This window comes from Leptolyngbya sp. UWPOB_LEPTO1, from assembly GCF_017302695.1.
Lineage (GTDB): Bacteria > Cyanobacteriota > Cyanobacteriia > Leptolyngbyales > Leptolyngbyaceae > Leptolyngbya > Leptolyngbya boryana.
Map to the genome: position 1 here is coordinate 115,343 of NZ_JAFLCJ010000014.1, position 56,101 is coordinate 171,443.

Consider the following 56,101-nt stretch of genomic DNA (forward strand, 5'->3'; position numbering starts at 1 on the left):
CGGATATTACGCTTTCAGTTGTGCCGATGGATGAGGCACGCGCTTCTGATTTTGGTTTGATGAAGATCGATGATTCTGGACGAGTTGTAGACTTTAGCGAGAAGCCGAAAGGCGATGCGTTGAAAGCCATGCAGGTTGATACGACCGTTTTAGGATTGTCGCCTGAAGAAGCAAAACAAAGCCCCTACATTGCTTCAATGGGGATCTATGTCTTCAAGAAAGAAGTTCTCGAAAAATTATTGAGAGAAGCCCCGAATCAAACTGATTTTGGAAAGGAAATCATCCCCAGTTCGGCAAGTACTTACAACGTTCAAGCCTACCTGTTTAACGACTATTGGGAAGACATCGGAACGATTCAAGCGTTCTACGAATCGAATTTGGCGTTAACCCAACAACCCTATCCGCCTTTCAGTTTCTACGACGAGACGGCTCCGATCTATACTCGTCAACGCTTCTTGCCACCGAGCAAATTCCTCGATTCTCAAATTACCGAATCGATCGTGGGTGAAGGCTGCATCCTGAAAAATTGCCGAGTGCATCATTCGGTGTTGGGTGTGCGATCGAGAATTGAAGCAGGCTCGATCATCGAAGATTCGCTAATTATGGGTGCGGACTTCTACCAAGGTAATACTGAGCGCAAATCGGGCGCGGATTGTGATAGTCCGAATGTACCGCTAGGAATTGGTTCAGACACGATTATTCGTCGTGCCATTATCGATAAGAATGCTCACATTGGATGTAATGTCCAAATCGTGAACAAAGACCATGTGCAGGAAGCCGATCGAGAAAATCTCGGTTTCTATATTCGCAGTGGGATTGTTGTGACGTTGAAAAATGCGGTGATTCCCGACGGAACGATTATCTAAACCGATTCGATTAGTGCTAATGATTGGACTGCCAGGGAGCGGGAAATCGACTCTGGCAGATTCTTTGTTGGCAGATGAATCGTTGCCTTCCGAATTGTTGTGCTCTCGCGAATGGAATTTTCAGGACACTCATACAAGAAGGTTAATCTCCACCGATGCTATTCGCGCTCAACTGTTCGGAGATGAGGCGATTCAAGGCAGTTGGCTAAAAATCTGGCTCGAAGTGCGATCGCAATTTCAACAAGCAGGAAGTGCGATCGCAGCCGACGAACTCGAATTTGCGATCTACGATGCCACCAATGCTGTGCGGAAACAACGCCGAGCCGCGATCGCACTCGCACGAAAAGCTGGATTCACACACATCACTGGAATTTGGGTCAATCCAACGATCGAGATTTGTCTAGAGCGAAATCGACTGCGATCGCGCCAAGTTCCAGAAGAAGTCATTCACCGCATGGCTCGCCGATTATACGGAGCACCACCATCCGTAGAAGAAGGATTAGATTGTTTGATTGAAACTGAAAGCCAGACTACTCCCCACCCCCTACTCCCCACTTTTTCTGATCCCGAAAGTAACTTTCCAAGTCATAATGAACAGAGCGTTAACTCACCGCACGCAACATAATGGACGCTTTTGAACCGACTCCGCCGACTTGGACAACTTCGGCAGTTCATTCTTTCTCTTTTGCTTGTCCAACCTGTCATAAGTCTTCCAAGGAAGCGAATGGAGTTTGGATCAATCGTCGCGCTCCGGTATTCACCGAAGACTATCGCAAAAAATGGCAGGAATTCTATCATTGCCAATGCGGTCAAGTTTGGTGGGCATGGAGTAGCGATCGCCCACCGAGCGAACTTGGAGAACGCGAACGGGATGAACCTCGCCGCCGCCGTTTTGATTCGTTTAACCCTTTTGACGACTTCTAGGCATTAAGCTTTTAATCTCACGTAATAACGGAATCGATTGTCGAGTCGTCGATCGCGGTTGTGTGAGAACTCCATGTCGAGGACTCAATAGAAACGCCAGAAAAAACAATGCCGATGTGACCATCACGATCGCGGCTCCCGATGGCAAATTGTAGAAATAGCTCAAATACATGCCGCTGATACTGGAGAAAATCCCGATCGCGGCTCCAACGATCATGACGTGGTGCAATCGCTTGACTAACAAATAGGCAGTTGCACCTGGAGTAATGAGCAACGATAAAACCAGAATGACACCTACAGCTTTCATGCTGGCAACGATCGTTAATGCAATCAAGACCATCAAACCCAAATTCAGCAAATTGGTCGGAAGCCCTGCTGCTTGTGCGCCTAAGGCATCAAAAGTATAGAAAAGAAGTTCTTTATAAAAGAGCACCACGATCGCTAAAATCACCGCAGCAATAATCGCAGTGTCTCGCACATCGCCTGTTGTCACACCCAAAATATTGCCAAATAGAAAATGATTCAAATCGATTTTGTTATCTTTTTGAATCACCGTAATTAACGTAATTCCAAGTGCAAAAAACGCACTGAAGACAATGCCCATGGCGGCATCTTCTTTAATCGGCGATCGCGTGCGAATCCAAGCAATAATCAAGGTACTGAGAACGCCTGCGATGAATGCGCCCACAAAAATATTGAATCCAAACAGAAATGCGATCGCGAGTCCTGGCAGAACCGAGTGGCTAATTGCATCACCTAAGAGGGCTAAGCGTTGAACAATCAAATAGCTCCCGACGATCGCGCAAATCAACCCGACTAAGATGGCGATGATTAGGGATCGCTGCATGAATCCATATTGCAAAGGCTCAATGAGGGCTTCCATAGTTCGATGGTGGATGAAATGACTCTGAATGTTTGCCTAGCGAATAGAACTCACAGCGACGACAAAGTTCGCCTGACGTAGACTACCCGCCATGCTTGTAATCCACCCTATGCGAGTTTTGTCTGGATTACCATGAATTAAATCGCTGAGTGAATCGAATTCACGATCCTAAGCAGCATCCGAGAAGAATACAACCTTCCCACCATAAGCCTGCTGCAAATTCTCTTGAGTCAAGACTTTCTGCCGAGATCCACTTGCAACTAGCGATTTATTCAGCAAAATCAACTCATCAAAATTGACGATCGATTCACCCAAATCGTGATTCACCACCAGCACCAATTTATTCTCGCGCGTCAACTCCTTAAACACATCGAACATAATTGTCTGGGTTTTCTGATCAATTCCGACAAACGGTTCATCAAAGCAAAATACATCCGCTTGCTGTGCCAATGCCCGCGCCAAAAAGACTCGTTGTTGCTGCCCACCGGACAAATCCGAGATTGCGCGATCGCGAAACTCCAACATTCCCACCCGCTCTAAAGCCTGGGTTACTAACCTGCGACTGATCGAAGAATATCGCTGAAACCAGCCCGTTTTCTTCGTCCGCCCCATCATTACAACATCCCAAACGGTGACAGGATACGACCAATCAATCTGCGATCGCTGCGGCACATACGCGACTCGATCCAACTGATCCACCAGTGCTTTTCCTTCGTACTGCACCGCACCGCTCACCGCCGGAATCAATCCGAGCATTGCTTTAATGAGCGTACTTTTTCCGGCTCCATTCGGCCCGAAAATTCCTACCAACCGACCGGATTGAAGCGAGAAGCTAACATCCGTCAGTGCCTCGATCGCTCGATACTTCACACTAAGATTTTCGACTGTCAGATTTGGCGAAATATCCAGTGCTTGGGTATGAACAGTCAATCGGGGATAAGAATTCTCAAAGAATGGAGTCGATTGCATATCAGTGTCCCTGGTCAATAATGAAAGAATAATGAAAAGTTTGAATACTCTAAAGTATGACAGAAAATGAAAGAAAAATGAAAATCTCTTAGCTTCCTAGTTTAGGCAAAGTCAAATTGAGTTGAATCAGCTTTATGGAAGACAATCGCAATCTCATCCCCTCGCCCTTATGATGGAATCTTGCGTTTGTTTCGGAATCCCAAGTCTTGAATCAATTCTCTTACCAGTGCCAAGCTCGTTGCACTCATACCCACGCCCGCGCTGGAGTCTTCCATACTCCTCACGGCATTGTCGAAACGCCTCGCTTCATGCCCGTCGGCACACTCGCCAATGTCAAAACCATTACGCCTGATCAACTCGAAGCCACAGGCGCACAGATGGTTTTGTCGAATACGTATCATCTGCATTTGCAGCCTGGAGAAGACATCGTAGAGCGAGCCGGAGGCGTACATCGATTTATGGGTTGGTCAAAGCCAATGCTGACCGATTCAGGCGGCTTCCAGGTCTTTAGCTTAAGTGAGATGAGAACGATCACCGATGAAGGCGTAACCTTCCGCTCGCCTCGCGATGGGCAAATGATCAAAATCACACCAGAGAAATCGATCCAGATTCAAAATGCTCTGGGTGCAGATGTGATCATGGCATTCGATGAATGTCCTCCACCGGGAGTCGGACGAGACGCGACTGAGAAAGCAACCGCTCGAACCTACGATTGGCTAAAACGCTGTATTGAGGCACATGGGAGATCAGATCAAGCTTTATTTGGGATTGTGCAAGGGGGAGAATTCCTAGATCTCAGAGCCGAAGCCGTTCGACAATTGGCAGATTTAGATTTGCCAGGATATGCGATCGGAGGTGTCAGTGTTGGTGAAGCACCTGAGATTATCGATCGCGTTGTTCAAGCCACAACTCCTTTACTTCCCGACAATAAACCTCGCTATTTAATGGGTGTGGGAACCTATCGCGAAATCGCACGTGCGATCGCGGCTGGCATGGATTTATTCGATTGTGTGATTCCAACTCGACTGGCACGACACGGAGCTGCTTTAGTCCAAGGAGATCGCTGGAATTTGAAAAATGCGAAGTTCCGAGAGGACTTTCAGCCGATCGATGAAACTTGCCCGTGTTACACCTGCCAGAATTTCAGTCGGGCATATATCAGCCATTTGCTGCGGTCACAAGAACTGCTGGCTTACACCCTAATTTCGATTCACAATATTACTGAACTGATCCGATTCACCACCCAAATTCGGGCGGCGATTTTCAACGGCACGTTTCACACCGAATTCGCAAAATGGCTTACTCCTCTCTAGGGCATCAGCACTATGGAACTCTACGATCGCGACTTCTTCCAATGGACACAGCAGCAAGCTGACTCCTTGAAAAAAGGGCGTTGGGCAGAATTAGATATCGAAAATTTGATCGAGGAATTAGAAGCTTTGGGACGCAGTGAACAACGAGAGCTTGGCAGCTACTTGCAGGTTCTCATTTTGCATTTGCTCAAATATCAATATCAACCAGAACGAAGAACCAAAAGCTGGGAAACGACGATCATCAATTGCCGAGATCACATCCAAGATTGTCTAGAGGATACGCCTAGTTTGAGGCGGTTTCTTGAAGATCCAAGCTGGATTGAGAAGTACTATCGACGAGGATGCAGAGAAGCTGTGAAGGAAACCCGCTTACCCAGTGCAACCTTTCCTCCTGAATGTCCTTACTCGATCGCAGAAATTCTTGATCCCAACTTTCTGCCTTAAAGACGACCCTCGAATCATGTTAAAATCCGTATCAATTATGAGTCCTGTGTTGGAGAGGTCATCGAGTCATGGAAGCAGCAATGCTACTTGCAAAATTGCCCGAAGCTTATTCGATTTTTGATCCGCTGGTTGATATCTTGCCTGTAATCCCTGTTTTCTTTCTGTTGCTGGCATTTGTATGGCAAGCAGCCGTCGGTTTCAAATAAGTTAATCGATCAAAACGATAAAAAAAAGAGGGGTCAACACTGCCCCCTTTTTTTGTTGTACGATGCTCGACCTTTGTTGCATTTATTTCCGACCGCCGATCGATTTTTGAAATGCCGGACGTGCTGTGATTCGCTGCATATAGCTCACCACATTCGGATATTCACTCAAATCCAGTTTTAACATCAACGGAATATAAGCAAGCAAGGAACCAACTGCCACGTCTGAAACCGTAAACTGATCGCCTGCAATAAATTTACGCTTGCCAAAAATTTCATCGAGAGGCTGCATCAGTCGCGGCATTTCTCGCTCTCGATTCGTCTCTACGAAGATCCCAGGGCCCAACGTGGCATTGGCAAACAGCACCCATTGAGCCGCAATTGCACGTTGATTAACATCCGCATTATCATAGCGATCGAGCAAATAGAGCAAGATCGCACCCGACTCCCAAAGTTTCAAATCCCCATCCACGATCGCAGGAACCTTGCCGAATGGATTGATCTCGCAGAATTCAGGCTGCCGATGTTCCCCAGTTTGCATATCAAGCAGGTCAAACTCATAAGGGATCTCTAATTCTTCGAGATACCACTGCACAATCGATGCTCGACTGCGCGCACCCCCAAACAGTTTCAACATAAAATTTTCTACAGAACCTTGTGCGTATATTCGTGTTGTTTCACATTATCCTCAGTCTTCACAATTCGCTGAGAATTTAACACTCGTTTCCGCTCGGTTGAGAAATTGAAATCCTCGCGTGTTGTACCTGTTGGAATGTGAGATTGAGCAATCGATCGCGCTTTATAGGTTCGAGCCGATGCCGTAGCGCGGAAAACAAAATCATCACAGAATTGCGCGTCTGATGGAAAACACTCTGGGAGACGTAACGCTTCACCAGGGATCACAGAGCCGATCGTCGTCGCAGTTGCAACTTTATAAGAAGTTGGGATGCCTTTGACGATCGCTTCTAATGCCGCAGAAGGGATTGGCTCAACCACATTCACTTCATGGACCCCGTCATCGTCTTTGATAAAGCAAGTCGCCAACCCAACGACGAGATAATCATCGCTAGCAAGATCAGTTGTGTGAGGATAGCAAATCGTTGTCGTCATAATTTTTGCATTTGAAGAGATATGCATTGAATGCGATCGTATCAAGTGCCTAGAACGCAAGTTTCAGAATGACTCAATTCTTAATCTGAATAAAAAAGGATCGTCTTAAACGATCCTTTTTCAAACTTGATCAAGTTCGCCTATTCACGATTGGCTGGCGCGGATTGCGAGGCTTGTTGTGCATTCGGTTTCAGCAGTGCCGTCCGTTGCAGCGTATTCAACGCTTGAGCGTACTGCGGATCTTGAATCGTTCCAATCAGTTTCGGATTGGTTGCCAAGAATTTCTGCTGAGCATCAGACAAATCAACCTTCACATCGGGTGAAATTCCCTTGTGGCTAATGTCTGTTCCGTTGGGCGTGTAGTAATGCGCGATCGTCACCGCCAGTCCCGATCCGTCAGACAGCGAATGCACCGATTGCACTAATGCCTTGCCAAAGGTCTGACTGCCAATCACCATTGCCCGCTTATTGTCTTTCAGCGCGCCTGTGAGAATCTCGCTCGAGCTTGCCGATCGACCATCGACCAAGACCACTAGCGGCAACTTCGTCAATTGTCTACCCGTCGCATAAGCCGTATCACTGCCGCCTTGACGATTCACCGTCTTGACGATCGCACCTTTATCTAACCACATGCGGCTGATATCAATACTGGCTTGCAACAGCCCGCCTGGATTGCCGCGTAAATCAAGCACAAAGGCATCCACTTTCTGATCGCTCAATTTCTTGATCGCTCGCTCCATTTGTTCAGCAGCATGGCTGCTAAATTCAGCGAGGCGAATGTAGCCAATCTTGTTTTTGCCTTCTTGCCGGACATCTGCACGAACGGTTTGCAGTTCGATGCGTGCACGGGTCAGGGGTAGATTAAAGGCAGTCGCTCCATCTCGCCCGACTTGGAGCGTCACTTTTGTTCCGACTTCCCCTCGAATCAAATTGGATGCGTCTTCAACCGTCATGCCTTTGGTCGATTTGCCGTTGATCGCCAGAATGCGATCGCCTGACTTGATCCCCGCTCTTATCGCTGGAGAATTTTCTAACGGCTCAACCACAGTCAACACTTTAGTTTTTTCATTCTGCTCCAAGCGAATCCCAACCCCTGAAAGTTCTCCAGACGTTTGACTACTCAATGCCTCAAACTGCTTTTGATCCATAAAGCGGGTATAGGGATCATCGAGTTTTTTCAGAGCATCTCGAAGCGCTGTATACGCCTGCTGACGAGAGCTATAGTCTCGACTCAAAAGAGATTGCCGGACAGCACGCCAGTCATTTTTGTTAAACGTACCGTCTACATATTCGCGGTTCACAATCTGCCAAGCTTCGTCCAAAACAGATTTGGGGCTGTCTTGAAGTGCTGCCCGAACCGAGCGATCAGATCCAAATACGGATACAGCAGCGGTAGCTGCAACGACACCACTACAGAGAGCGACTTGAAGCAGCGATACACGGCGAGTGGGTTGGTTCATTGAGTATTGAGGAGGCGAGAAGTGGACAGTTAATAATTTACACCGGTCACTTAGGGTGACATTGGTCGAATTCGATCAACGAAATTTAATTAAGTTCAGGATTCAGGTGAAGAGTGGGGATCAGAATTACCCCAAAGACTAGATACAACGTATACGGAGCAATTCCGGTCAGTCTGACAGTTTTAGGACAGTTAATTAAGTGTCTCTGGGTTGAAAACGTGCCTTAATATGGCTCAGACAAGGTAACGATGAATGCAATCTTTATGACAATCTAACGGAATTTGGGCAAATTGTTGTAAGAATTTCTTGCGAGTTTTGTAAACCTTTCTTAATGAGGTTCTCTGTTGTGGTGTTAAGCGTGCGTCAAACTTGGAAGTCTTGTAGCGGGATCATTGCCCATGTGACGATCGCAGCAGTCGCGATCGCGGGAGTGATAACAATTCAGTACGATCGACTCAAACAACCTTCGATTACGTTAGAAACGCCTGAGCAAGCAGAGCAACAGGAACGAGTCCGCCTCACTTTGCTCAGCAAAATGCCAAGTTTTGGGTTTGACAATATGGTGGCGAACTGGACATTCCTCAATTTTGTTCAGTATTACGGCGATGCACCTGCTCGGAAAGTCACTGGATTCTCGCTTGCTCCCCAGTATTTTGATATCGTGACGCGTCACGATCCTCGTTTTGTCGATAGCTACTTGTTTATTTCTGGCAGTATTTCGCATCAATTGGGTCAGCCAGAATTAGCGCTGAAATTGATGAAGCGAGGAACCGATGCGCTTACGCCTCAAATGCATCCCAAGGCTTTCTCAGTCTGGCGATTTGCGGGGTTAGATCAAATTTTATTGCTCGGGGATCTGCCAGGAGCAGCAAAATCGTTTGAAATGACTGCGAAATGGGCAGCGGAAAGCGAAGAGTACAAGCAGTTTGCACCGAACTTCCAGGAGACTGCCAATTTTCTCAAAACCAAGCCCAATATTGAAGCAGTGCAGTTTCAAGCTTGGCAAGTGGTTTATCAGGATGCCCTTGAAGTTGGGGATCAGCAATCGGTCGATCGCGCCAGACGCGAACTTTTAAAACTCGGTGCAATTGAGCGAAAAAACGAGCAAGGCGAGACGGTGTTTATCATGCCAACCGCGTTGCAGGAGAAAGCGCCGCCTCGTCAAAGGTGACGCTTTAGACAGATCCGAGGCAACGGCAACAATTCGAGTGGTGCAATCTGCATTGTTGCCTCGAATGAACAGCTTAAAGAATTAACTGATCAATCATGCGATTCGCTTGTGATTCGTAGCCGCCGCCAAACAAATTAAAGTGATTCAGAATGTGATACAGGTTGTAGAGCTTTTTTCGCTGGTGATAACCTGCATCGATCGCAAAAATTTCGTCATATCCTCGATAAAATTCGGCAGGAAAGCCCCCAAACAGTTCGGTCATTGCCAAATCCACTTCTCGATCGCCCCAATAGGTTGCTGGATCAAAAATGACAGGCTCCCCAGATTGGGTTACTGCTGCATTTCCTGACCACAAATCTCCATGCACGATCGACGGTTTTGGAGTGTGATTTGCAAGTAATTCTGGAATCTGTTCGAGGAGGCGATCGCCATTGCGAAATCGTCCGCCGTTTTGATGTCCTAATTCAAGCTGATATCCAATCCGATATTGGGTGAAAAAGTCTACCCAATTCGCTGTCCAAGGATTCTTCTGAGGCGTTGAGCCGATCGTATTATCGCGCTCCCACCCAAACGCGGTCGATTTTTGAAATTGATGCATTCGAGCGAGATTGCGCCCCAATTCTGCCCAAGCTTGAGAACTCCCGCGACCGAGTTCCAGCCACTCCAAGACAATATAGGCAGAATTTCCAGCAACCCCAACGCACATGGGCTTCGGAACGCGAATGGCTTGCGCTTCTGCCATCTGTTTGAGTCCGAGCGCTTCGGCTGTAAACATCTCCAGTTGATCAGCCTGATTGAGCTTAACGAAGAAGGTGAGATTGCCATCGCTCACCTGATAGCCCTGATTGATGCAACCTCCACCCACAGAACGTCGATCGCGACTTTCAAACGGGTGGGAAATTGCTTGACTAATCTGAGCATCGATCTGCGTCCACATAGTCTATATTTCTCAGGTCTATTTTCCCGGCTTCACGACAACACAACCATACGCCTGAGTTGGCAAATAAGTTTGTGCTGCATTTTGCAGGTCTACAGCAGATAGAGATTGAATATAAGTCGGATAGTTGAATGCTGGCTCTAAATCGCCGACTAAAGCTTGATAATAGCCATACAAACCAGAGCGATCGCTGGGTGTTTCATTGCCAAACGTGAAATGATTTGCAACTTGAGTCCGTACCCGATCGAGTTCGGCAGCAGTTGCAAAATCAGTTTGCAGAGTTTGAATATGCTCTAAAAGCGCTGCTTCAACCGCTTCAATATTTTCGACTGGCAACTGAGCAGACAAACAGAAAATGCCTTGGTGACGATAGTTCATATTGCTCGCCGACACACTGGACACTAAGCCGCGATTCTCACGCAAGTCTTTGACCAGTCTTGCTGTTCTGCCATGTCCGAGAATGCTTGCGATTCCGTCTAGAGCATAAGTTTGCTTGAGATTGTCTAATCCGGGAACCCGCCATAACAGCATTAATCGCGCTTGAGTCAGACTGGGATCTACATGTTCTTGTCGAACAATCTCGGTAAACGGCTGTTCTGCAAACAGGCGATCGCGTTCCGGTGCAGCCGTGGGCAAAGCGTGAGAAACACTGTCTTCGACAATTTGAATCAGTTGATCAACTGGGAGATTTCCAACTGCAACCGCCGTCATCGATCGAGGTTGATACCAAGCGGCATGAAAATCTCGCATTTGTTGAGCGCTGAGATGTTCAATCACGGAAGCTGGCCCTAAAACTTGCCGTCGATAAGGCAGAGTTTCAAACGCCATTTCTGACATATGTTGATAGGTGCGACGACGAGGATTGTCTTGCGATCGCCGGATTTCTTCCAACACTACAAATCGCTCGCGTTCAAATCCATCTTCTGGAATCCGAGCATTCAGCACCACGTCCATTTGCAAGGGTGCTAAAGCTGCGAAATCTTTGGGAGCGGTCGTAATGTAGTAATGCGTGTAATCTTGGCTGGTTGCGGCATTTGTGACTGCACCACAGCGTTCGATCTGTTGCTCAAATTCGCCGCTTTTCAACCGATCGGTTCCTTTGAACACCATATGCTCTAAAAAGTGAGCCATTCCGTTAATCGCATCTGATTCGATCGCACTTCCGACATCTAGCCAAACATTGAGATTGACTGCATCGACGGGAATTTGTTCTGCAATTATCGTCAACCCATTCGAGAGGCGATGGATCGTGGGCGCGTTCAGCTTCGGAGATTTAATCAACGTTGAAGTCATGGCTTACCTGTAGCGTCGCTTTACTTATCTTAGTCTTCCGAAAGTGGCAATTGACACTCTAAATCTTTAGATTTCAAGCAAAAGCTTGCACCAATGGATTGTGCACGATGCTCTGCAATTCTTTACAATGAAGTCAGAAAGTTAAGTTTTTTTAAGCAGTATAGAAAGATGCCCCAGAAAGTTGTCGTTGTCGGTGCTGGAATCGGTGGATTAACTGCGGCTGCCCTTCTCGCTCATCGCGGGTATGAAGTCTTGGTTTTAGATCAAGCCCTTGTTCCAGGCGGATGCGCTTCAACGTTCAAACGGCAAGGCTTTACCTTCGATGTGGGTGCGACTCAGGTTGCAGGATTAGAACCGGGGGGAATTCATCACCGAATTTTTTCTGAGCTTGAGATTGACTTACCCCCTGCGACATTTTGCGATCCAGCCTGTGCAGTTTATCTTCCAAGTGAAACTGAGCCGATTCAGGTTTGGCGAGATCCCGATCGCTGGAAAGCGGAACGCCAAAAACAATTTCCCGGCAGCGAACCTTTTTGGCAATTGCTGAATGATTTATTCCGCTACAGTTGGCAGTTTCAATCCCGCGATCCAGTGCTTCCGCCTCGAAATGTCTGGGATTTGTGGCAACTGACAAAAGCAGTTCGACCGAATACACTGCTGACGTTGCCGCATACTTTCTCGACGGTCGGTGATGCCTTGCGGGGATACGGGTTAAACGATCGCCGACTTCGCACGTTTCTCGATCTGCAATTGAAACTCTATTCTCAAGTGAGTGCCGAGGAAACTGCGTTGCTTTATGCTGCAACGGCTTTAAGTGTTTCTCAAGCGCCCCAAGGCTTGTTTCATTTGCAAGGCAGTATGCAGGTTTTGAGCGATCGCTTAGTCGAAGCTTTGGAGCGCGATCGCGGCAAACTTTTAATGCGGCACAGCGTTGAGCAAATCCACACGCAAGCGGGACGCACGACAGGGGTGACGATTCGGAATCAGAAAACGAATGAATCTTGGTTCGAGTCTGCGGATCACGTGGTTGCAAACGTGACGGTTCAGAATTTAGTCGAACTTTTAGGAAAAGATGCGCCTCAAGGGTATCAGCGTCGGGTCGAGAAATTGCCGCCTGCTTCGGGCGCGTTTGTGATTTATTTAGGAGTCGATCGGGCTGCAATTCCTGACGATTGCCCGCCTCATTTACAATTTCTCTACGATTACGAAGGCGCGATCGGTGAAAATAATTCCCTGTTCGTTTCAGTCAGTCACGAAGGCGATGGTCGCGCTCCAGCCGGAAAAGCAACGATCATCGCGTCTTCTTTCACCGATACAGGCGCTTGGAAAAATAGTGGTGATTATGAGGCGATGAAACAGCACTATGCAGAAACAGCGATCGCGAAATTAGGGCAGTATTTCAAACTCGATCCATCAACGATCGTGTATCAAGAATCTGCGACTCCCAGAACGTTCCAGCGATTTACAGGACGTGCAGATGGAATTGTGGGGGGAATTGGGCAGCGCATCCCGACATTTGGGCCTTTTGGATTTGCAAATCGAACGCCAATTCAGCAGCTTTGGCTGGTCGGAGATTCGACCCATCCCGGAGAAGGAACCGCAGGCGTGAGCTATTCTGCATTAACGGTTGTGCGCCAAATCGAAGCTTTAGCCTTGCCACGTGCCTGAAAAAATACTTTTGACGGCGATCGCAATTCGGTCTAAATCCTCATTCAATAGCGGTGGACAATCGCGACTTTTGCCTAACCCATTATTAAATAAGCGTCTTGCTTCATTAGAAATCGAAAATAATGCAGCAGCCAATGTGCGATCGAGGGTGGTTTGATCTTTCAACGCATCAAATACGACTCTCAATGCCAGCAAAATTGAAGTGACTTGACCCGGAACAGGCGGTTTTCCTTGACCCAACCGTCCCAGGAAGGTATCGCTGGCAGTCGAATTCGTTTGGTCAATTAAGAGCTGACGTGCAGTTTCGTAATCCACGATCGAGCGATCCGAGCGAAATGAACTGTACCACTTTAGCGTGAATTCACAACTTTGCTTCATACATAAAAAATCGGGGAGAGAGTTGTATCCTCTTTCCCCGATTTACCAGAGTTTGAATTGTTTTGTCCGTCTTGGAGTTTCTTGCGTAGGACTTGATTGCGTTTCTTGAGTTGTCTTTGTCTCGCCGCTCCACCTTTTCCTTTATCGTTTCGCCCTTCTCGTCTGGGCGATTCCCAACGTTTCATCATCGCCATTTTTAATCTCCTTTATCTCAGTAATGGCTTGATACAACCAATTTAGCTCAAATTCCGGTTCACTCAAATTCGAAGTTAATGCCCTTAAACTCTATTTAGAACTACCGTACAGATTCCAATTAAACTAGAACCTTGAAAGAGAAATTATAGATGGGCGGAGAGAGAATCGAACTCTCATACCTTTCGGTGCCACATTTTGAGTGTGGTGCGTCTACCAGTTTCGCCATCCGCCCTTGGATGTCTTAATCAATATAATCTGTTTTGTCACTTTAACGCAAGCATCTAAAAAATCGTATTTTCCGAACCAAAAAAGATTGGTTGGAATCTCGCAAAGCGCTTTATTCTTAGATTAAGAGTCTCTGCAACGTTTTGTAGAGTTTTGTTTGTCCGCGATCGCCCCTCAACACGAATCATGGCTTTCTTTCGTCAATACATCGCTCCGTTGATCGTTGTTCTCGTATTTTTGTTTTCCCTAGTCGTTGTTAGTGCTCGAATTTTTCTACCGAGTGACATGGCAGCACCTGCACCTATTGAAGAAGTCACTCCTCGTGGTGATAAGGCACAATCTCCTGATGTCGATGCAGTTGCAGGTTTACCGCCCGCACTTGCACCGTTTATTCAGGGCTTGCCGAATGATCCGACTCAGCTTTAAACGATCGTGTCGGAATTCCTGCCAGGATATGTGCTTGAACGCGGCTCAGGTAGCGGACGCGATCGCGATCGACTGCTAACGTTTATGCAGAATACCTATACAGAACTATTTCCTGGGCGCAATTTTCCTCAGCTTGAGTCTGCGATCGCGCGGTTTTTCTCTGCTGAAACACCTTTGCAGTGGGTTCAGTGTTCAAATCGTTCCGGTTGGAATCCAATTGCCGGATTATGGCTTGGAAGCGCAATTGAGCAAGGCACAGGCGAACGACAGACCCATATTTTGTTGCTATATGTCATGCCTGAACATCGACGCAAGGGGATCGGAGCGGCACTCGTGCGTTACGCTGAAACATGGGCAAAAATGCGCGGCGATCGCCAGATCGGGCTGCAAGTTTTTGAAACAAATTTGCCTGCACTGTCACTCTATCAAGCCCTAGGGTATGGCACCCAATCCCGCTGGATGACAAAATCGATCGATTAGCAGAATAAAATAAATCCCATGTATAGCAATGATGATTTAAAGGTTTTAGACCTAGAAGAGGATTTAGCCGATCCGTTGGATGAACTGCCGACGGTCGAGGATGAGGTTGCTGCCAAACCTGATCCAGAGGCGATGCTGCCTTTATTGGATGCTGCCGATATTCAGCAACGCATGTTAGCAGCACGAGCTTTCTGTGATGTGCAAGACGATCGTGCCATTCCAAAACTGATTGCACTGTTGAGCGATCCTTGTCCGTTGGTGCGGGTGAGTGCAGCGTATGCGTTAGGAAGAAATCCTAGCCCGGAAGCGGTGGAGTCATTAGTCGATCGCTATCAGCAAGATTGGAATGGCTATGTCCGCAAAGGAGTCGTTTGGGCACTGGGGAATTGTCGCGATCGACGATCGCTTAATACCTTAACCGAGGCGGTCAAAACTGATATTTCAGCCGTTCGCTTATGGGCAGCAAGTTCTCTTGCCCAGATGGCAACCCTCGGATACGACGTAATCGTTGCCGCCGTTCCACCTTTAATTGAAGGATTAAGACGTGATCCGGTTGCAGCCATTCGGAGCAATTGCGCTTGGGCATTGGGTGAGTTGTGTCGAGAGATGCCATCGAATGTCGTTTATGCAACTGCGATCGATGCCTTGATCGAGGCGTTTGCAGAAGACGAAGATTCTGGCGTGCGAGAAGATGCCAAAGCTGCAATGCTCAAAGTTGGAGACGCACGCGGCTTACAAGTGATTGAAACGTTGGAACAAGAAGATTGGTTCTAAAGGAAAGCCGGAGTGTTGTAACGCCCCGGCTTTTGAAGGTCTAAACGTCGTAGATTCGGCACTCTGGCGCATCTGGATTATCGTCACAGAAAACAGTCAGCGAAGTTTTCACCGCCGATCGGCGATGTGAGATTTCAGCTTGAACTTCTTCAACCGCATCCCACGCCGCCGCACAATCATCGGAAATTGTTCCATTGGTACTGCACACATCGTGAGCGGATTCGATCAGAGTATTGAGGCGCTGTTCGATCGTCACATTGCCTGTTGCTTGAGCCATAACTTTAACCCTTGGTGTAGTGAGAACTGGGTGACTTCTTTTAGTGTGCAACCGAATTCCAAAACTGGGCAGAGTCTTATCTTTAATTTAACGATTCAGAAAACTCGAATGTCGCAGGCGCTTTAGTCAGATCTGCTGAGTTGACTGAATTGCGATCGCCCTGTTCGTCATCTGCTCCATCCATCTGATAGATGCAAGGTAAGGCAGAATTCCCGATGGTAGGAAAAGTGCCAAAGTTCGCCTTAAACTCATTGCAGAGCAGAATCATGGAAGCCTTTGATAATACATTGCTGAGCAGCTATATCCAAACGGTTCAGCAGCGGACACAAGTTCTATATAAAAATACAAAAGACTCTAAGCAATCTTCTGCAAGCATAGAAGATTGTTTAGAGGAATTATTCTCAGCCTTAGAAGAACTGAGTATTGCAGAAGAAGAATTACGACAACAAAATGAAATGTTAATCGCAGCTCAGTCTGAGATTGAAGCAGAGCGACAGCGTTATCAAGAGTTGTTTGAATTTGCGCCGGATGCGTACTTAATTACGGATCTATATGGAATCATTCGAGAGGCAAATCGGGTCGCACTTCAACAATTTAATATTGCTCATCGGCATTTGATCCAGAAACCGTTAATCAGCTTTATTCCTGAACATCAGCGTCAGGCATTTCGATCGATTCTGAATCAATTACCGACGATTTATCGAGTCCAAGAATGGGAAGTGATGGTTTGTGGACGCAAGCGTGAGCCTTTCATCGCAGCAATTACAGTTGAAGCAGTACTTGATCAACAAGGAAAAGCAACTGCACTGCGCTGGCTGATTCGCGACATTACGAATCGCAAACGCACTGAGGCACAACTTCAAGACACTCAACTTCAAAATCTGGAACTGATCGAAATCGATCGACTCAAAGACCAGTTCATGGCAACGATTTCTCACGAACTGCGAACGCCAATGAATGCAATTTTGGGATTTTCTCGGCTGATTGGCGATCGCGTTGCGCTTTTGGGTGATGGTAGGTTGAACCAAATGGTGGATCATGTCGTTCGCAATAGTCATCATCTGTTAGCCATGATCGAAGAACTGCTCGACTTTTCTAAGCTCAAATCTCGAAAGCTTGAACTTCGACCCGCAGGATTTGATCTGGTTCAGATTGCTTCTGAAACGATTCAGGATCTTCGCTGTTTAGCAGAGCAAAAAGGCTTAGCGTTAGAGCTTGATTGTTCGCAGGACAGTTTACCGATCGTCAATGATCCGGGTCGAATTCGCCAAATTTTAGTGAATCTGATTTCTAATGCCGTCAAATTTACGGATTCAGGTCTTGTTACTGTCGGCTTCTGGGAAGCTCCAGAAGGACGGATTTTAATTGTGGTTCAAGATACCGGAATTGGTATTGATGTCGCCGATCAAGAGAATATTTTTCAAGAATTTTGGCAAGTGAATCAATCGCGCACTCGACAAGTCGGCGGCACAGGCTTGGGACTCGCGATCGTTCATGCTCTGGTAGAATTAATGGACGGATCAATCTCAATCCACAGCAAAGTCGATCAGGGCACAACGATTCGGGTCGAGCTTCCTCGCCGCATTGCACCGCTCTAAACCCGCGTTTTCATTGCCTCCACGATTTCATTGCCCTGAACGAAGTTGAAGACCCCACCTAGTTGTCATACATCTCTGAAGCGATTGTATACCTGAGCAATTGGCTAAGCTCAGCAGTCCTTAATAGGGGAATTTGCAGAGTTAACACCGGACTTTGAAGCTAGTGCGGGACAGAATTGAATTTCTAAACAATCCGCGATCGCATCTCTCTTGATCACTGATCAGAAGGAGCTATGACTAAACATAATATTATTGCGATCGGGGCTTCCGCAGGTGGAGTCGAAACGCTGTCGAACTTAGTGAGTCAACTCCCGAGCGATTTAGATGCAGCGATCTTTGTGGCGATCCATTTTCCTCCTCGTGCAACCAGTGTTCTTCCCCAAATTCTCAATCGCCTCAAGACGCTTCCTGCACAGCATCCAGCAGAAGGAGACGCGATCGTACCCGGACAAATTTACATTGCACCTCCTGACCATCATTTATTCGTTCGGCAGGGTCGCATTCATCTCGATCACGGTGCGCGGGAAAATGGACATCGCCCTGCGATCGATACATTGTTTCGCTCGATCGCGTATGCTTACGGTCGGCAGGCAATTGGAGTCATCTTAACTGGAACGCTAGACGATGGGACGGCTGGACTGTTGACCATTAAAGCTCGTGGCGGCATTGCGATCGTGCAAGATCCAAATGAAGCCTTATTTGCTGGAATGCCGCTCAGCGCAATCAATGCGGTAGAAGTAGACGAAATTTTGAGGGTCAGAGACATTGCAAAACGATTAATCGAGCTTTCCCTCACACCTATCCATGAGCAAAAGCCGATGACTGACGAAATTTCGCATGAAGGGGAGTGGGTGGCACAAGAAAAAGCTGCGATCGAGCAAGGAGAGCGCACAGGCTTAGCATCCACTTTTACCTGTCCTGACTGTGGGGGTGTGCTGTGGGAGTTGCATGATCAAAATTTGATGCGATATCGCTGTCATGTGGGTCATGCTTATTCGATCGATAGCTTGCTCTCGGAAAAAGACAACAGTTTAGAACGAGCGCTTTGGACAGCCCATCGTGCCTTAGAAGAAAAAGCGGCACTGGCACGGCGCATGGCAGCACAAGCGAAGCGATCGAATTACTCCATGTCAGAAGCACAATTTCTGGAACGAGCAGCAGAAGCGGAAAATCATGCGGCAGTGTTGAAACAGGTCTTGTCTCAGCAGATTGAGTTGCAGCCTCACCCAGAGGAAATCGATTAGGCTCAGCAGATCTTGCACCCTCAAGACCATGTTTGAGCATTTCGTTTCTGATGTCATCCTGCCCGTGAATAGAATTCACAATCTATACAGCGCGAAGTCCCTTGAGCGAGAGTGACAGCCAGATTGAGAACTTTAATCTTTATTCAAAGGGGTTCGCGCACCGTTCAATCCGGATTCAAATTCCAGTGCGGACAGAATCGATCTCAAAAAAAACTTTCAAATGCAAGTCTAGCAACGTTAACGTTATGACCCACAAAAACGCCGCAGGCGTACAAGGACAAATCAAGTGGAAGACCATCAAACTAATATTGAACTCGAAGCACTGCTGGACTACATCAAACAGAGCCGTGGCTTTGACTTTACAGGCTACAAGCGCCCCAGCTTAGTGCGTCGCATTCACAAAGCAATGCAGACAGTCGGAGTCGAAGGATATAGTAACTATTTAGATTATCTCGAAGTTCATCCTGAAGAGTTCGAGCAATTATTTAATACACTGCTGATCAATGTCACTTGCTTTTTCCGCGATCGACCTGCTTGGGATTGCATTCGCAGCGAGATTGTTCCGCAAATTCTGGCTCAGAAAGATCCAACTGACCCCATTCGTATTTGGACAGCGGGCTGTGCCTCGGGTCAGGAAGCCTACACGATCGCAATTTTGCTGGCAGAAGTTTTAGGCATTAAACCGTTTCGCGATCGCGTCAAAATTTACGCGACAGATGTTGATGAAGACGCGCTCAATCAAGCACGTCAGGCTAGCTATTCTGATAGTGAACTGACTGAATTGACTCCTGAACAGATCGAGCACTTCTTTGAGCAGTCCGATGCTCTCTATGTCTTTCGCAAAGACTTACGGCAATCTGTGATTTTTGGACGACATGATCTGATTCATGACGCGCCCATTTCCAGAATTGATTTGCTCATCTGTCGGAATACGTTGATGTATCTCAATGCCGAAACTCAGGCGAAGATTCTGACTCGATTTCACTTTTCTCTGCGAGAGAGTGGCTTTCTGTTTTTGGGTAAAGCTGAAATGCTGCTGTCTCATACGAGCACGTTTGCCCCAGTTCAGTTGAAACATCGCATCTTCTCAAAAGTGCCCAGAGCAACTTTTGCACATCGACCTGTAGCTACCAGTCAAATGGCTCAAGATGAAGCGTTCAGCTTCTTACCGAGCTACACACGACTTCGTGAATCCGTCTTTGAAACTGCGCCACTTGCGAGACTGGTGATCGACTCGTCTGGTTTTCTAGCCTTGGTGAATGAACGCGCTCGATCGCTGTTTGGCATTAGTCTGCGAGATATCGATCGCCCGATCCAGGACTTAGAAATTTCCTACCGTCCGGTCGAACTTCGATCGTGTATCGAGCAAGTTTATATCGATCGTCGATCGGTGACTCTTTGCAATGTCGAATGGCAAACCACTCGTGAACTGATCTATCTAGACGTGCAAATCACGCCTTTAATTGATCCGTCGGACAATATTCTTGGTGTCAGTGTCAGCTTTACTGATGTGACGCGATACAAACGGTTGCAGGAAGAACTCGAACACTCGAATCAAGAATTGGAGACGGCGTACGAAGAACTGCAATCGACCAATGAGGAATTAGAAACGACAAATGAAGAACTGCAATCGAGCAATGAAGAATTAGAAACAACCAACGAAGAACTGCAATCGACCAACGAAGAACTCGAAACGATGAACGAGGAGCTTCAATCAACCAATGAAGAACTCCAAACCGTCAACAAAGAACTTCAACGTCGCAGCGAAGAACTAAATCAAAGCCATGCCTTTCTAGAATCAATCCTCAAAAGCTTGAAAGGTGGAGTGGTTGTCGTCGATCAAGACTTGCGTGTTCAGATCTGGAATCACAAAGCCGAGGATCTCTGGGGCATGCGCCCTGAAGAAGCGATCGGGCAGAATTTTCTCAATCTCGATATTGGGCTGCCTGTCGAAGCGCTATGCCAACCGATTCGGGACTGTCTGTTGGGATTGTCTGAGGGCACAATTGCTCTGATGCTGACATCGGTTAATCGTCGGGGACGCAGCATTCAATGTCATGTCACTTGCACTCCATTGCTCAGAAGTGAAGGCACAACTCAGGGCGTAATTTTGCTGATGGAAGAATGGAAAAATGAGGGGGTTGGCTCCTGAGGATGAGGGTTCGATGCGTCAGTATCCAGAGGATTAGCTCCATCAGAGAAATAACCTCACAAGCATCTTAGAGCGCGAATCCATTGCTCTAAAATCTCTCAGTTTATCGCAGCAAAACTTAATAGATCCCCGATCGCACTTTGAAAGACCGCCATTTGGTAGGATTGATAACTGAGATTGCCCATGAAAACGGCGACTAATCAGCAGTTGGAGGACTTATTTCGTGGAAAACACGCTTGGTTTAGAGATTATTGAAGTCGTAGAACAGGCGGCAATTGCCTCGGCACGCCTCATGGGGAAAGGCGACAAAAATGAAGCCGATCGAGTTGCAGTAGAAGCGATGCGCGAACGCATGAACAAAATTTACATGCGTGGTCGGATCGTGATTGGAGAAGGGGAACGTGACGATGCGCCGATGCTCTACATCGGAGAAGAAGTCGGAATTTGTTCTCGTCCTGATGCAGCAGATTTTTGCAACATCGAAGAGTTGATCGAAATCGATATCGCTGTTGACCCCTGCGAAGGCACAAACCTTTGTGCATATGGTCAGCCAGGTTCGATGGCAGTTCTAGCAATCTCCGAGAAAGGCGGATTGTTTGCAGCTCCCGACTTCTATATGAAGAAGCTTGCGGCTCCTCCTGCTGCAAAAGGTAAAGTTGACATCAACAAGTCAGCCACCGAAAACCTGAAAATCTTGTCTGAGTGCCTCGATCGCTCGATCGATGAACTGGTGGTCGTCGTCATGAAACGCGATCGTCACAATGACTTGATCAAAGAAATCCGTGACGCAGGCGCGCGCGTTCAACTCATCAGCGATGGTGACGTAGGCGCAGCAATTAACTGCGGTTTCGCTGGAACCAATATTCACGCCCTGATGGGAATTGGTGCGGCTCCTGAAGGTGTAATTTCGGCTGCGGCTCTGCGTTGTCTCGGCGCACACTTCCAGGGACAATTGATCTACGATCCAGAAGTCGTCAAAACCGGATTGATCGGAGAGAGCAAAGAAGCAAATATTGCTCGCCTCAAAGAAATGGGCATCACTGACCCTGATAAGGTTTACACCGCTGAAGAACTTGCATCCGGTGAAACCGTGTTGTTTGCTGGAACAGGTATCACTCCCGGCAACATCATGAACGGTGTTCGGTTCTTCAAAGGCGGCGCGAGAACCCAAACCCTGGTTATCTCTAGCCAATCGAAGACGGCACGGTTTGTGGACACGATTCACATGTTTGACCAGCCGAAGATTGTTCAGTTGCACTAAGAAGGTAGGGAGTGGGGAGTAGGGAGTAGGGGGTAAAAGCATTCTTGCTCCCCACTCCCCACTCCTCACTCCCCACTCTTCCCTTCACCCTTCCGATTTATCAGAGCGCTTTTTAATATGAACATTGCTGTTGTTGGGCTAACTCACAAAACTGCTCCAGTTGAGGTTCGTGAGAAGCTAAGTATCCCGGAACCTGTTTGCGATAAAGCGATCGCACAACTGTGTAGCTATCCCCACATTGAAGAAGTCGCAGTTCTCAGTACTTGTAATCGCTTGGAACTTTATTTAGTCACTTCTGAGACTGAGCAAGGTATTCGAGAAGTCAATCAATTTTTATCAGAACATAGTAAATTGCCCAGTGCTCGCTTGCGTCCTTATCTGTTCACGCTGTTACATCAGGATGCAGTCATGCACTTGATGCGAGTATCGGCGGGTCTCGATAGTCTGGTTTTGGGTGAAGGGCAGATTTTGGCACAGGTGAAACAATGCCACAAACTCGGTCAGCAACATCAAGGCATTGGTCGAATTCTAAATCAACTCTTTAAGCAAGGAATTAGCGCTGGAAAACGAGTTCGGACTGAGACGAGCATTGGAACTGGAGCAGTTTCAATTAGCTCCGCAGCCGTTGAATTGGCGCAAATGAAAGTCGATTCGCTAGCAGATCAGCGCGTCACGATTATCGGGGCAGGGAAGATGTCTCGATTGTTAGTGCAGCACTTACTGTCGAAAGGCGCAAATAACATTGTGATTTTGAATCGATCGATGAATCGCGCCCGCGAACTTGCGAATATGTTCCCGGATGCTCATCTGAGATTGTTGCCGATCGAAGACATGATGGATGCGATCGCACAATCTGACATTGTGTTTACCAGTACGTCTTCGACCGAGCCAATTCTCGATCGTGCCAATCTCGAACCTGTTTTGGACGCAAACCAGCCTTTAATGGTGATTGATATTGCGGTGCCGCGAAACGTTGCCGCAGATGTCAATGAATTGCCGATGGTACGAGCATTTAACGTCGATGATTTGAAAGCAGTGGTCGCCCAAAATCAGGAAAGTCGTCGGCAGATGGCGATGGAAGCAGAAGCGCTGCTCGAAGAAGAAGTAGAAACGTTTCAAGCATGGTGGCGATCGCTCGAAACCGTTTCGACGATTAGCTGTCTGCGAGACAAAGTTGAAGCGATTCGGGCACAGGAACTAGAGAAAGCCTTATCGAGATTGGGGACGGAATTTGGCGATCGACATCGCGAGGTGATTGAAGCCTTGACCAAAGGGATTGTGAATAAAATTTTGCACGATCCGATGGTTCAATTGCGAGCGCAGCAGGATATTGAGGCGCGGCGACAAGCGATGGAGACTTTGGAACTGCTGTTCAATTTAGAGAGTCCGCAGGCAAGAGTTTAGACTCTGGGAGCGATCATATACGATCGCGTTTTGGGAAAGTGATACCAAATTGTTTTTTCATTGCGACAGATTGATTTGGTATCACTTGCTTTAAGTCGAGAAACCCGTCCAGCGCAGAAACTAGATGCGACGTACAAAGAAGTAGAGTCGGTAGCGTCCCTCAGATGGGCTGCCCATTTCCCAAGTGAAATCAGCGATTGGATCACCCCCTTCCCCTTGATTTGCAAGCTGAATCAAGCGCTCTTTTGTAAAAAGCTCCGCTCGTCTGCCGACATCATCATCCCCTGCGCCGACTAGCTCACTTAACTTATTCGCAATAAACATTTCTACCGTTTCTGGCACAGACACCCCAGTTTGACTGTTGAGCGCACTATTCCCTGCATCCAAAATTGATTTAAATGTTGCAGAGAAAGCATGAGGATCACCTTCATCGTTTTCTCGAATGACTGCTGCTAAAATCAAGTCTCTTGCAGATCCTGAATACAGGCGGATTGCAGATCGAATGACATCGCCTTCGTCCACTTCAATTACACCTGTTTCATAAGGTGTTTGCGCTTGATCAGAAGAAGAAACGCCTAGAAACATATAAGGCTCATCACTATCCGACCATTCATTCGATTCTTCTAAACATTGAAATCCAGTAAACCAAACTTCGACTTTGGGGGCAGCCAGTCGTTTCACGGCTTCGGATGAGAGACGGTCTTTCAAATGAGATGGAATTTTCGTCATCGAACCGCGATCGACTGAAAATACGGAAGAGGGCATTACGTTCTCCTGAATCATGAATTAAAGCATCGGTGCTTTTGAATTCATTGTGTCAGTCACGATCTGTGATCTACAGTGCCCAGTTGGGTAGTTTGTCCGCAGTTTAGAGCGTAGCCGGATCAAGACCGCGATCGCGAAGAAATCACGATCGCTCAACTATCCAAGCGTATCCGGATCAATTCCACGACTGCGTAGCTGTTCTCGTAATTGTTCAAGTTGTTGTTGTGCAGCTTCAGCTTGGCGTTGTGCAATTTCAGCTTGGCGTTGTGCAGCTTCAGCTTGGCGTTGTGCTAATTCTGTCCGCTCATCCGGGAGAAGATAACGATCGCCTTGCTCGTTGTACCAAAAGACCCATTCCCGCTCAATGCCCAGATAAGTTGCACGCTCTCGCCCAATCCCTAAACCGATTTCCGGCATCCAACAAGGAGATTGGGTCGAAAGCAACATATATTCGCCATTGACTAATTTATAAACTTCAAGCGGTGGCTTTCGACGGCGGCGGCTGGAATATACGACGTAATACAGCACCCCCATTTCCTGATACATGAGTTTTTTAGTGCTGTATTCACCTCGGTAATTCTGCGAAACGACTTCTAAAACAAAAATTGGAACGACACCTTCTTCCCACAAGGGATAACTGAGCCGCAAATCTTCATCGATAAACCGCTCAACTCCCAAACTGAGAAATCCGTCCGGCACGATCGCAGGTTCTTCTGGATCGTAATAAATTCCCATACGAATGCCAAAGAACCAATCAAACCGATCAGACCACAAATCACCCAAAGATTCTTTCAGCAATCTGGGAATTGTCGCTTGAAGTTCACTAACAGGCTTATCTCTTGAATCTGGCAACTCTTCAGACGAGAGATATTTATGAGAAGGGTTGTACTTAAACATTAGGATGCTTCAGCGCTACCTTGATCCTAAAGTTTCTTCCCAACCTTGCCGAATCGTCTTTCACGTTGCTGATAAGAGATTAGAGCTTGATGAAATTCAGCTCGATCGAAGTCGGGCCATAACGTATCGGTTACATACAACTCTGCATAAGCAGCTTGCCAGAGCAAGAAATTACTGAGCCGCATTTCTCCGCTAGTGCGAATCATCAGATCCGGATCGCAAATTCCCGCAGTATACAAATGCCGCTCAAATAAGCTCTCATCAATATCATCTGGCTGAATCAAACCTTGTTGGATTTGAGTGGCGATCGAGCGACATGCCTTAATAATCTCCTGTCGTCCACCGTAATTCGTTGCGACCGTAAACCGAATTCCCGGATTATCTTTCGTTTCTAAAACCGCCCGTTCGATCTCCGCCTGCAAACTCGTGGGCAGCGCATCCAAATTACCAACAAATTGAATCCGGACATTTTCTTCCTTCATTTCACGCAGCTCTTGCCGCAAGACTCGTTCAAACAAAGTCATCAAGAATTCCACTTCTTCGAGTGGGCGTCCCCAATTCTCAGTTGAGAATGCATAAGCCGTTAAGGCTTCAATTCCCCAATCGCGACAGCAGCGAAGTAAATCTTTCAGCACATCTACACCACGTCGATGCCCCATAATTCGAGGTCTACCCTGCCGTTTTGCCCACCGTCCATTTCCATCCATAATCACCGCGACGTGGTGGGGCAAGCGATTGCGGTCTAGATCAGCAGGTAAATCTTGTAAAATTTTGTGCTTGGCAGTCATTGTGGTTTCGGGGGAACGCCGATGAAAGGGGTTAAAGTCAACTTGGTTTTAGCAGAATTAAGAGTCGCCTCGCTTACGTTCATTCCGAATCCGGCGGTCTTTTAAACTACCTTCGTTAAATAAACGCGAGAATAAGAATACTGCCTTTGTTCGGAATTGACGACCGAGACTTTTCAGATCGCGCGTGACAGGTTCGCGATCGCCCGACTGTGAAAACCGTTCTTCTAGAAGCTCCTTTAGTTTACTGCTGGTTAAGGGACGATTTAACATTCCGCGTTCAGCCAGCGAAATCGACCCAGTTTCTTCAGAAACGACGACACAAATACAATTTTCTAATTTCTCAGTAATGCCCATGGCAGCCCGGTGCCGAGTCCCAAGTTGCCGAGATGCTGTCTTTTCCGATAGCGGCAAAATTACCCCGGCGGCAATCACGCGAGACCCTCGAATTAAAACCGCTCCATCGTGTAAAAGTGTCGTAGTTTGAAAGATCGTTTGTAGGAGTTCTTTAGAGATTTCGGCATTCAGTTTAACACCCGGAACTGAGAAATCTCGTTCGTCGATCGCAGTTCCGGTCTCGATAATAATTAAAGCTCCAGTACGATTTTGAGAAAGTCCTTTCACCGCTTCGACAATCTCATCGGTCACACTATCTGAACTGGGTAAATTTCGATTGGACGGTTGAAAAAGTTGCGTGATTTCTCCTCGTCCCAATTGCTCAAGAAATCGGCGGAACTCAGATTGAAGAATAAACGCCATTGCTACGGCTGCCCCAACCACCAGATTATTGAGGACAAAACTCAGCAAGGCTAAATCCATGCGACGACTGACCGCCGCCGCGAGCATCAAAATAATAAATCCCCGCACCATCCAGAGGGTACGTCTTTCTCGTCCGATGATCACGAGCATCACGTAGGTCAGCGCCAAGACTAACCCGACATCAACGAGAAATCGGAGATTTTCAAAAACGAACTTGAGTAGGGAGGTCAAAGCAGAAGGAATAAAGAGTAAGAAACTAAGGGCTTGGGTCATTGTATACAAGCTTAGAGGGGAGACTTGCAATTGAATTTCCATCTCTGCTCATCCTCACCCTTTATCCTTCATCCTGCTTTATTTCAATCTATCCGGGACGCGATCGTTGCGAATCAAGTCGGCATAAGTTTCTCGTTCGAGGATAATGCTCGCTTCTCCTTCATACACGAGAACTGCTGCCGGACGAGTCAACCGATTGTAGTTCGATGCCATGCTGTAATTGTAGGCTCCCGTTGCCATCACGACGAGAATATCTCCCGGTTGTGTTTGAGGCAGCGAAATATCTTTGATTAAGACATCTCCGGATTCACAATGTTTTCCAGCGATCGTGACTGTCTCTTTTGGCTCAGCAGACATCCGATTCGCAACCACTGCACGGCATACAGACTGATAGGTGATCGGTCTCGGATTGTCTGACATGCCGCCATCGACACTGATATAAGTGCGAATTCCTGGCACCGTTTTGCGTCCACCGACCGTGTAAGCCGTGACGCAAGAAGAACCGATTAGCGATCGACCTGGTTCACAGAGCAATTTCGGCAGCGGCATATTTTCTGCTTCACAGGCTTTGACCATCGATTCTGCAACAATCTTCACCCATTCATCAATGCTAGGTGGATCATCGCTTTCGTTGTAGCAAATCCCTAAACCGCCACCAATATTCACTTCAGAAACATTCAAACCGTATTGAGATGCTTTCTTCACCCATTGCAGCATGACGCTGGGCAAATCGCGATGTGCTTGCAGCTCAAAAATCTGTGAACCGATATGAGCATGCAAGCCTGTCAATTCAAGATTTGAATTCTGACTGATGAACTGGAAAATATCTTCGACGTGATTGGGATCGAAGCCAAATTTACTGTCCAAGTGCCCGGTGCGGATATATTCATGCGTATGGCAATCTAATCCGGGCGTAATTCTCAGCATGACTCGGATGAGACGCTCAGCATTCATCTGCGCCAATCGTTGCAGTTCAAGCTGATTATCAACAACGATCGTGCAACCGGATTTCACGGCATATTCTAATTCAGCGATCGACTTGTTATTTCCGTGCAGATAAATCTTGCTTGGATCGGCTCCAACTTGTAGTGCGGTATAAAGTTCGCCTCCAGTTGCCACATCGATCCCCAGTCCTTCCTGAGAGACGATCGAGCAGACTGCCAAACAGTTCCAAGCTTTTGAGGCGTACAACACCTGCGTCTCTGCGGGATAGTAGCGGCGAAACGCATCGCGATATTGTTGGCAAGCCGTTCGCAAGCCTGTTTCATCTAAAACATAGAGCGGAGATCCGAAATGTTTGACCAGTTCAGTCAAGTCACAGCCGCCGACTTCGAGATGATCGCGATCGTTGACCTTCGCGGTCAGGGGCATGAGAAATTGATTGGGAGAGCGATCGGAACCGGAATTTGGGAGATATTGACGACCAGAAGCGGTCGTTGCAATCGGAGTCGATACCATGCGTGAGTCCTCAATGCTGGCAGGTGTTGTAGCTAGCTTTTTTTGCAGTATCTACCAGTTTACAATTGAGGGCTTTGGATTTAAGAGTAATTTCTGATTGCAGATTGATCGATCGTCTCTATTCCAGATTGATTGCACTCCAAATTAAGTCGCTGTAATTCGTCGATCGCTTCTCAGTCTGAAATTTCGAGGTGCGATTGGGTCGATCGTATTAACTCACACGCTTCTGTGTAGAGTGAAATGAAGCCTACTGCAATTACCTCTATGCAAGCGAAAGAACAATTGCTGCATGAAATTGACGAGATCCCTGATTTCTTGCTCGAAGAAGTTCTAGATTTTGTTCAATTTCTGAAATCAAAACATTTGCGGAACAAACTTGAAATCAGTGAGATGAGTGAGACAGTTCTCGCGAAGGACTGGCTTAGACCGGAGGAGGGCGAAGCTTGGCAAGATTTGTAAAGGGCGATGTGGTGATCGTGCCGTTTCCGTTCTCGGATTTGACAAATGCAAAACGGCGACCCGCTAAGTTCTAGCCACATTCAAGATAACGATCTAGATTTTGTGTCAGATTACCAGCCTATTAATTTCTGATAGTTGCTTGATAAATAAAACCCTATCTTCTCCTGAGCCATCGTAATCTGGATGGAAAGGCACTCCATTTCTCTCAGCATGACTAGGTTCAGCTTCAAATCCCAAGCGTAGATGATAAGCGATCGAGTCTTGATTAACCGGGGAAGTTACACACCTAACTCGAACCCGATCAAACCTTTGCACCACTTGAAAGAACTGTTGATACAAAGCACTTCCTACACCTTGCTTTCTAAAATCCGGGTGAATTCCAACAAAGTGAATATATGCTTCTTCCGAGTGACTCTGCGATAAGAAGCCAATTAAAAAACCAATGATTTTTTGATCAATTTCTGCGATGAAACTTGTTTCACAGAAGTGAACAAAAAAGAGTTTAGGGAGCATATCCCTCATCTGCCTTCCGCCCCACCATTCATTCACAACACAAATAATGGATTGATAGTCACTGGGCTGCACATTCCGAATTTTCATGCGATTTCATTCAAATCGTTGCGATTTCAGATTGGATTGATGCTAGCTCAAACGGTAACAGCTTGATTGATTCTGGATACAGCCTCAGAGATTCATAGGTTCTTTCATCTCGATCGACTTGACTTCGATACAATCAGATCCATCCGTCTAGGCTCTATCCTTGTGAATTCCATCACGCTCCAAACGATCGATCATTCCCTCCTCCCCCAAAGTCCTCGAACTCGATCAAACTTGTTGCAACGGACTTTGGACAATCGAAGGGTATCACCGAGAAGTAGACAGCCTCAATCGTGAATTAATCGCACTCTGTATCTGGGGATCGCTTGATTGGATATGGCGTGACCGTTTTGTATCAGATTTGTTCTTTAGCGCAGTTCTAACCCTGTCGCCGTAAAGCGCAACCGATCTGGGCGCACTCCCAAGGCAGTTTCGAGAGAAACTCCAGCGATCGAACGGTAGGTTTCGAGCAATTCTTGGTCTTTTTCCTCGGTTGCTACTGTATAGCCCGCTAGAGGCAGAGTCGCCATCAGAACAAAGGTTTCATAGAGCTTTTGACGCTCTTGGCTGTTCAGTGCTTTGAAGGTTGCCGAAGAACCGAAGGCAGCATCGACGTTAGCTTGGAGATTCATCAGCGCAGTTTCACTAGGTTCCTCGCCGTAATGCACCATGTAGCAGACCCCTACCAAGTAGGTGAATGCCATCGCGACATTGTTAGGGCGACCCAGACGTTGGGCTTCTTGCTCGAAGGCAGTGAAGCCCCCGATAAAGGTTTCGTTCAACTGACTTACTATAGTGGGGTCGTTGCTCAAGCTCTGAGAAAACTGCGTCACCAGCAGGCGTTGCGGACTGGAGCTAAAGCTTGTTTGTGGGGCAGTTTGAGCTTGGGCGCGGGCAGTGGTTTGCGCACTCCGGTCACTGTTGTTGCGCCGATTGATGCCATCAAGCCGTGTCTGAGTTTCACGAACCATTGCAGCATTTTTCTGGATGCTGAGGTAGGCATTCATGTTGCTGAAGCTGAGACTGCTAGGTGCGCCAAACTGAGCCGAAGCTGGGCTACCAAAGCCAGCAGTGATGAAGACGGTTATGAGGATGGCACGAATGGATGGGTTCATCGGTTCTTCTGTTATGGGTCTTGAAGTTTACACAGTTGAGAACTTGAGCATTACAGCACCCTGCGCCAAAACGATCGCATAGAAGGCTTAAAACTTTTGCCTTCACATAATTTCCTTAGCTGAGGAAAGATCCAGTCTAAACTTTTCTAGAACGAGTGTCCAGGAGTAATTTATACAGTAAACAATGATGAGTTATCGCATCTTCTCATTTACCAATCAGCGTTGACGCGATCTCATCAACTTGTCTAATTGCTGCTAATTTCAACCAGGGCTTCACCTGATTTCAAAAGCTCTCATGCTTCTGGCAATGCTACCCTTAAAATCTCCTGCATTCGCGAGTTGAAAGTCTTGCCTCAAGCATCTCTCAAGCCCACATCGTGAGTGATCAAAATTTTCTCATATCGATCGCACTTCGATACAATCAGATCCGTTCTGTTCATCCTATCCCTGTGAATTCCATTACGCTACAGACAATCGACCACCCGCTCCTCCCTAACGTCCTCGAACTGGATCAAATTTGCTTCAATGGACTCTGGACGATCGAAGGATATCAGCGAGAAGTAGACAGCCCAAATAGTGAATTAATCGCGCTCTTATCTGGGGATCATTTAATTGGCTATGGATGTTTCTGGGCGATCGTAGACGAAGCGCACATTACCATTCTCGCGATTCATCCCGATGATCAACATCAGGGATTTGGACAATTGATCTTACTGGCATTGCTCGAGCGGGCGCGTCAACGCCAAATGAAACACGCTACGTTAGAAGTTAGAATTTCTAATGAGGCTGCAATCTCTTTATACGAAAAGTTCCAGTTTAAAGTTGCAGGTCAGCGTAAGAATTACTACACTGATACGGGCGAAAATGCCTTAATTCTCTGGCGTGGTCAACTACAAACAGCAGAATTCGAGGATTCTCTAAAGGAAAAGTGGCAACAAATTCGCGATCGACTCCACCAGCAACAATGGACACTCAGCGATCCTGAAGCTTTGCTGAACCTGAAAAAAACCAGCTTGACTTCTCCCTAAAGATTCGATAACAATCTGCCTTTGGTAGTAAATCACACAATTTCAATTCATTCTAACGGCAGGATTTCGTTCGGTAATCCTCCCATTTGCCTGTTTCGGAACTCCGTAACCGGAGAGTTCGGCTATGCTAGAATCAGACCTACGCAGCAGGTGAATGGAAATACGCCATGTTTGAACGCTTCACAGAAAAAGCCATTAAGGTGATTATGTTAGCCCAAGAGGAAGCACGCCGCTTGGGTCATAACTTTGTGGGTACAGAGCAGATCCTCCTGGGTCTGATTGGAGAAGGAACGGGTGTCGCTGCCAAAGTTCTCAAATCGATGGGAGTGAACCTCAAGGACGCTCGGATTGAAGTTGAGAAGATCATTGGTCGCGGTTCCGGCTTTGTGGCAGTGGAAATTCCGTTTACCCCACGGGCAAAGCGCGTTTTGGAACTCTCGCTTGAGGAGGCTCGCCAACTCGGTCACAATTATATTGGAACCGAACACCTGCTCTTAGGATTAATTCGAGAAGGTGAAGGCGTTGCCGCCAGGGTGTTAGAAAATCTAGGCGTTGACCTCTCGAAAGTTCGTACTCAAGTTATTCGGATGTTAGGCGAAACCGCCGAAGTCACTTCGGGTGGTAGCCAAGGTCGCACCAAAACCCCGACCTTAGACGAATTCGGCTCGAATCTGACGCAGATGGCAGCCGAAGGCAAACTCGATCCCGTGGTCGGTCGCCAAAAAGAAATCGAACGAGTCATTCAAATCCTGGGTCGTCGGACGAAGAACAACCCCGTGTTAATTGGTGAGCCTGGGGTGGGTAAAACCGCGATCGCTGAAGGACTCGCTCAACGGATTGCCAATGATGACGTTCCTGACATCTTAGAAGATAAGCGCGTCGTCACCCTCGATATCGGTCTACTCGTGGCAGGAACCAAGTACCGAGGCGAATTCGAGGAACGCTTGAAAAAAATCATGGATGAAATCCGCTCTGCCGGAAATGTCATCCTGGTCATTGACGAAGTTCATACCTTAATCGGTGCAGGCGCGGCAGAAGGCGCGATCGACGCTGCCAACATTCTGAAGCCAGCCCTTGCCCGAGGTGAACTGCAATGTATTGGTGCAACGACGCTCGATGAGTATCGGAAGCACATTGAACGCGATGCAGCGCTCGAACGCCGCTTCCAGCCTGTCATGGTGGGTGAACCTTCGGTCGATGAAACGATCGAGATCCTCCGAGGCTTACGCGAACGTTATGAGCAGCACCACAAGCTGAAAATTTCAGATGAAGCGCTAGAAGCAGCCGCGAAGCTATCCGATCGCTATATCTCAGATCGATTCTTGCCGGATAAAGCGATCGACTTGATCGACGAAGCAGGCTCGCGCGTGCGGTTGATTAATTCTCAATTGCCGCCCGCTGCAAAAGAACTCGATCGCGAACTGCGTCAAGTCCTGAAAGACAAAGATGATGCAGTCAGATCTCAGAATTTCGACCGGGCAGGTGAACTGCGCGATCGCGAGATGGAGATCAAAGCGGAAATCAGAGCGATCGCTCAAACCCGCAAAACCGAAGCGACCGATGAAAATGCTTCTCCGGTCGTCGGCGAAGATGACATCGCGCAAATCGTTGCCTCCTGGACAGGCGTTCCGGTGAACAAACTTACCGAATCTGAGTCTGAGAAGCTGCTGCACATGGAAGATACGCTGCACACTCGCTTGATTGGTCAAGATGAAGCGGTGAAAGCAGTATCGCGTGCAATTCGCCGCGCACGGGTGGGCTTGAAGAATCCCAATCGCCCGATCGCGTCCTTTATCTTCTCTGGTCCGACTGGGGTAGGTAAAACCGAATTGACGAAAGCCTTAGCAGCTTACTTCTTCGGATCTGAAGAAGCGATGATTCGTCTCGACATGTCAGAGTTCATGGAGCGTCACACCGTTTCTAAACTGATCGGTTCGCCTCCTGGATATGTCGGCTACAACGAAGGCGGTCAATTGACTGAAGCGGTTCGTCGTAGACCGTACACCGTTGTGCTCTTCGACGAAATCGAGAAAGCGCACCCCGACGTGTTCAACATGCTGCTGCAAATCTTGGAAGATGGTCGTTTGACCGATGCTAAGGGACGCACCGTAGACTTCAAGAACACACTCTTGATCATGACCTCGAACATTGGTTCTAAGGTGATCGAGAAGGGTGGCGGTGGACTTGGTTTCGAGTTCTCTACCGAGAACGAATCGGAATCGCAATACAACCGCATCCGCTCCTTGGTGAACGAAGAACTGAAGCAATACTTCCGTCCTGAGTTCTTGAACCGACTAGATGAAATTATCGTCTTCCGTCAGTTGAACAAGGCAGAAGTCAAAGAGATCGCGGACATCATGCTCAACGACGTGTTCAAGCGTTTGAAAGAGCAAGGAATTACGCTGCAAGTCACAGAGCGGTTCAAAGACCGCCTCGTTGATGAAGGCTACAATCCGAGCTATGGTGCACGTCCGCTCCGTCGAGCCATTATGCGATTGCTTGAAGACTCGTTAGCAGAAGAGATTCTGTCCGCACGGGTGAAAGATGGCGATATTGCGACGGTTGACGTAGATGAGAATGGACAAGTGAAGGTACTTCACGGTCAAGAGCGAGAATTGCTGCCAGCAGCCGAATAAGTTCTAATTCTTGAATAGTAAAAGCGGTAGAAAGACAACTCTTTCTACCGCTTTATTTTTTTGATGCTAACTATAAGAAATATCAGATCCTTGAAAAACTGCAATAACTCTCGTCTTATAATACGCGAAAGTAGAAAATGATTCAGTTAGCAGATTGAGTCATTTCTAGTGTGAAAGTTGAGGATAAATTGACTTATGGCAAGAAGTAGTTTTTGGGCTGATTTTCAGAAGTTTCTCATGCAAGGAAATGTTATTGACCTTGCAGTTGCAGTCATTATTGGTACTGCTTTTGGCAAAATTGTGACTTCGTTTGTAGAGGATATTATTACTCCGTTAATTTTGAATCCTGCTCTGAAAGCTGCCCGAGTCGATAGCTTGCAGAATCTTTCGTATGAAGGCATCAAGTATGGAGTTTTTCTTGCATCGGTTATCAATTTCCTAGTGATTGCTCTTTCGATTTTCTTGATGATTCGCGCGTTTGAGAAAGCAAAGCGACGTTTTTCCCGGCAAGAAGCGATCGAAGAAGCCGCAGCACCCGATCCATTGTTAGTTTCTCAAGAACGTTTGACCAATGCGATCGATCGTTTGGCTTCTAAAATGAACTAATTGAATTTCACGATTGAACGATCGCAGTTCACTTTTGAGAATCGCGATCGTTCTTTTTAAAGTTAAACCTGAATGAAAAGTTAAGAATTTTAAGACCTCCAACTTCTCGGACTTAAGGAAGTCTTGCAAACACTTCGCGAATAAATTCTTGATCATTAATTTGTCGGGCTTGGAGACTCTGTTTCAAAGTGATTAAATCGCTTTTCAGTTTGCGAAGTTCATTCAGTTCGGAAGTGGGAGTCGGAGTTGGAGATACGACACCTTTTGCATCATCATTTAAGCGTCTCCGAACTGTAAGTGTCGCAATTCCTGTAACAGGAAGTTTGCGAGTTCTTTGATAAGTTTTAACAGCACTATAAGTCGTGCGGCGGTAGTTGCCGCTCAGCTCAATATCGACTTTCAAAACGATTTTGAGATTGTTTTGTAGAATTCTCACCGTCTTCTCGATCGAACTTCTCAAATCTGCACCATCGTTTCCGGTTGCTGCCATGTTGCTATCCAATTGGTATTGCAGAATCGCAGCACGGGTGTAGTCGTCTAAATTCGATAAGACTCGTAGCGAAGTCGTGTCACAGTTAATCGCACCGAGAATGTCACGATCGCAAGCATTCACGCTATTTCCTAACCCATCAAGTCCTCTAGGACCTAGATAGTATCCCAGTCCATCGAGATTTTCTCGTAGGTCTTGAAGTGAAGTGATTGGCATAGAACGATGCTCCTGAATTTTGCACGTTTTTACAGACAATTCAGTTTCTATTTTGCTACAAGAAAGCCTGGTCAAAATCGGTAAAGAAGTGGAAGAGAGATAAAATGTCCAAAGACCAAGTTAAACGTGCCATGACTCCCGAAACCAAAGCCGAACCTCAAAATCTTCCTGCTTCAGATTCTCCGCCCAAATGGAAAATCTGGTGGGAGAACTTCCAAATTCTATTTATTGCCTTGATTTTGGCTTTGCTCGTGAGATCGTATGTGGCAGAACCGAGATTTATTCCATCTGATTCGATGGTTCCGACGTTACGAGTGGGCGATCGCTTAGTCGTTGAGAAATTGTCGTATCGATCGCATCCACCAGAATTTGGCGACATCATTGTCTTTGATCCACCCCCTCAGTTACAAGAACTTGGATATTCTAAAGATCAAGCCTTCATCAAGCGGATCATTGGCAAGCCTGGGCAAACGGTCGAGATTAAGTCTGGAAAAGTATTTGTCGATGGTCAGGTCTTACAAGAACCGTATATTGCTGAAGCGCCGAGGTATACGATGCGACCTGCAGCTGTTCCAGCAGATAGCTACTTTGTGATGGGAGACAACCGAAATAATAGTAATGATTCGCATGTTTGGGGCTTTTTGCCCAAAGATTTTATCTTGGGTCGCGCTTGGATCCGGTTTTATCCATTCGACCGCATTGGACGAGTTAGTATTGATACCAGATCATAATGTGAATTTTGCGTGAAGTTTTTCAAAAAAGCCTGTCGTAAAAACGGAGTACACGAATCAGTAGAAACCGAACTTGCTCTACTTGTTTCCTAAATCACTTGAATAGGAAATCATTCGGAGATCATTCTCCTGTTGGGTTTCTACATGTTGAAAATTAACCGCGCAGTTACGTTAGTGTGGCAAAGTTCGCCATTCTGGACAACGATTCATAGCTTTGTGGCGATTGTTCAAACGCTGTTACCGCTGATCCAGCTTTACTTGATTAAGCTGATTGTTGACAGCATTGCCAGTAGTCTCAAGGGAACGAGTCAGTCTCAAAATTTTAATCACATTCTATTTCTGTTGATGGGTACAGGAATAGTCATGCTGCTGACTAATTTTGCTGCCGTTATCGCTGAGTTAGTTTCGACGACTTTATCTCAGCGAGTGACGGATTACATGCAAGTTGTACTCTACAGAAAAGCGATCGAGATTGATTTAGAGTCTTATGAAAATCCTCAGTATCAAGACATTCTAGAGCGTGCGAAGTGGGAGGCTCCTCACCGTCCTACTCGAATGTTGAACAATTTGACCTCAATTGGGCAAAGTGCCCTTTCTCTCATTGTGGTTGCCGGGTTACTCATCACGATGCATTGGGGGTTGATTAGTATTTTAGTCGTTGCCTCGATGCCCATGATGCTTCTGCGGGTTCAACAGTCTAAAGCGCTTTACAAGTGGCAGCGACATCAAACTGAACTTGAACGTAAAGCTAATTATTTTGGGCATTTACTGTTAGGCGATAGCCCAGCGAAAGAAATTCGGCTCTTCAATATTGGCAACTTACTGATTGAATGGGTGCAGGAGTTAAGACAGCAATTGCTGCGAGAAAAGCTTGCGTTGATTACCCGACAAGCCAGTGCTCGATTGCTCATGCAAGGGATCACGAGCCTTGCAGTTCTTGCAGCGTATGGATTTATGATTGAACAAACGCTGCAGGGGAAATTTCAGCTTGGCGATCTCGTCCTTTATAGCCAAGCTCTGCAACGCGGGCAGGGTGCGCTGAAAGATCTCATTGGCAATCTAGCAAGCCTGCATGAAAATCATCTATTTCTTGCTGACCTGTACGAGTTTTTGGCGATTCAACCCACGATCGCGAAACCTCTTCACCCGACAACTGTGCCATATCCGTTTCGCCGCGGAATTGTGTTTGAAAATGTCAGTTTTCGGTACCAGAATTCTGCCCGTTTTGCACTGAAGCAAATCAATCTTTCTATTCAACCAGGAGAAGTGATTGCACTCGTTGGTGAAAATGGCTCGGGTAAAACAACATTGGTCAAACTTTTGACTCGACTCTACGATGTCACAGAAGGGCGGATTACGATCGATGGCATTGATATTCGGCACTTCTCGCCTGACGATTTGCATCGTCAGATCAGTGTGATTTTCCAAGACTACACGCGCTATCAATTCAGCGCCCAAGATAATATCTGGCTTGGCAATATTGAACTACCGATTACCTCTGATCGCATTGTTCAATCTGCTCATCAATCGGGTGCCGATACAGTGATTCAAACCTTGCCACAAGGCTATAACACACTGCTCGGAAAGTGGTTTAAAGGGGGCGAAGAACTCAGCGGAGGACAATGGCAAAAGATTGCATTAGCTCGGGCTTTTTTACGTGAAGCTCAGTTGGTTGTGCTCGATGAACCAACCAGCGCTATGGATGCCAAAGCTGAGGCTGAAGTCTTTCAGAAATTTCGGGATCTGATGCGCGATCGCTCAGCGTTGTTAATTACTCATCGTCTCTCAACGGTCAAGATGGCGGATCGAATTTATGTGATGGATCAAGGAAGAATCACAGAAAGTGGGACGCATGACCAATTAATGGCGCGACGAGGAACCTATGCTCACTTGTTTGAAATTCAAGCCAAACACTATCAATGACAACTCCTGAAAATACTGCTTTACTAGCCTGTATCCGGTTCTATTTCGGCACAACAACCGAGTGCGACGTGAAAGATGCGTTGGGAGGGGCGATCGATTGGTCGGTACTGTTAAAAACTGCGATCGATCATGGCGTTATGCCGCTGCTATATCACGCTCTTAAATCGATGGATGTTCAAGTCCCACGCTCCGTTCTGATGAATTTGCAAGTTTGCTATCGGATGAATGGATTGCATAATGTCTCGCAAACTCAGGAACTCTTGAAGGTGCTTGCGCAGCTTGAAGCGGCTGGAATTGATGCGATCGCATTTAAGGGATCGGCACTTGCGGCTTCTGCATACGGCAATATTGCCTTTCGTCAATTCAATGATTTAGATATTCTTGTTAAGCGGCAAGATTTTTGGCAAGCAAAAGCAGTCTTAGTAGCAGCAGGCTATCATTCTCCAGTTTCAACAGGCGAACTTCTACAATTTCAGCGATATCTTCAGATTTCTTTAGTGAACCGCACGCCTGATGCAGCCTTGTTTAATCAGAAGTTTCAACACTCTTTGCTGCATAGTAATCCAGAGCGAAGCATTGACTTACATTGGGGAATTCCGCCGAGACGAACTTGGAAGTGCGATCGCATTGAGCGCCTCTGGGAAAATCTAGACACGATCGATCTGATGGGACAGTCGATTCAAACGTTTTCGCCGGAGACAGCACTGGTCGTTCAATGTCTAAATGTTGCGAAGGAACCTTGGAAGCGCTCATTTAAGCAGATTTGTGATGTTGCTCAGATCATTCAAGCGTATCCTAAGTTGAACTGGAATACTGCGCTAGAACTATCGGCTGATTTACGAAGCCAACGGCTTTTTCTCATCGGGGTTGAGGTGACTGCTCAACTTCTGGGTGTTCCGCTACCCGAATTTGTGCGCGAGAAACTTGCCGGAAACGATTCAAGCCATCAGCAAGTTTTTGAGAGCGATCGCGCTCCTACAGGCGTGTTGAAAACTTCTTGGTCGGAATATACGAACCAACTGAATACTCTAGATCAAGCGAGAGATGGAATTTTTGCGACAGGCTTTTATCCCCTCATCACGCTGCTCGCGATTTTGACAACCATCACATCGATCAATGATCGCGATCGTGAGCTATTACCTTTGCCAAGCTGGCTATTTTTCCTTTACTACGTGCTTCGCCCAATTCGACTTTTGATCCAGTACGTATTCGCCCGTAAACTGCTCACTGTACAAAGCAAGGTATAGTTCCTATGAAACAGTCATCTAATGTAGAGAGTGCCCTGACTCAATTCCAGTTAGCGAACGCTTGGCACGCTCGAGGTCATCTGGAAGAAGCCTTGACGCGCTATCAAGAAACAATCCGACTCCATCCGAACTATGCGCCTGCCTATCAGCAGTTAGCCAATTTGATGCTCAAACAACGTCGGATGGAAGAAGCATTGCAGTACTACGAGCAAGCGCTGAGCTTAGATTTTGAGGCAACCGATCTATCGTTTTACTACCACTGTTTGGGCTTATCAGAACGTAAGAGTTCTTCTAGTCAAGCGGAAATTGTTTCAGCAGGAAACTCAAGCGTAATCAAGACAGAACATATATCCAGAGGCATGACCACTGGCAAAATTAGTCTTGGAAAACAACGAATTTTTGGGTTTCATCGTAGCGGCTGGAACTTTGCAGTTCAGGCACTGAGTCCGTTGCACAATCCTCATGGTGTTTTGTTTGATGGGTGTATAGAAAATCAGTTTCTATTTCAGCACAATGCGCGATCGCGATCGCGCCAAATTTTGGCAAAAATGAAAGCTGATGGTGTGTTTCAGTATCTCGCAACCTCAGAAGAAAAAGGAATTACGCCTTATCAAAAACCTTGGGTTGGGTTCTTCCACAATCCTCCTGCTATTCCCATTTGGTTTCATTATCACAATTCACTCCAAAGGCTATTTCAAAAGCAAATCTGGCAAGATAGTCTACCTCATTGCATTGGGTTGTTTGCCCTCTCGAACTATCATGCAGAATGGCTAAGAGAGCAGACAGGCAAGCCTGTTTCTGTGTTAGTTCATCCAACTGAAATTCCTGAAAAACAGTTTGATTTTCATCAATTCTTACAAAATCCACGTAAAAAGGTGGTGCAGATTGGATGGTGGCTCCGCAAATTGAACTCGATTTATCGACTCCCACTGGATAAAGATAATTCACTGGGCTATGAGAAAGTAAGGCTAGGCTTTTTGTTTGATGTAGCCGAAGATCTCATTACTAAGCTGATGCAGCAAGAAGCGAGAATTCATAAGATCGATGTTGATGAAGCATACTCAGAAAATACGACTGTTCTTCGACATCTCCCTAATGATGAGTATGATGATCTATTAGCTGCCAATATCGCCTTTATTGATTTGTATGATGCCAGCGCGAACAATGCCGTTATTGAATGCATCGCTCGTGCAACTCCCCTGCTCGTCAATCCACTCCCGTCTGTGAAAGAATACTTGGGTGATGAGTATCCCATGTACTTCAACACTCTAGAAGAAGCCGCAGAAAAAGCGTTGGATACGTCCTTAATTCTTGAGACGCACCTTTACCTGAAGCATTGCGAAACCAGACAGAAACTCTCAGCAGATTACTTCCTGAATAGCTTTTGTAACAGTGAAGTTTATCGGATGATTTAATGAAAGGACAATTCTGATGACTGTTAATTTTCCACTGGTTAGTGTGATTATTCCGGTTTACAATCGCGATCGCTATCTCGCTGAAGCGATCGATAGTGTTCTCGCTCAGACTTATCCAGCGATCGAGTTAGTTGTGGTTGATGATGGATCGAGCGATCGTAGTGCAGAGATTGCTCAGCGATATATCCCAAATCTTGTTTACCACTATCAACCAAATGGTGGAATCAGCGCTGCTAGAAATACCGGAATTGGCTTAGCTCAAGGCGAATTTCTAGCCTTTCTTGATTCCGATGATATTTGGATGCCAGACAAGTTATCTCAACAAATGGAAGCCTTTACATCTGATCCAAATTTGGAGGCTGTGTTTGGCTATGTTCAACAGTTTTATAGTCCAGAGCTAGACGAAACGTTTCGGCAACGCATTCGCTGTCCGGAGCAGCCGAGTGCTGCTTATATTTCCAGCGCGATGCTGATTAAGCGATCGGCATTCCTGCGAGTCGGTGAGTTTGAAACCGAGTTAAAAACAGGAATCGATATAAGTTGGTATGCCCGCGCGGTCGAACAACAGTTGAGACAGCTCATGTTGCCCGACATTGTTTATCATAGGCGACTGCATGAGACGAACAGTGGCATTACAGAACGTCAGCACGCGAATCAACGTCTCCATATTCTCAAAACGATGCTGGATCGACGGCGGCAGTCTAATCTCCCTCAAACGACTCAGGAAATCTAAACATGCGCAACTTCTTTCAACCTCGCTCTAAGTCGAATCAAAAAACAGTTCTCTTGACGGGAGCAGCCGGAACGATTGGGATGTCCTTGCAGCACTATCTTGGGGAAACCTATCACTTTCGTTGTCTCGATCGTAAACGTATTCCCCAGGTGCAAGATATGCGAGTGGTCAACATCGAAAACTTTAGAGCCGTGCTTAAGGCAATGCAAGGAGTCGATGCTGTGATTCATCTTGCAGCAAATCCTCGTATCGATCAGCCTTGGCAAGACGTTTATACGAGCGGTATTGGTGGCACATACAACGTCTTTGAAGCAGCTCGCCAAGCCGGAGTCAAGCAAATCATTTATGCCAGCACGAATCATGTTTCTGGCTGGCGAGAAGTGAAGCAAGAACCTCAGATTACGTCTGATCAACTGGTTCGCCCTGACTCGTTGTATGCAGTTGGCAAGGCATTTGGTGAAACGTTAGGGCAATTTTTTGTCGATCGATATGAAATGTCGATCGTTTGCCTTCGCATCGGAGCCTTTGTAGCCGAACCCAAACTTTACAGCCCTAACGATCACATGCTGGCAGTCTGGTGTAGTCCACGGGATCTGGCTCAACTCGTACAGCGATCGCTAGAGCAAGATAATCTCGGCTTTCAGATTTTCTACGCTATTTCCGGCAATACTCGCCGCTATTGGGATATCAGCAATGCTCAAGCCTTGCTAGGATATGACCCTCAAGATGACGCTGAACGCTTGCTGACCGCTCTTAAATTGACTTAATCAGCGAGTCGCTGTGTTTTACGGGCAAGCGATGCTCTCAGGATTTTGATGGCACGATGAACGCTTTCACGCCATGCTTGCCAGGACAAATTCGCGCCATGAAGCCGTCTGAGAATCAGTGTTTCAGGAAGTGTGATGATAGGGATTTGAGCATCTCTGGCTCGACATAACCATTCGAGATCTTCACTGGCACGATAATCAGGCGAGAAATTCCCAATTTGACTAAACACAGTTCTGCGAACGACCAGCGTACTAGGAATGGGACTCTTGTGATCTTCAAGCCCAATTTCGGGTTGAAACCAGGATGGGAGCTGAGTTCCTGGTTCGATAAAATTTTTGATTTTCGTTGCGGTGATGCCAACATCCGGATTCTCTAACATATAGGCAATCTGAATACTGAGCTTATTGGGCTGCCAGACATCATCTGCATCTAAGAACGCAATGAATTCTCCTTGAGCCTCTGCGATCGCGCGATTACGAGCTACCGATACTCCCTGATTCGATTGATAGAAGTAACGCACTTCTGGATAAGCACGTACTACATCAGCAGTGTGATCCGTTGAACCGTCATCGACCACGATCGTTTCGAGCGGATGGTAACTTTGAGCGCGTACGCTATCCAACGTTGCTGCGATGAATTTTCCGTAGTTACAGGTGGGGATGATCACGCTTACTAAAGGAGAAGTGCTCATGATTGGTATTGCTTAGGGTCTAGTAACTGTCTTGATGTAACCAGTAGATTTCCCAAGGTTTATCTCGATTAAATGGATTTTTGATTTGCCGATATCCATTTGCCGATAGCAACTGAGAAAGGGATGCTCGAATTGAGTGATCGCATTCCAAGCTCAATGCCAAAAATCGATACTGATCAAACGGAAACACTTCTAAAACATCTAACTCGCTGCCCTCAATATCAAAAGCAGCATAGTCAATGATGTTAGGAGCCTGATGTTTCTTCAGCAGAGCTTCCAAAGTAGTTGCTTCTTTCTCGACAGCTCTGCCTTTTTGAACCACTTCTTTTCCCTGATGCTTGACCTGTTCCAGATTAGATTTAATCCCGCTCAGATAGGGGCTTACCGTATCTTCGCTGCCTTCTATGAAGATGACGTTGCCAACTCGATTTGAGAGGCAAACTTTCTCACAAGTGCTATTGGGGCGATTGTCAACAAGCTGTTCAAAAAAATAGTCATTCGGTTCAACACAAATCCCTGTCCATCCGAACTCTTGTTCCAACACATAACAGCTACTGGCTGCTTTACCATTCGCGGCTCCGATTTCTAAGAAATAACCGTTTCGCTTGCCTGGAAACACATATTCAGCAATCCAACGATCGTTATTCGTTTCGTTATAGTATTGTCGCTGGGGTGGAAGTAGAGCGGGTGTAAATCGGGTCAGCCCATCAATCATTTTTCGCTGCAAAGCTCTCATCTCACTGCCTCATTTAAAGTGATGTCAGTAAATTCGCAATCACAGCGGGAATCTGGGCTACGTCCGTACCGAGTTCCAGAGCATAGCAAGGAACTTGCTTGACTAAGCTAGACATCATCTGGAATGCCGTTTTTCCACTACCTGCTAATTGGAACATTGTGCTGGGCGCAAGTGCTTTTAATGCCATTGCTGCTGTTGTCGGGCGCAAATGCGTGTCTGATTTTCCAGTTACTTGTGGAACTAATACCGCTTTAATCGGAAAGCCTGTGACGACTTTTTCAGGGCAGTGATGATTCAGAAAGAGCATTGCTTTTTCTGAATCTAGGCGATCGCGATTATTGACCCAAGGAGCCAACCGAGGAAATCGCTCTAGATCTTCTTGTCCCTTCAGTTTGGCAGTGTTGTAGAGACTATAAACATAGGGAGTCGGCTCCATCGAAAGCAGACAATAATCATCGCTGGCGTAAACGAGTGGACTATCGATGCAAGCGAGCGCAGTAGAAGATTTGCCAGACCCCCCTTTCCCTGCAAGCAAGACACCTCCATCTAGAGTGCCAACTGCTCCAGCATGAACATATTGCTTGTGATGATCGGTTGTCCACCAGTTTAGAATCATTTGCAGAGGTGAGCCCTTTTCCCAGTAGGGAATATTTTCGGCATCTTTAATCCAGTAACAGGCAAGATTTTGCTGACGATCGAGCACGCTCAGAATGTTCGGTCCGATGTGAAAGTTGGAGCGAATGCGATCGCCATCGTATCCTTTGACTTCTTTGCGCGGTCCTAAGTGGCTCGTCCAATTGATCTCAAGCAGTTCGATGAGACTGCCAATCAGTAATGGCAATTGCGTTGAGGTAGAAGCACTATCCCAAATACAAATCGTGAGATCTGGATCTGCTACAGGTGAAGTCACTAAGTGAGCAAGTGCAGGTGTGAGATAGGGAACTAATCCGTCTCCTGCAAACTGTAGACAAATCGTATATCCTCCAATCAGATAGAAGAACTTCACGATTCCAACAGCTTGAGCGGCTCGCTCAAATCCTGCATGAACCATCTGAAAGTAGACGAGCTGTTCCTGTTCTTCTAATCTCAAAGCGGGTGGAGCTGAAGTAAGTTGCATAAGAGTGACTTAGTATCGGGGAACAAGAAGCGTTTTCAGAATTTGTCTACCTGGAAATGGGCGATGCCGAAGCTGAAATAAATACTGTTCTAAAGGTCGCATCACAGGTAAGCTTTGCGCTCTCAGCCACGGTTGCCACTCTCCTGCTAAGACTTGATAGGTGGACAATTCCTCAGATAGGAGCGGCATCTGCACCAGCGTAGGCAGTACCCAGTTTGGTACATCTAACTCAAGGATTTGGTGCAACAGCGTCAGCGTGTTTCGCAGGGGCAAGATCATACGATAGCGTTGTGCTTGAGTGATCAATCGTTGCCAGTCCAGATCGTCGCCAAATCTCTGGATCAGTAAAAATGCATCTGCGAGACCCTGAATGGTTTGTCCTCTTGCCTTCAAGAATGTTCTTGCACAGATTTCTAAAAGCTGATCAGTTGGATCGAGTAAGAATCCAGCGTTAGGAAGCGAGATGGCTCGCCGCCAAACCTGCTCATCTGTCTCATCTTGAGGGAATGCCCAAAATAGACGTGTCTGAATATAGAGACTCTGCTGTTGCGCCTTGAATTGGATTGACACCTGCCCTGGAGTCGGTGCAGGGGCTTCCCAATCGAGAGCGATAAGGGTCTTGAAGGTAGGATCTAGCTGATCTTGGCGGAGCAGCAAATGGAAGCTGGAGACAGGTAAATTGCTGCCGTGAAAATTGAGAGCAGAATCTCCGAGAACGATCGCATCAATTCCAGCTTCTGCCAAGGCTGCCAAAATGGTATGAAGCGATCGAATCTGAAGTTGATTAGCATACCAAGTGCGCCGATAAATCCCTTTCAGCCTTGCCATGTGAGGGTCTTCGACACCGTGCGCCAATAGAGTTTGGTATAGTTGCGGCAGGAGTGTAAAGGATGTTGAGTCTAAGGTTTCAATATCGACGCGAGCTTTCCACTGCTCCCAAGCGGTGAGTGCAGATTGACCCTTCAAAAGGGCTGCTTTTAACAGAAGCTCTTGTGTGAAAGTGAGACGATAGAATCCAAACTGGAAGATGTGTTTTTTGTGCTTCTCTGGTGAATTGTTCATGAGCGTTAGGCAGACTTGGCGTTAGGCCAGCCTACTTCTACATCGACTTCATGAATTGGATCGAGTAGGAGTAAGTCTTCCATGTCGGTGAACTTTTCCAATATCGGTTTTTCAAACTGAGGTTTGGAGGCAGAAGGTGCAATCGTTGTGGTGGGATTTGGCGAATCAAGCGTCGTGCCTTCGACTTTCAAGATCAGTTCTTCACGGATTAGATGGTCTAGAAACTCATCGACGGCTGTTGCAATATCCTCGTAGCTTGCTGCATAGGTTTGCGTGAGTTGATCAATGAGGTGAAGACGATCGCTGCCTTGCTCAAGACCACTCCAAACTTCTGCGCCTGTCTTAAGCAAGCTGTAGTAGTATCCTTTCTCTAAATTAACAATGACGACTTCTCCATCAATCGTTTCACAAACGACTTGCGGTGTATTGACCTGAAAACTTATGTTCATTTTGAGGCTGATATGAATTACACAGGTGACTTGTTGCAGTTTTTACAGCGTCACAATCGAGCGTCAGGGGAAAAAAATCAAGACTTCATCAAAACTTCATCAAACGCTGCTAGTGGATTGTCGATTATGAAAGCTAGACATAATCGGCAGTATAGATACTTTTATTGTTGGCATCTTGTGATATTCAGAGACTGATGCAATCTCTTGATGCACATTTCTAAGACATTTCTTTAAATAGTACTCGGAACATGCTTTGTTCTTTTTTTAACTACGACGAGTTTTTAATTTAGGAATCGAATCGTTGATAATGCTGTGTACAAACCTCATGCAGTTAAAGTGATGACAATAAAATTAAAGATCAAACAGCAGATCGCAAAATACTTGCCAGGAAATTGCTTACAGGCAACAACACAATCGTTCAAAACCCTGTTCCCTAAGAATTTTCGTGTTACTTGCATTGCATCCGGGTTGAAATTTACAGAAGGTCCGCTGTGGTCTGCAGATTCACAATATTTACTATTTAGCGATATTCCTGCTAATCGGATCTACAAATTTGCAGATGGACAATTAACGGTTTTTCGGGAGCCTAGTGGTAATGCGAATGGCTTGACGCGCGATCGACAAGGACGATTGATCACTTGTGAGGAAGGAAGCCGTCGTTTGACGCGGACAGAGCTAGATGGAACGATTACTGTGTTATGCGATCGCTTTGGTAACCAGAAACTCAACAGTCCTAATGATGTGATTGTGAAACAAGATGGCTCAATCTACTTTACTGATCCACCTTATGGAATTCAACCTGAGCAGCAAGAACAACCTGTTCAAGGAGTTTACTATCTATCAATTGATGGAATGCTGAAACTGGTTGTTCAAGATTTCATTGCACCGAATGGTTTAGCATTATCTCCAGATGAAAGGACGCTGTATATTGATGATTCGTCGGAACGCTGTCATATTCGTGCATTTGATGTGCAAGCGGATGGTTCTCTAACAGGCGATCGAGTTTTTTGCGCGATGAGTACTCCGGGAGTATCTGGGAATCCGGATGGCATGAAGGTTGACCAAGCCGGGCATCTCTATGCGACTGGACCTGGGGGAGTTTGGGTGTTTGAACCGGATGGAACTCATCTGGGCACGATCGTATTTCCAGAGCAGCCTTCTAACTGTGCCTGGGGTGATGCTGATTGGTGCAGTCTCTATGTTACGGCTTGTAGCTCTGTATATCGGATTCGTGTGAATATTCCAGGGATTCCAGTTCCTTAAGTTACCTATCTTGGAGTGGGCGTTACTGAACGGACAATTACTTCAACTTTTTCAGGCTTCTGATGCGGTGTAGTTGGGTAAGCGACATCTCCAGCAAAACGCAGCTGCTGATCGACTAAAATCCGGGCACGAATGACATAAGATATGTCTTCACGAATGCTAGAAGTATTGTAATTGAGCGAAAACGGGATCGGGACTTGTTTGCCTTTCGTTTCGATAGTTTGTTCTGCAAGAACTTCGATTGGTGCGTCAACCGATTCTAAAGTGACTTGCACGATCGCATCAGGCGGCAAAGCAATCCGCTCTCGATAAGTGACGTTACCAGAGACGGTTGTAGAGGCTGGAGAGATCATTGTTCCGGTGCAAGCTTGATAAAATGGTCGATTGTTGTGCGTCAGTTCAGCTTGATCTCCTTTGCCAGAAAAGGTGTACTTGCCAGCTTGATATCGAATTCCAGAACCTGTGCGAACTTGGCGCAGGTTCAGAGATTGATTCTCGAAAGTCACGATCGCACGATTGCCAATAAATCTTGCTCGAAACTGCTTGCCCTCGCGACACTGAAACTCATAGATCCGAGCTTGTGCAGGCTGTTGTGCTTGAGCCGCGATCGCTGTTGTGAGGAACAAAAATGTTGCAAGTCCTATACCCTGGTTAAAAAATTTCATTGTCCTAAAGGTGAACGATATTGATTGATGAATACTCTTCATCACAATAGTTCCAAGCAAAGTTAATTTAACTGTGAGGCGGCGCTGATCTCCACTACGCGATCGTTTTCAAATCGAAACACTAAGGACGAAGCGTACTGATCGTTGGCATAAAACACTGCATTGTCTTCATCGGCACTGGGCGTTCCGTAAATTCGTAAGACTTTGTTTCGGCGATCGCCGACGCGCACTCCTTCTAATGTTGCGAACTTTGAACTACGCGTTGTAATCGAATAAACTGTAGCATTCGGTTCTTGACGAACGCCCATTGGGACTTCAAAATGCACTTCCAGTTCTGGATATTTCCAGTAGAGCAAGGTTCCACAACAGGTTGAAGCTTGAGATGCCATTTGGGGTGGCTTGCCGAGTTTGCGTTCAACCTGAGACGCTTTCATACCCAGTTTGATGCCTGCAAGACCCATGCGAGCAATAGACATCTCTTTTGGCGGTGATTGCACTGGAGCTGTGAGAGAAACTGAAGCGAGCGGAACTGCAACGAACGTCGTGGTCAGAAGAAGAATTGTAAACAGCGATCGAGAATGAGTCAGCATAATCAAAATTTCTGAAGGGGCTTAATTTCTGCTTCAAGCCTAAAGCCATCATTCCTCAATTTTTTCGAGTGATTTCGACAAATCAGGTCGAGACTGAAAGATTAACAAAATCAAGAGAGTTTTTCGTCGATCGCACTTTTCATACTAAAAGTGATCACACAGCCTTGGAGGAAGATCTGTTGGAACGCTTGATTTTAGTGCTAGAAGAAAACCCAGAGCAGGCGATCCTGATTCAAAATGTCTTTCAACAGGATGAAGTTCCTTGTCGAGTCGAAGCGATCGCCGATGGTGCAAGCGCGATCGATTTCTTGTACCGCCGAGGCATTTACGAAAATGCTCCTCGCCCTGACTTAATTTTGCTGGATTTGGACTTGCCTGGAAAAACAGGTCATGAAGTCTTGAAAGAACTTAAATCCGATCCGCAGTTTAGAAGAATACCCGTGATCGTGCTGACCTTTTCTGAGAAGAAAGAAGACATCTTTCAAAGCTATGTGTTGCAAGGAAATAGCTATGTAATCGAATCTTCAGAACGCGATCGATTGACTGAAATTATTCAGCGAATTAAAGATTTTTGGTTAGGAATTGTAACCTTACCAGGAGAGTGAGCGCTCAGGATTGTTTGTGCTTTGATTGCAGAGTCCTAAATTTTATAAGCTCAGAAATCTAATTAAAAAAACTGGCGATTTTAATTAACGATCCGGCTGAAATTCCTGCGCTATGCTCGGACGTGGAACGTAGGGGTAGATGTGGCAATTCACAGAGGCAGGAAAAGATTATGACTGACTTAAATTTAGATACTCAATCAAGCAGTTTAATCAGCTTGAAGCAACCTTCCATTCATCGCCTTACCCAGGTTCAACCTCATGGCATCCTGCTCGTGTTAAAGGAGCCAGAGTTAATTATTTTGCAGGCAAGCCGCAATACGACTTCTCTGTTAAAAATGGATGCTGAAACGCTTCTTGGAAAAGCGATCGATGAAATTCTCGACTCTTTCCAAGTTGAACGAATCCGAGCCGGATTATCCGCAGACAATCTTGACTTTATTAATCCAACGAGAATTTGGATCAAGCGAAATGGCGATGACTATGCTGTATTTGATGCCGTGTTCCATCGCAGCGCAGACGGCTTTTTAGTTCTAGAGTTAGAACCTGCTTTGACAGAGGAAAACATTCCATTTCTGAGCTTTTATCATCTTGCAAAAGCTTCGATTAGCCAGCTCGAAGCAACGTCTAATCTTCAGGATTTTTGTCAAATTATTGTCCGCGAAGTTCGCAAAGTCACCGGATTCGATCGAGTGATGCTTTATCGCTTTGACCATGATGGACATGGCGAAGTGGTTGCAGAAGAAAAAATTGCAGAACTTGAATCCTACTTTGGGCTACATTTCCCTGAATCCGATATCCCGCAACCCGCTCGGAAAATGTTCTTGTCTAACTGGATTCGCGTGATTCCAGATGCTCACGCCGAACCTGTTGCCCTCTATCCGGCAAATAATCCACTGACCTACCAGCCAACCGATTTAACCCTGTCCATTCTTCGCAGTCCTTACGCGTGCCACACTGAATATCTGCACAATATGGGAGTTGGAGCATCGTTGACCATCTCCTTGATGAAAGACCAAAAGCTTTGGGGCTTGATTGCTTGTCATCATCGCACTCCCAAACCTGTGCCGTATGAATTGCGGAAAGCCTGCGAATTTTTAGGGCGTGTGATCTTTGCAGAAATCTCGACTCGCGAAGAAACGGCAGACTATACCTATCGAATGCGCCTTGCACAGGTACAATCTGCCTTGGTTGAAGCGATGTCTGAAGCAAGTAACTTTATTGAGGGTCTGACACAATCCGAGCCGAATTTACTCGATCTCGCAGATGCAACAGGTGCAGCAATTTGTTTTGGTGGACGCTGGACGACTTTAGGGCAAACCCCCTCTGAAGAAGAACTGAATTATCTGGTTCAATGGCTTGCGAAGAACAATGATGACGAGGTGTTTTACACTCAATCTCTGCCGCTGATTTACTCTGATGCGGAGCGATTTAAGCATGTGGCGAGTGGATTACTCGCGATTCCAATTTCTAAGCGGAGCTATGTCCTCTGGTTCCGTCCAGAAGTGATTCAAACTGTGAACTGGGGAGGCGATCCAAATCATGCGTATGAGCTTAAAGAATCCGGAGACGATCGTCGTTTATGCCCCCGCAAATCCTTTGAGCTTTGGAAAGAGACAGTTCGGCTCAATTCCTTGTCATGGAAGCCTGTCGAGATTCAAGCTACATTGGAATTGCGAAAAGCGATCGTCAACATTGTCCTCAAGCAAGCTGAAGAACTCGCACTCCTAGCTCAGGATTTAGAGCGATCGAATGCTGAATTGAAGAAGTTCGCCTATGTTGCTTCGCATGACTTGCAAGAGCCACTCAATCAAGTCGCGAACTATGTGCAGCTTCTCGAAATGCGCTACCACGATGCGCTGGATCAAGATGCCACTGAGTTCATCGATTTTGCTGTCGAAGGCGTGAGCTTAATGCAGACGTTGATTGATGATGTCTTGGTCTACTCGAAGGTTGATCTCAAAGGCATTGAGTGGCAACTGACTCATTCTGAAGCCGCGCTGACTCATGCACTCAGTAACCTCAGAGGACGCATTGCTGAAACGGAAGCAACGGTGACCTATGATCCGATGCCTCAAATTGTGGCAGATGGAACTCAGTTGATGCAGCTCTTCCAGAATCTCATTGGCAATGCGATTAAATTTAGAGGCACAGAACCACCGAAGGTTCATATCGGCGCGCAACGGCAAGAAGATACTTGGCTGTTCTCAGTCCGCGACAATGGCATTGGCATCGATCCGCAATTTAGCGATCGCATCTTTGTGATCTTCCAACGCTTGCACACCCGCGATGAATATCCTGGCTCTGGAATGGGACTCGCAATCTGTAAGAAGATTGTCGAATGCCATCGAGGTCGGATTTGGGTCGAATCCAATGTCAATCAAGGCGCAACCTTCTACTTCACCATTCCCGTCGGAGGACGAGATGCCGGAAAGAAAACGCATCTTTCTCATCGAAGATAATCGAGGCGACATTCGGCTCATCCAAGAAGCGCTGAAAAGCACAGCGACAGAATGTGATGTGATTGTTGCTCGCGATGGCATGGAAGCGATGCAGATCCTTCAGGCTCAAGATCCTTACCCGGATTTGATTCTGTTGGATCTGAACTTACCAAAAAAAGATGGGCGGGAAGTGCTAGCAGAGATCAAAGCTGATCCTTTGCTCAAGCATATTCCCGTGGTTGTTCTGACCACTTCGCGCAATGAAGAAGACATTCATAAAAGCTACGATTTGCATGTCAATTGCTACATTGCTAAATCTCGAAATTTACCCCAACTATTTAAGATTATTCAGGGGATTGAGGAATTTTGGTTAGAGACTGCGACATTACCTATCAGAACTGGTTAGAGAAGCCTTCTGTGCAGGTGCTGCTTGTAGAGGATAGTGCTCCAGAAGTGCGCCTGCTCCAAGAAATTCTCAAGAGCACGATTCTGACTCGATTTGAGCTTGTCCCAGTACAGCGCATGTCAGATGCGATCGCACAGTTAAAATCGACTCATTTTGATATTGTTTTACTTGATTTGACTTTACCTGATAGCACTGGACTCGATTCTGTGAGTAACTTAACGTCGCAGTTTCCCAGTGTTGCGATCGTTGTTCTGACGAATACCAATGATGATGATCTAGCAATCAATGCAGTTCGACATGGCGCTCAGGACTATTTAATGAAGCGTCAACTCAATCCGGATACATTGATTCGCTCGATGCGATATGCGATCGAGCGAAAACAAGCCGCAGAAGCATTGCGGGAGGCAAATGAAATCTTAGAGCAACGCGTTCAAGAACGTACCGCAGAACTCAAGCAAGAGATTGAAAGATGTCAAAAAATCCAAGCCCGATTAGAACTCGCTCAAAAAGCTGCGAAAACTGGAACCTTTGAATGGAATCTACAAACGAACGAGATTAATTGGACAGCCGAGGCTGAAGCACTTTATGGTCTAGCTCCGGGAAGTTTTGCTGGGAGCTATGAGCATTGGATTGAGCTACTTCATCCTGACGATCGAACTAAGATTGAGATTGAAGATCAGCAAGCTCTCGATACTGAATTCCGAATTCTGCACCCTGACGGAAGTCTGCGCTGGATTGCGGTACAAAGTAGCCTTGTGGCTCAACCGCTGCGAATGCTTGGCATTCAAATGGACATTACCGAGAAAAAGCAGCTCGAAGCCCAATTTCTCAGAGCACAAAGACTCGAAAGTTTAGGTACTCTAGCAGGTGGAGTGGCGCATGATCTCAACAATATTCTCACGCCCATTTTGGCAGTCACTCAGATTCTGCCGCTGAAGCTTCCCAATCTCGACGATCGCAATCGCTACCTCTTAAAGACGGCTGAAACGAGCGCGCGGCGCGGCGCGGACTTGGTGAAGCAAATTCTCTCGTTTGCAAGAGGAGTCGAAGGACATCGCGTCAGTTTGCAATTGAGTCATGTTCTGCGTGAGGTGCAGCAAATCATTCAGCAGACTTTACCTAAATCGATCGACATTCATACCAATATTGCTTCTGACCTTTGCACGATTACAGGTGATGCAACCCAGATCCATCAGATTCTAATGAATCTCTGTGTGAATGCGCGGGATGCCATGCCTGAAGGTGGAACTCTAACGCTGCAGGCTGAGAACATTGAAATTGATCATGCGATCGCGCGGTTACATCTTGATGCTCACGTGGGTTCTTATGTGGTCATCACTGTCACAGATACCGGAACGGGCATTTCGCCAGAAAATCTCAATCGGATCTTTGATCCATTCTTCACGACGAAAGAGATCGGAAAAGGTACAGGTTTAGGACTTTCTGCTTTACTAGGCATTGTTAGAAGCCATCATGGATTTGTTGATGTTCAAAGTCAGTTTAATCAAGGGAGTCAGTTCAAAATTTATCTGCCTGCGGATTGCTCAAAAGAATGTCCTTCAGAGGAGACACTACAGTCTCTATCAGGTCAGCAAGCTTGGGTACTAGTCGTGGATGATGAGCAGGCAGTCTGTGATACTTTACAAGCGATGCTATTGGCTCATGAGTATCAGGTTGTTGTCGCAAAAGGGGGGACAGAAGCGATCTCACTGTTGACCGAACATTCAGAGATTCAAACTGTGATCATGGATCTGATGATGCCGACATTAGATGGATGGGCAACGTTACCTTTACTACGGCGAGTGAACGGAGAAATTTATGCGATCGCGATGAGCGGACTTGCATCCACTGAAATTGTGACTCAAGCTGAAAGACGTGGCTTTCAAGGATTCTTACAAAAACCATTTACGACTCAAGATCTGCTGAAAGTACTCGCTCAACAACAACAGCAATTGTCGTTTTTGGTGTAGTCCGAAGCTAGAGTAGTGCTGAATTAGGTGGGGAGTGGGGAGTAGGGAGCTAGCAAAGAAACAACTCCCCACTCCCTACTCTTGTTAATCGCTTACTTTTGGAAATGTTGAAATCCTTGATCTAAGCTCAAAGTGCGATCGCTAAATTCCCCGGAACTATCAATCAATCGCACTGCTAAATCAGAAGTAATTTGACCCACGATCGCTGAGCCGCTGACTTGCTCGACCCAAAGCTTCGCTTCTTCTTGTGGCAAACATAAAACAAGCTGAAAATCCTCACCGCCGTACAATGCCCATTCCATTGCTTTTTCAGGAGTAACCCACTGTTTCAAAGCTGGATCAATTGGGATTAAAGCTCGATCGAGCTTTGCTCCGACTCCACTCATCCGACAGATTTGTAGGACTGCATCTGCTAAGCCATCACTACTATCCATTCCAGACACGCGGCTCGTCAGTTGAGGAATATCAAATCGCGGAATTGGATATTGATGTGCGCGAATTAATGAGGCTCTCTCTGGTGCAGGGTCAGAATGTAAGAGCATTTCTAATCCTGCACGGGACGACCCATGAAATCCGGTCACAAAGATGGCATCTCCGGGCTGAGCGGTCGATCGCTGAATCACACGATTCGGATCAACCTGACCAAATGCAGTAATCGCAACCGTAATCACAGGCGATCGACATAAATCTCCACCGACCAAGGCTCCCCCGTATTGATTCAGACAATCCGCCATACCTTGATAAAGCTTTTCCACCCATTCTACGGGGGTTGTTTTTGGGAGACCTAATCCAACCGTTATGCCGAGCGGTGAAGCTCCCATTGCAGCCAAATCAGACAGATTTGCCGCGATCGCTCTCCAACCTGCGGCTTCGGGCGGCGTCGTACGATCGCTAAAATGCACGCCATCGACTAAAACATCGGAAGTAATCACAATCGATTTTCCAGGTTCAGTCGGCAGAACCGCAGCATCATCTCCCACGACCGCACGAGGACAAAAAGCTTGAACTCGTTTTAATAATCCTTGTTCGCCAATATCTTGAACGGTAAGCGTCATAGTGTCGAATTAATCCCGCGATGATGATATCAAAGAACTCACGATCGCAAACGCCTTTGTCAGTCCTAATCTCTCGGCTTACTCACGAGAATCCGCCAAGTTACAAACACTGTCACCGCAACGAAAGACCAAAACACTAAAGCATCCTGCCAATTTTCTAGAAAACCAATGTGATCTGACACGATCGCTCCTCTGTACTTTTAGAATTAATTCTATCCCGGTGAAAAACGACATATACGCAGATCGCTAAAAATAAGGCTGGAGTTCTAAAATGAGCAGATTTCAACATGCGATCGTGATTGGCAGTGGAATGGCAGGATTGTTAGCAGGCAGGGTTTTAGCAAATCACTTCGAGCAAGTGACGATCGTGGAACGAGATCGGTTTCCCGAGGCACCTCAGCCCCGAAATGGTATGCCTCAATCTCGGCACTTACACGTTCTGTTAATGCGCGGACAGTTAATTCTCGAAGCATTGTTTCCAGGATTACGCGATCAGTT

The 56,101-nt window shown here is 46.6% G+C and carries 59 protein-coding genes and 1 tRNA gene (2 of these 60 cut by a window edge); 32 read left to right on the forward strand and 28 right to left on the reverse strand.

Annotated features, from left to right (window positions below; translation table 11 throughout):
• The 3 genes in view from J0L70_RS20495 to J0L70_RS20505 are tightly spaced (at most 19 nt apart) and all read left to right on the forward strand, a layout consistent with a single transcriptional unit that may run on beyond the window.
• Positions 1-866: the 3' portion of a glucose-1-phosphate adenylyltransferase gene (locus tag J0L70_RS20495; RefSeq protein WP_017289078.1), read on the forward strand. It extends 430 nt beyond the left edge of the window; only the last 866 of its 1,296 coding nucleotides appear in the window; its start codon lies off the left edge, out of view; the stop codon is at positions 864-866.
• Between the two features lie 19 nt (positions 867-885).
• Positions 886-1,491, forward strand: a complete 606-nt coding sequence (locus J0L70_RS20500; protein WP_287455703.1) for an AAA family ATPase — start codon at positions 886-888, stop codon at positions 1,489-1,491.
• Positions 1,491-1,790 (forward strand): hypothetical protein, encoded by a 300-nt coding sequence (locus J0L70_RS20505; RefSeq protein ID WP_017289080.1) that lies wholly within the window; start codon positions 1,491-1,493, stop codon positions 1,788-1,790. The genes J0L70_RS20500 and J0L70_RS20505 overlap by 1 nt, the downstream gene beginning before the upstream one ends.
• On the opposite strand, the gene J0L70_RS20510 is transcribed toward J0L70_RS20505, so the two are convergent.
• Positions 1,768-2,673, reverse strand: coding sequence for a metal ABC transporter permease (locus tag J0L70_RS20510; RefSeq protein ID WP_017289081.1), 906 nt, complete (start codon positions 2,671-2,673; stop codon positions 1,768-1,770). The two genes, J0L70_RS20505 and J0L70_RS20510, sit on opposite strands and share 23 nt — an antisense overlap.
• A gap of 168 nt (positions 2,674-2,841) precedes the next feature.
• A complete protein-coding gene (locus J0L70_RS20515; protein ID WP_287455704.1) occupies positions 2,842-3,642 on the reverse strand; it encodes a metal ABC transporter ATP-binding protein in 801 nt (266 codons plus the stop codon).
• Positions 3,643-3,848: 206 nt separating this feature from the next.
• Between J0L70_RS20515 and tgt the strand changes: the two genes are divergently transcribed.
• The 3 genes from tgt to J0L70_RS20530 all read left to right on the forward strand — a co-directional run bounded on the left by tgt (position 3,849) and on the right by J0L70_RS20530 (position 5,605).
• Positions 3,849-4,955, forward strand: coding sequence for a tRNA guanosine(34) transglycosylase Tgt (gene tgt, locus J0L70_RS20520; protein ID WP_287455705.1), 1,107 nt, complete (start codon positions 3,849-3,851; stop codon positions 4,953-4,955).
• Positions 4,956-4,967: 12 nt separating this feature from the next.
• Positions 4,968-5,399 (forward strand): DUF29 domain-containing protein, encoded by a 432-nt coding sequence (locus tag J0L70_RS20525; protein ID WP_017289084.1) that lies wholly within the window; start codon positions 4,968-4,970, stop codon positions 5,397-5,399.
• Positions 5,400-5,467: 68 nt separating this feature from the next.
• Positions 5,468-5,605: a photosystem II reaction center protein K gene (locus J0L70_RS20530; protein WP_017289085.1), complete on the forward strand. Its 138-nt coding sequence runs from the start codon at positions 5,468-5,470 to the stop codon at positions 5,603-5,605.
• Between the two features lie 82 nt (positions 5,606-5,687).
• Here the strand turns inward: J0L70_RS20530 and J0L70_RS20535 are convergent, their stop codons facing one another.
• The 3 genes from J0L70_RS20535 to ctpB all read right to left on the reverse strand — a co-directional run bounded on the left by J0L70_RS20535 (position 5,688) and on the right by ctpB (position 8,172).
• Positions 5,688-6,239 (reverse strand): glutathione S-transferase family protein, encoded by a 552-nt coding sequence (locus J0L70_RS20535; RefSeq protein WP_017289086.1) that lies wholly within the window; start codon positions 6,237-6,239, stop codon positions 5,688-5,690.
• 8 nt (positions 6,240-6,247) lie between these two features.
• Positions 6,248-6,712, reverse strand: a complete 465-nt coding sequence (locus J0L70_RS20540; protein ID WP_287455706.1) for a hypothetical protein — start codon at positions 6,710-6,712, stop codon at positions 6,248-6,250.
• A gap of 140 nt (positions 6,713-6,852) precedes the next feature.
• A complete protein-coding gene (ctpB, locus tag J0L70_RS20545; RefSeq protein ID WP_017289088.1) occupies positions 6,853-8,172 on the reverse strand; it encodes a carboxyl-terminal processing protease CtpB in 1,320 nt (439 codons plus the stop codon).
• A 346-nt stretch (positions 8,173-8,518) separates the two neighbouring features.
• On the opposite strand from ctpB, the gene J0L70_RS20550 reads away from it, so the two are divergent.
• Positions 8,519-9,343: a hypothetical protein gene (locus tag J0L70_RS20550; protein WP_287455707.1), complete on the forward strand. Its 825-nt coding sequence runs from the start codon at positions 8,519-8,521 to the stop codon at positions 9,341-9,343.
• A 73-nt stretch (positions 9,344-9,416) separates the two neighbouring features.
• Here the strand turns inward: J0L70_RS20550 and J0L70_RS20555 are convergent, their stop codons facing one another.
• Positions 9,417-10,280 carry a fructosamine kinase family protein gene (locus tag J0L70_RS20555; protein ID WP_287455708.1) on the reverse strand — a complete coding sequence of 288 codons (864 nt, stop codon included), beginning with the start codon at positions 10,278-10,280 and terminating at the stop codon, positions 9,417-9,419.
• Between the two features lie 18 nt (positions 10,281-10,298).
• On the reverse strand, positions 10,299-11,573 hold the full coding sequence (locus tag J0L70_RS20560; RefSeq protein ID WP_287455709.1) for a M16 family metallopeptidase: 1,275 nt from the start codon (positions 11,571-11,573) through the stop codon (positions 10,299-10,301).
• A gap of 168 nt (positions 11,574-11,741) precedes the next feature.
• Here J0L70_RS20560 and crtD point away from each other — a divergent pair, with 168 nt between their 5' ends.
• The gene (gene crtD / locus J0L70_RS20565) at positions 11,742-13,241 is read left to right on the forward strand and encodes a C-3',4' desaturase CrtD (protein WP_287455710.1); all 1,500 of its coding nucleotides are present in this window, start codon (positions 11,742-11,744) and stop codon (positions 13,239-13,241) included.
• Here the strand turns inward: crtD and J0L70_RS20570 are convergent.
• The 3 genes from J0L70_RS20570 to J0L70_RS20580 form a co-directional block, all read right to left on the reverse strand.
• Positions 13,221-13,619 carry a hypothetical protein gene (locus J0L70_RS20570; protein WP_017289093.1) on the reverse strand — a complete coding sequence of 133 codons (399 nt, stop codon included), beginning with the start codon at positions 13,617-13,619 and terminating at the stop codon, positions 13,221-13,223. The genes crtD and J0L70_RS20570 overlap by 21 nt on opposite strands.
• Positions 13,616-13,813 carry a hypothetical protein gene (locus J0L70_RS20575; RefSeq protein WP_017289094.1) on the reverse strand — a complete coding sequence of 66 codons (198 nt, stop codon included), beginning with the start codon at positions 13,811-13,813 and terminating at the stop codon, positions 13,616-13,618. The genes J0L70_RS20570 and J0L70_RS20575 overlap by 4 nt, the downstream gene beginning before the upstream one ends.
• A gap of 151 nt (positions 13,814-13,964) precedes the next feature.
• Positions 13,965-14,046: transfer RNA gene (locus tag J0L70_RS20580), tRNA-Leu, on the reverse strand.
• Positions 14,047-14,225: 179 nt separating this feature from the next.
• Here J0L70_RS20580 and J0L70_RS20585 point away from each other — a divergent pair.
• From J0L70_RS20585 to J0L70_RS20595, 3 genes are read left to right on the forward strand one after another with little or no spacing between them, the layout of a single operon-like run.
• Positions 14,226-14,465 carry a DUF8624 family small hydrophobic protein gene (locus J0L70_RS20585; protein ID WP_017289096.1) on the forward strand — a complete coding sequence of 80 codons (240 nt, stop codon included), beginning with the start codon at positions 14,226-14,228 and terminating at the stop codon, positions 14,463-14,465.
• Between the two features lie 6 nt (positions 14,466-14,471).
• Positions 14,472-14,945, forward strand: a complete 474-nt coding sequence (locus J0L70_RS20590; protein ID WP_026148754.1) for a GNAT family N-acetyltransferase — start codon at positions 14,472-14,474, stop codon at positions 14,943-14,945.
• An 18-nt stretch (positions 14,946-14,963) separates the two neighbouring features.
• Positions 14,964-15,719 carry a HEAT repeat domain-containing protein gene (locus tag J0L70_RS20595; protein WP_017289098.1) on the forward strand — a complete coding sequence of 252 codons (756 nt, stop codon included), beginning with the start codon at positions 14,964-14,966 and terminating at the stop codon, positions 15,717-15,719.
• A 40-nt stretch (positions 15,720-15,759) separates the two neighbouring features.
• Here the strand turns inward: J0L70_RS20595 and J0L70_RS20600 are convergent, their stop codons facing one another.
• Positions 15,760-15,996 (reverse strand): Calvin cycle protein CP12, encoded by a 237-nt coding sequence (locus J0L70_RS20600; protein WP_268242590.1) that lies wholly within the window; start codon positions 15,994-15,996, stop codon positions 15,760-15,762.
• Positions 15,997-16,078: 82 nt separating this feature from the next.
• Positions 16,079-16,264, reverse strand: a complete 186-nt coding sequence (locus J0L70_RS20605) for a hypothetical protein (RefSeq protein WP_268242589.1) — start codon at positions 16,262-16,264, stop codon at positions 16,079-16,081.
• Between J0L70_RS20605 and J0L70_RS20610 the strand changes: the two genes are divergently transcribed.
• From J0L70_RS20610 to J0L70_RS20630, 5 genes are all read left to right on the forward strand, one after another.
• Complete coding sequence (locus tag J0L70_RS20610; protein WP_268242588.1) at positions 16,263-17,594, forward strand: PAS domain-containing sensor histidine kinase; 1,332 nt, start codon at positions 16,263-16,265, stop codon at positions 17,592-17,594. The genes J0L70_RS20605 and J0L70_RS20610 overlap by 2 nt on opposite strands.
• 233 nt (positions 17,595-17,827) lie before the next feature.
• A complete protein-coding gene (locus J0L70_RS20615) occupies positions 17,828-18,838 on the forward strand; it encodes a chemotaxis protein CheB (protein ID WP_287455711.1) in 1,011 nt (336 codons plus the stop codon).
• Positions 18,839-19,124: 286 nt separating this feature from the next.
• A complete protein-coding gene (locus tag J0L70_RS20620) occupies positions 19,125-20,990 on the forward strand; it encodes a CheR family methyltransferase (RefSeq protein WP_287455712.1) in 1,866 nt (621 codons plus the stop codon).
• A gap of 223 nt (positions 20,991-21,213) precedes the next feature.
• The gene (gene glpX, locus J0L70_RS20625; RefSeq protein ID WP_017289104.1) at positions 21,214-22,251 is read left to right on the forward strand and encodes a class II fructose-bisphosphatase; all 1,038 of its coding nucleotides are present in this window, start codon (positions 21,214-21,216) and stop codon (positions 22,249-22,251) included.
• A 117-nt stretch (positions 22,252-22,368) separates the two neighbouring features.
• Complete coding sequence (locus J0L70_RS20630) at positions 22,369-23,655, forward strand: glutamyl-tRNA reductase (RefSeq protein ID WP_268242585.1); 1,287 nt, start codon at positions 22,369-22,371, stop codon at positions 23,653-23,655.
• Between the two features lie 120 nt (positions 23,656-23,775).
• Here the strand turns inward: J0L70_RS20630 and J0L70_RS20635 are convergent, their stop codons facing one another.
• The 5 genes from J0L70_RS20635 to lysA form a co-directional block, all read right to left on the reverse strand.
• A complete protein-coding gene (locus J0L70_RS20635) occupies positions 23,776-24,420 on the reverse strand; it encodes a hypothetical protein (protein ID WP_026148755.1) in 645 nt (214 codons plus the stop codon).
• A gap of 156 nt (positions 24,421-24,576) precedes the next feature.
• Positions 24,577-25,317 (reverse strand): Uma2 family endonuclease, encoded by a 741-nt coding sequence (locus tag J0L70_RS20640; protein WP_287455713.1) that lies wholly within the window; start codon positions 25,315-25,317, stop codon positions 24,577-24,579.
• A gap of 26 nt (positions 25,318-25,343) precedes the next feature.
• Positions 25,344-26,105 carry an undecaprenyl pyrophosphate synthase gene (gene uppS / locus J0L70_RS20645; protein WP_287455714.1) on the reverse strand — a complete coding sequence of 254 codons (762 nt, stop codon included), beginning with the start codon at positions 26,103-26,105 and terminating at the stop codon, positions 25,344-25,346.
• Between the two features lie 57 nt (positions 26,106-26,162).
• On the reverse strand, positions 26,163-27,134 hold the full coding sequence (gene cdaA, locus J0L70_RS20650) for a diadenylate cyclase CdaA (protein ID WP_144056368.1): 972 nt from the start codon (positions 27,132-27,134) through the stop codon (positions 26,163-26,165).
• A 78-nt stretch (positions 27,135-27,212) separates the two neighbouring features.
• Positions 27,213-28,592: a diaminopimelate decarboxylase gene (gene lysA, locus J0L70_RS20655; protein ID WP_287455715.1), complete on the reverse strand. Its 1,380-nt coding sequence runs from the start codon at positions 28,590-28,592 to the stop codon at positions 27,213-27,215.
• Between the two features lie 240 nt (positions 28,593-28,832).
• Between lysA and J0L70_RS20660 the strand changes: the two genes are divergently transcribed.
• Entirely contained in the window at positions 28,833-29,051 is a 219-nt protein-coding gene (locus J0L70_RS20660; RefSeq protein WP_242044781.1) for a DUF2281 domain-containing protein, read from the forward strand.
• A 105-nt stretch (positions 29,052-29,156) separates the two neighbouring features.
• On the opposite strand, the gene J0L70_RS20665 is transcribed toward J0L70_RS20660, so the two are convergent.
• Positions 29,157-29,600 (reverse strand): GNAT family N-acetyltransferase, encoded by a 444-nt coding sequence (locus J0L70_RS20665; RefSeq protein ID WP_287455716.1) that lies wholly within the window; start codon positions 29,598-29,600, stop codon positions 29,157-29,159.
• Positions 29,601-30,016: 416 nt separating this feature from the next.
• A complete protein-coding gene (locus J0L70_RS20670) occupies positions 30,017-30,763 on the reverse strand; it encodes a DUF6683 family protein (protein WP_287455717.1) in 747 nt (248 codons plus the stop codon).
• 377 nt (positions 30,764-31,140) lie between these two features.
• Here J0L70_RS20670 and rimI point away from each other — a divergent pair, with 377 nt between their 5' ends.
• The 3 genes from rimI to mscL all read left to right on the forward strand — a co-directional run bounded on the left by rimI (position 31,141) and on the right by mscL (position 35,033).
• On the forward strand, positions 31,141-31,791 hold the full coding sequence (gene rimI, locus J0L70_RS20675; protein ID WP_287455718.1) for a ribosomal protein S18-alanine N-acetyltransferase: 651 nt from the start codon (positions 31,141-31,143) through the stop codon (positions 31,789-31,791).
• A 167-nt stretch (positions 31,792-31,958) separates the two neighbouring features.
• Positions 31,959-34,427: an ATP-dependent Clp protease ATP-binding subunit gene (locus tag J0L70_RS20680; protein WP_017289117.1), complete on the forward strand. Its 2,469-nt coding sequence runs from the start codon at positions 31,959-31,961 to the stop codon at positions 34,425-34,427.
• A gap of 195 nt (positions 34,428-34,622) precedes the next feature.
• Positions 34,623-35,033: a large conductance mechanosensitive channel protein MscL gene (gene mscL, locus J0L70_RS20685; RefSeq protein ID WP_190653301.1), complete on the forward strand. Its 411-nt coding sequence runs from the start codon at positions 34,623-34,625 to the stop codon at positions 35,031-35,033.
• Positions 35,034-35,145: 112 nt separating this feature from the next.
• Here mscL and J0L70_RS20690 read toward each other — a convergent pair whose 3' ends face one another.
• Positions 35,146-35,739, reverse strand: a complete 594-nt coding sequence (locus tag J0L70_RS20690) for a peptidoglycan-binding domain-containing protein (RefSeq protein ID WP_026148756.1) — start codon at positions 35,737-35,739, stop codon at positions 35,146-35,148.
• Between the two features lie 104 nt (positions 35,740-35,843).
• On the opposite strand from J0L70_RS20690, the gene lepB reads away from it, so the two are divergent.
• The 6 genes from lepB (at position 35,844) to J0L70_RS20720 (ending at position 42,555) form a co-directional block, all read left to right on the forward strand.
• Complete coding sequence (gene lepB / locus J0L70_RS20695) at positions 35,844-36,470, forward strand: signal peptidase I (protein WP_287455719.1); 627 nt, start codon at positions 35,844-35,846, stop codon at positions 36,468-36,470.
• Between the two features lie 144 nt (positions 36,471-36,614).
• Positions 36,615-38,393 carry an ABC transporter ATP-binding protein gene (locus J0L70_RS20700; RefSeq protein ID WP_287455720.1) on the forward strand — a complete coding sequence of 593 codons (1,779 nt, stop codon included), beginning with the start codon at positions 36,615-36,617 and terminating at the stop codon, positions 38,391-38,393.
• On the forward strand, positions 38,390-39,640 hold the full coding sequence (locus tag J0L70_RS20705) for a nucleotidyltransferase domain-containing protein (RefSeq protein ID WP_287455721.1): 1,251 nt from the start codon (positions 38,390-38,392) through the stop codon (positions 39,638-39,640). Before J0L70_RS20700 ends, J0L70_RS20705 begins: the two co-directional genes overlap by 4 nt.
• A 5-nt stretch (positions 39,641-39,645) precedes the next feature.
• Entirely contained in the window at positions 39,646-41,055 is a 1,410-nt protein-coding gene (locus J0L70_RS20710) for a tetratricopeptide repeat protein (RefSeq protein ID WP_017289122.1), read from the forward strand.
• 16 nt (positions 41,056-41,071) lie between these two features.
• Entirely contained in the window at positions 41,072-41,788 is a 717-nt protein-coding gene (locus J0L70_RS20715; protein WP_287455722.1) for a glycosyltransferase family 2 protein, read from the forward strand.
• 2 nt (positions 41,789-41,790) lie between these two features.
• A complete protein-coding gene (locus J0L70_RS20720) occupies positions 41,791-42,555 on the forward strand; it encodes an NAD-dependent epimerase/dehydratase family protein (protein WP_287455723.1) in 765 nt (254 codons plus the stop codon).
• Here the strand turns inward: J0L70_RS20720 and J0L70_RS20725 are convergent.
• The 5 genes from J0L70_RS20725 to J0L70_RS20745 are packed head-to-tail and all read right to left on the reverse strand — an operon-like array spanning position 42,552 to position 46,611.
• Positions 42,552-43,247 carry a glycosyltransferase family 2 protein gene (locus J0L70_RS20725; protein ID WP_017289125.1) on the reverse strand — a complete coding sequence of 232 codons (696 nt, stop codon included), beginning with the start codon at positions 43,245-43,247 and terminating at the stop codon, positions 42,552-42,554. The two genes, J0L70_RS20720 and J0L70_RS20725, sit on opposite strands and share 4 nt — an antisense overlap.
• A gap of 19 nt (positions 43,248-43,266) precedes the next feature.
• A complete protein-coding gene (locus tag J0L70_RS20730; RefSeq protein ID WP_287455724.1) occupies positions 43,267-43,983 on the reverse strand; it encodes an FkbM family methyltransferase in 717 nt (238 codons plus the stop codon).
• Positions 43,984-43,996: 13 nt separating this feature from the next.
• The gene (locus J0L70_RS20735; protein ID WP_287455725.1) at positions 43,997-45,100 is read right to left on the reverse strand and encodes a phosphoenolpyruvate carboxykinase (ATP); all 1,104 of its coding nucleotides are present in this window, start codon (positions 45,098-45,100) and stop codon (positions 43,997-43,999) included.
• 9 nt (positions 45,101-45,109) lie between these two features.
• Positions 45,110-46,162 carry a nucleotidyltransferase family protein gene (locus tag J0L70_RS20740; protein WP_287455726.1) on the reverse strand — a complete coding sequence of 351 codons (1,053 nt, stop codon included), beginning with the start codon at positions 46,160-46,162 and terminating at the stop codon, positions 45,110-45,112.
• Between the two features lie 5 nt (positions 46,163-46,167).
• The gene (locus J0L70_RS20745; RefSeq protein ID WP_017289129.1) at positions 46,168-46,611 is read right to left on the reverse strand and encodes a PqqD family protein; all 444 of its coding nucleotides are present in this window, start codon (positions 46,609-46,611) and stop codon (positions 46,168-46,170) included.
• A 339-nt stretch (positions 46,612-46,950) separates the two neighbouring features.
• On the opposite strand from J0L70_RS20745, the gene J0L70_RS20750 reads away from it, so the two are divergent.
• On the forward strand, positions 46,951-47,874 hold the full coding sequence (locus J0L70_RS20750; protein WP_287455727.1) for an SMP-30/gluconolactonase/LRE family protein: 924 nt from the start codon (positions 46,951-46,953) through the stop codon (positions 47,872-47,874).
• Between the two features lie 5 nt (positions 47,875-47,879).
• On the opposite strand, the gene J0L70_RS20755 is transcribed toward J0L70_RS20750, so the two are convergent.
• Both J0L70_RS20755 and J0L70_RS20760 read right to left on the reverse strand, forming a co-directional pair.
• Positions 47,880-48,539, reverse strand: coding sequence for a YbaY family lipoprotein (locus tag J0L70_RS20755; RefSeq protein WP_190653310.1), 660 nt, complete (start codon positions 48,537-48,539; stop codon positions 47,880-47,882).
• 62 nt (positions 48,540-48,601) lie between these two features.
• Complete coding sequence (locus J0L70_RS20760; RefSeq protein WP_268242564.1) at positions 48,602-49,129, reverse strand: hypothetical protein; 528 nt, start codon at positions 49,127-49,129, stop codon at positions 48,602-48,604.
• A gap of 179 nt (positions 49,130-49,308) precedes the next feature.
• On the opposite strand from J0L70_RS20760, the gene J0L70_RS20765 reads away from it, so the two are divergent.
• The 4 genes from J0L70_RS20765 to J0L70_RS20780 all read left to right on the forward strand — a co-directional run bounded on the left by J0L70_RS20765 (position 49,309) and on the right by J0L70_RS20780 (position 54,548).
• A complete protein-coding gene (locus J0L70_RS20765; RefSeq protein WP_197693253.1) occupies positions 49,309-49,734 on the forward strand; it encodes a response regulator in 426 nt (141 codons plus the stop codon).
• Between the two features lie 170 nt (positions 49,735-49,904).
• Entirely contained in the window at positions 49,905-52,193 is a 2,289-nt protein-coding gene (locus J0L70_RS20770; protein ID WP_287455728.1) for a sensor histidine kinase, read from the forward strand.
• Positions 52,156-52,578, forward strand: coding sequence for a response regulator (locus J0L70_RS20775; RefSeq protein ID WP_017289135.1), 423 nt, complete (start codon positions 52,156-52,158; stop codon positions 52,576-52,578). Before J0L70_RS20770 ends, J0L70_RS20775 begins: the two co-directional genes overlap by 38 nt.
• On the forward strand, positions 52,539-54,548 hold the full coding sequence (locus tag J0L70_RS20780) for a hybrid sensor histidine kinase/response regulator (RefSeq protein WP_026148760.1): 2,010 nt from the start codon (positions 52,539-52,541) through the stop codon (positions 54,546-54,548). Before J0L70_RS20775 ends, J0L70_RS20780 begins: the two co-directional genes overlap by 40 nt.
• Before the next feature lie 92 nt (positions 54,549-54,640).
• Here J0L70_RS20780 and thiL read toward each other — a convergent pair whose 3' ends face one another.
• Positions 54,641-55,603, reverse strand: coding sequence for a thiamine-phosphate kinase (thiL, locus tag J0L70_RS20785; RefSeq protein WP_017289137.1), 963 nt, complete (start codon positions 55,601-55,603; stop codon positions 54,641-54,643).
• A gap of 271 nt (positions 55,604-55,874) precedes the next feature.
• On the opposite strand from thiL, the gene J0L70_RS20790 reads away from it, so the two are divergent.
• Positions 55,875-56,101: the 5' end (the start) of an NAD(P)/FAD-dependent oxidoreductase gene (locus J0L70_RS20790; protein ID WP_287455729.1), read on the forward strand. Its footprint extends 1,159 nt past the window's final position; 227 of the gene's 1,386 nt are visible here — the first part of the coding sequence; the start codon lies at positions 55,875-55,877; the stop codon falls past the right edge of the window.

What these genes read in the sequence shown, in the direction of transcription:
- J0L70_RS20500 (WP_287455703.1), top strand. Translation starts at nt 886, where the DNA reads ATGATTGGACTGCCAGGGAGCGGGAAATCGACTCTGGCAGATTCTTTG.
- J0L70_RS20505 (WP_017289080.1), top strand. Translation starts at nt 1,491, where the DNA reads ATGGACGCTTTTGAACCGACTCCGCCGACTTGGACAACTTCGGCAGTT.
- J0L70_RS20510 (WP_017289081.1), bottom strand. Translation starts at nt 2,673, where the DNA reads ATGGAAGCCCTCATTGAGCCTTTGCAATATGGATTCATGCAGCGATCC.
- J0L70_RS20515 (WP_287455704.1), bottom strand. Translation starts at nt 3,642, where the DNA reads ATGCAATCGACTCCATTCTTTGAGAATTCTTATCCCCGATTGACTGTT.
- J0L70_RS20525 (WP_017289084.1), top strand. Translation starts at nt 4,968, where the DNA reads ATGGAACTCTACGATCGCGACTTCTTCCAATGGACACAGCAGCAAGCT.
- J0L70_RS20530 (WP_017289085.1), top strand. Translation starts at nt 5,468, where the DNA reads ATGGAAGCAGCAATGCTACTTGCAAAATTGCCCGAAGCTTATTCGATT.
- J0L70_RS20535 (WP_017289086.1), bottom strand. Translation starts at nt 6,239, where the DNA reads ATGTTGAAACTGTTTGGGGGTGCGCGCAGTCGAGCATCGATTGTGCAG.
- J0L70_RS20540 (WP_287455706.1), bottom strand. Translation starts at nt 6,712, where the DNA reads ATGACGACAACGATTTGCTATCCTCACACAACTGATCTTGCTAGCGAT.
- ctpB (WP_017289088.1), bottom strand. Translation starts at nt 8,172, where the DNA reads ATGAACCAACCCACTCGCCGTGTATCGCTGCTTCAAGTCGCTCTCTGT.
- J0L70_RS20555 (WP_287455708.1), bottom strand. Translation starts at nt 10,280, where the DNA reads ATGTGGACGCAGATCGATGCTCAGATTAGTCAAGCAATTTCCCACCCG.
- J0L70_RS20560 (WP_287455709.1), bottom strand. Translation starts at nt 11,573, where the DNA reads ATGACTTCAACGTTGATTAAATCTCCGAAGCTGAACGCGCCCACGATC.
- crtD (WP_287455710.1), top strand. Translation starts at nt 11,742, where the DNA reads ATGCCCCAGAAAGTTGTCGTTGTCGGTGCTGGAATCGGTGGATTAACT.
- J0L70_RS20570 (WP_017289093.1), bottom strand. Translation starts at nt 13,619, where the DNA reads ATGAAGCAAAGTTGTGAATTCACGCTAAAGTGGTACAGTTCATTTCGC.
- J0L70_RS20575 (WP_017289094.1), bottom strand. Translation starts at nt 13,813, where the DNA reads ATGGCGATGATGAAACGTTGGGAATCGCCCAGACGAGAAGGGCGAAAC.
- J0L70_RS20585 (WP_017289096.1), top strand. Translation starts at nt 14,226, where the DNA reads ATGGCTTTCTTTCGTCAATACATCGCTCCGTTGATCGTTGTTCTCGTA.
- J0L70_RS20595 (WP_017289098.1), top strand. Translation starts at nt 14,964, where the DNA reads ATGTATAGCAATGATGATTTAAAGGTTTTAGACCTAGAAGAGGATTTA.
- J0L70_RS20600 (WP_268242590.1), bottom strand. Translation starts at nt 15,996, where the DNA reads ATGGCTCAAGCAACAGGCAATGTGACGATCGAACAGCGCCTCAATACT.
- J0L70_RS20610 (WP_268242588.1), top strand. Translation starts at nt 16,263, where the DNA reads ATGGAAGCCTTTGATAATACATTGCTGAGCAGCTATATCCAAACGGTT.
- J0L70_RS20605 (WP_268242589.1), bottom strand. Translation starts at nt 16,264, where the DNA reads ATGATTCTGCTCTGCAATGAGTTTAAGGCGAACTTTGGCACTTTTCCT.
- J0L70_RS20615 (WP_287455711.1), top strand. Translation starts at nt 17,828, where the DNA reads ATGACTAAACATAATATTATTGCGATCGGGGCTTCCGCAGGTGGAGTC.
- J0L70_RS20630 (WP_268242585.1), top strand. Translation starts at nt 22,369, where the DNA reads ATGAACATTGCTGTTGTTGGGCTAACTCACAAAACTGCTCCAGTTGAG.
- J0L70_RS20635 (WP_026148755.1), bottom strand. Translation starts at nt 24,420, where the DNA reads ATGCCCTCTTCCGTATTTTCAGTCGATCGCGGTTCGATGACGAAAATT.
- J0L70_RS20640 (WP_287455713.1), bottom strand. Translation starts at nt 25,317, where the DNA reads ATGTTTAAGTACAACCCTTCTCATAAATATCTCTCGTCTGAAGAGTTG.
- uppS (WP_287455714.1), bottom strand. Translation starts at nt 26,105, where the DNA reads ATGACTGCCAAGCACAAAATTTTACAAGATTTACCTGCTGATCTAGAC.
- cdaA (WP_144056368.1), bottom strand. Translation starts at nt 27,134, where the DNA reads ATGACCCAAGCCCTTAGTTTCTTACTCTTTATTCCTTCTGCTTTGACC.
- lysA (WP_287455715.1), bottom strand. Translation starts at nt 28,592, where the DNA reads ATGGTATCGACTCCGATTGCAACGACCGCTTCTGGTCGTCAATATCTC.
- J0L70_RS20660 (WP_242044781.1), top strand. Translation starts at nt 28,833, where the DNA reads ATGAAGCCTACTGCAATTACCTCTATGCAAGCGAAAGAACAATTGCTG.
- J0L70_RS20670 (WP_287455717.1), bottom strand. Translation starts at nt 30,763, where the DNA reads ATGAACCCATCCATTCGTGCCATCCTCATAACCGTCTTCATCACTGCT.
- J0L70_RS20680 (WP_017289117.1), top strand. Translation starts at nt 31,959, where the DNA reads ATGTTTGAACGCTTCACAGAAAAAGCCATTAAGGTGATTATGTTAGCC.
- mscL (WP_190653301.1), top strand. Translation starts at nt 34,623, where the DNA reads ATGGCAAGAAGTAGTTTTTGGGCTGATTTTCAGAAGTTTCTCATGCAA.
- J0L70_RS20690 (WP_026148756.1), bottom strand. Translation starts at nt 35,739, where the DNA reads ATGCCAATCACTTCACTTCAAGACCTACGAGAAAATCTCGATGGACTG.
- lepB (WP_287455719.1), top strand. Translation starts at nt 35,844, where the DNA reads ATGTCCAAAGACCAAGTTAAACGTGCCATGACTCCCGAAACCAAAGCC.
- J0L70_RS20700 (WP_287455720.1), top strand. Translation starts at nt 36,615, where the DNA reads ATGTTGAAAATTAACCGCGCAGTTACGTTAGTGTGGCAAAGTTCGCCA.
- J0L70_RS20705 (WP_287455721.1), top strand. Translation starts at nt 38,390, where the DNA reads ATGACAACTCCTGAAAATACTGCTTTACTAGCCTGTATCCGGTTCTAT.
- J0L70_RS20710 (WP_017289122.1), top strand. Translation starts at nt 39,646, where the DNA reads ATGAAACAGTCATCTAATGTAGAGAGTGCCCTGACTCAATTCCAGTTA.
- J0L70_RS20715 (WP_287455722.1), top strand. Translation starts at nt 41,072, where the DNA reads ATGACTGTTAATTTTCCACTGGTTAGTGTGATTATTCCGGTTTACAAT.
- J0L70_RS20720 (WP_287455723.1), top strand. Translation starts at nt 41,791, where the DNA reads ATGCGCAACTTCTTTCAACCTCGCTCTAAGTCGAATCAAAAAACAGTT.
- J0L70_RS20725 (WP_017289125.1), bottom strand. Translation starts at nt 43,247, where the DNA reads ATGAGCACTTCTCCTTTAGTAAGCGTGATCATCCCCACCTGTAACTAC.
- J0L70_RS20730 (WP_287455724.1), bottom strand. Translation starts at nt 43,983, where the DNA reads ATGAGAGCTTTGCAGCGAAAAATGATTGATGGGCTGACCCGATTTACA.
- J0L70_RS20735 (WP_287455725.1), bottom strand. Translation starts at nt 45,100, where the DNA reads ATGCAACTTACTTCAGCTCCACCCGCTTTGAGATTAGAAGAACAGGAA.
- J0L70_RS20740 (WP_287455726.1), bottom strand. Translation starts at nt 46,162, where the DNA reads ATGAACAATTCACCAGAGAAGCACAAAAAACACATCTTCCAGTTTGGA.
- J0L70_RS20745 (WP_017289129.1), bottom strand. Translation starts at nt 46,611, where the DNA reads ATGAACATAAGTTTTCAGGTCAATACACCGCAAGTCGTTTGTGAAACG.
- J0L70_RS20750 (WP_287455727.1), top strand. Translation starts at nt 46,951, where the DNA reads ATGACAATAAAATTAAAGATCAAACAGCAGATCGCAAAATACTTGCCA.
- J0L70_RS20755 (WP_190653310.1), bottom strand. Translation starts at nt 48,539, where the DNA reads ATGAAATTTTTTAACCAGGGTATAGGACTTGCAACATTTTTGTTCCTC.
- J0L70_RS20760 (WP_268242564.1), bottom strand. Translation starts at nt 49,129, where the DNA reads ATGCTGACTCATTCTCGATCGCTGTTTACAATTCTTCTTCTGACCACG.
- J0L70_RS20770 (WP_287455728.1), top strand. Translation starts at nt 49,905, where the DNA reads ATGACTGACTTAAATTTAGATACTCAATCAAGCAGTTTAATCAGCTTG.
- J0L70_RS20775 (WP_017289135.1), top strand. Translation starts at nt 52,156, where the DNA reads ATGCCGGAAAGAAAACGCATCTTTCTCATCGAAGATAATCGAGGCGAC.
- thiL (WP_017289137.1), bottom strand. Translation starts at nt 55,603, where the DNA reads ATGACGCTTACCGTTCAAGATATTGGCGAACAAGGATTATTAAAACGA.